We start from the raw sequence: 57,671 nt of genomic DNA on the forward strand, positions 1-57,671 counted from the left end.
GGGTCATCGTGGGCGCGAGAGTCCGTACCTTGGCGGCGAGCGCGGCGGGTGCGGGTGGGGGCTCGACGCTGAAAATTTCCTTCACATCTTGGGTCACCTTTGAAAGATATTTTCGGATTTGGCCGGTCGTCAAGCCCCGGTTATCCGTGACAATGGCGGAATGAGCGACCCCGACATCGAAGTGGATCCGCTGGAGCGCGTGCTGCACTCCGCGCGTGCGCTGGTGCTGGCCGATCTGATCGCGGGCGATGTGGCGCGCGCCGAGGTCGTGTCCCTGGTGGAGGAGTCGGTGTCGCACCGGCGCTGGTGGGTCGAGCAGTGGCCCGAGGGCGCCGCGTATGTGGCGGGACTGGTCGCCCAGGACGTGCAGGACGCGCTGATGGAACGGTACGGCCGCTGGCCGCTCTGTCCGGTCTGCGCGGAGACCGAGGGCGTGGAGACCGACGGCGCGGAGTCCGAGCCGCACGCCCTGGACGTGGAACCGGAGCTGGGGCCCGATCCGCACTGGGTCTGCGGGAAGGCGGGCGTGGTGATCGCGGCGGTGGGATCGCTGGGAGCGGTGCTCGGTTCGCCGGATGGCTCCGACGGCCCGGGCGGCCCGGGCGGTTCGGGTGGCCCAGGCGGGCCAGGCGGCCAGAGCGGCCGGGATGCCTCCGGCGAGTCGGGCGCCTCGTGACCGTCTACATAGATCCGCCGACCTGGCCGGGACACGGCCGTATGTGGTCCCACCTGGTCAGCGACGTCTCGTTCGAAGAACTCCACACCTTCGCGGCCACGGTCGGCTGCCCGCGCCGCGCCTTCGAACGCGACCACTACGACGTCCCGTCGGACCGCTACGGCGACGTGGTGCGCGCGGGCGCGGTGGAGATCGGCTCCAAGGAACTCGTACGCAGACTCACGGAGGCGGGCCTGAGGCGCCCCAAGGGCCGCCCGGCCCCGGCGGCTTAGCTTTGCGGCGGGCTCGCTGTCGGTCGTGCCCGGCCCCGGCGGTCGGCGAGCGCGATGAAGACAGCGACGCCCTCCTCCCCGGCTGACCACCTCGCGTATCGCATCCCGCCGGGCCCGCGGTTGCCGGTTGCGGTGTACGCAGGGTCGTTTCGGCGATGAAATCACTGGACCATACGGGTGAGTTCGTGGCCGCGGGGCTGTTGCAGGTATATGCGGACTGCCTAAATCCGGGTTGTGATCAAAAACCTCGTGCGGCGCGGTCTTCCCGCGCTCGCCCTCGCAGCCCTGCCCGTCCTGGCCGCCGTTCCCGCCGCCGATGCCGCCGACACCGTGGAGAGCGGCCGTACGGTCCAGAGCGCGCAGCCCCGAGAGGCTCTGCGGAGCGACTCCCGGTTCTACGCGCCCGCCACTCTCGGCAAGAACCAGGCGTGGACCTCCGGCAACGGACGCGCCATCCTGCGTGTCCAGAGCGACGGCAACGTCGTCCTCTACAAGGACAACCGTCCTGCCTGGCAGGCCCCGAACGTCTACCCCAACGCCGACCGCCTGGTCATGCAGAGCGACGGCAACCTCGTCGTCTACAACAAGGCGGGCCAGCCCCTCTGGGCCGCCGGAACCTGGCAGAAGGGCCGCTACCTCGCAGTCCAGGACGACGGCAACGTCGTCGTCTACAACAACGCCAACAGGCCCGTCTGGGCCACCAACACCGGCGACTGACGACCGTCACTCCCGCATCGGCAGAGGCCCGGTCCGGCTGCTGGACTTCGCCCCGGTACGACCGACCCGGTCGACGGCAAAGTCCCGTGGGCCGGTACGGTCGGCCGGGCCGTCTGCCGTCCCTGCCGTCCAAGAGGTGGTGCACGGCGTGTCGGCCCGGGATCAGCCCGCGGACTGAGCATCGGTCGGCTCGGTCTCGGCGGGCTCGGTGTCGTCCGCATCCGTCTCGTTCGTGACGAACCACCCCTCCGCCTCGTGGCGCAGCCCCAGCTCCGTCGCCTTGAGCGCGACCGTACGGAAGGGCAGCCGCTGCTCCATGGCGACCGAGGCCAGGGTCGGGAGCGAGATCTCGACGCCTGTCAGATCGCTGAGGCTGTCGGTATGCGCGTGCAGCGCTGCGGTCAATCCGACCTTCGCCTCCCAGTCCCGCAGCCACGCCTCCGACTCGGGCTCGACCTCGTACCCGAACAGCGTGAGCGAGTCCGCCAGCTCCGCCGAAGGCATCCCGACATGGTCCGCCACCGCGTTCAGCCGCTCCGGCGTGACTTTCCCCGGCATGTGCCGACACAGGGCCTCGGCGTCCGACTCCTGGAAGCGGTCCAGCAGTTCGGTGTCCTGCGGACAGTCATAACCCAGCGCCTTCAGCCTCGCCGCCGCGTCCGTCATCGACAGGTTGGAACGATCGGCCCGCTCGGCGATGTCCTGGAGCGACAGCGGCTTGTCCTCGTCGGGCCAGGCGCCGTCCGCGGCGATCGCATACCGCTCGCCCAGGAACTTGAGATCCTGCTTGCTGGGCAGCGGTCGGCCGAGGGGCAGCTCGGGGACCTCGAAGCCGAGCGCGCTCAGCTTCTCCGCGACGGCTTCCAGTGTCCGGCCGGTACGGTATGCGACCCCCGCCAGGTGGGGCACCGGCACTCTGCGGTCCACGGTGAGGTCCGTGTCGTTGGTTCTGAGCACGTCCCAGTCGTCCTCGGGGAACGGGGTGTTGCGCCGCGACTCGCACTCCTCGGACAGGGAGAAGCCCGTTCGCTTCAGCAGCCGCGTCACGGTGTCGGTGGTAACACCGCAGGACCGCGCCACACTGATGAGCTGCGGGTAGCTGATCTCCTGGGCCTGTTGCGGCGACAGAGGATCGGCGTGGAAGTGCCACAAAGCGAAGAAGATATCGCGCTCCTCCGAGGTCCAGACGGTGATGTCCTCGTACGCGGAGAACTTCGGAGGCACGGTGAAGCCCAGTTCCGCGAGCCGGTCGGCCGCCTTGCGCACGGAGCACTCGGCCATGGCCGCGCTGTAGCAGACCTGGGCCACCGACAACTCATCTCCGGGTCGGATCCATCCGCGCCGTCCGAGCGAGCGTAGGAGGGGCAAGTCGTCCGGCTGGATCCGCTCGCTGCTCTCCGGCAGCGGGGCGACGGAGTATCCCAGCGCCGTCAGGCGGTTCGCGACCGCGCCGACACTGAGCTTCGTCTGCCCAACCTGCCGCAGGATCTCCTTGAGCGGGACCGGCTCTCCGGGGTCGCGCCACTTGTGCAGGGTGTTGAGGCTGAGGATGCCGGAGTCCAGTACGAACTCGGAGGGGCGTCTACCGTAGTTCATCAGCCCGTTCACCCCCTCCAGCCAGGACTTGTACCTTCCGGCCCAATTGCTCGGCGAGTTTCGGATGAGCAGGAGCGCATCCGAGGGCCGGGCGCAGGGCAGTTCGGGAGCTGTCCGCGCGGACGCGGTCAGGGGATCGCCGAGGCCCGCCCGATAGAGCGTGAGCAGCCGCCAGCGCAGTACGGGCGCGGGGATGGTGCTCATATACGAGGCGGCGTGGATGTCGCGGGCCGCCGGATAGCGGCCGGTGACCAGCGGCAGCAGCATTTCGTCCGGGCGGAAGAACCCCAGCTCCGCGAAGGTCCGTTCGGCGTCCCCCATCGGCCAGGGCACCTCACTCATCCGCGCCCGCTCGGCGACCGCGTCCGCGAACTGGATCGAGAAGGCGCTGACTCGTTCCAGCCAGTCCGGCCGCAGCAGGGGACGCGCGGACGCGAAAAGGCTGGGCCGTGCCTCGTCCATCAGCTTTTCCACGTAGGCACTGTCGAAGGCGCGGATGGTCTTGCGGTCGACACTCAGCTCGGGTTGGTAATTGCCGGTGAAGTTGACCACGACGCCGTAGGGCTCCCGCTCGGCGCGCTCCCGGGCGAGCAGCCCATCGTTGAGCAGCCAGCCCGTACCGTCCACCCACCACACATCCGGGCGGTCGGAGGGATAGCTCGCGCCGCTGAGCGAGAACATCTCCTCGTCATTGAGCCAGGCAAGCTCCGGGCCGCTGATGGAGAGCTGCCCCGGGTCCCAGTCGTGGGTGCGGGAGCCGTGCTCGGCTGTCGTACGGTACGGGGCCAGCCAGAGCACCTCCTGAAGCGTGTCGACGCAGGACACGCGCTCTTTGTGCTCGGTGAGGAACAGCCGTACCGTCGTGCCCGGTTCGGTGCCCTGGCCCAAGTCCTCGATACGGAACAGATTGCCCGGTCCCGCGATCCTGATCTGGAGCCTGCGGCCGGGGCGGCCGTCGCGGCTCATACGGCAGGTGGTCACCTCGATCTCGTCGGCGAGCATGAAGTAGCTGAGCACACCGATGCCGAAGCGGCTGTTGGGGTGCAACTCGATGCGCGGTTCGCCGAGTTCGGCCCAGGCCGTCTGCTCCTCGATGTACTCGGGGAGGTCCACGAAGCGGGCGCCGCCCTGGGAGAAGACATTGCTCAGCTCGTTGATGCCCATGCCGATGCCGTTGTCGCGGCATTCGAGGTACGCCCGGCCCTGCTCGTCCACAGCCTGGACGAACTCGATCAGTCCGTCGAACCGCTCCTCGGGCCGCTGGCCCGACCGGCGCAGATATTCCGTACGGCGGTCGCGGTAGCGGACGGCGTCCAGGGCGTTCTGGTACAGCTCGCGGATGGCCAGCTCGCGTTCGCCGTAAAGCTCCTCGCCCATGAGCAGTTCCTGCACCCGGTCCTCGGCGAGTTGGAAGCGGATGCCGTCGGAGAGGTGGGCGGGGGTGTTGCCGCTCAGACGGACGCGGTCGGCGTCGGCGTACGGCGGCAGGGAGCGCAGCGGGGCGAGGGCGGGCGCCGGGGAGCGGTTGATGTCGCGGAGGAGGGTGTCCACGCGCTGGGCGTGCTCGCGGAGGGCGATCTGTACGGCGGGGTGTTCGCAGAGGGCCTTGAGTGAGCGGCCCAGGCCGGAGTTGGGCCAGTTCGAGCCGCGGATCGTCGTCAGCAGGTCGGTGAGCTCGACGCTGTCGGAGATCCCGATGTGCTCGACGAGGATCTCGGGCAGGTCCAGCGGGTCGACGGCGAAGGCCTGGGCGGTCTTGGCGAGGGAGGCGACGAGGGGCTCGCGCAGCTCGTGCTCGTCCCTGGTCATGGCGGCGACGAGGTCGTGGTCGGACTCGTCGTGGTCGCCGGGGCGGGGGGTACGGCGGGGTACGGCGAAGGGGGCCGCCCGCAGCTCCTGGAGGAACCGCATGAAGCGGTCCCCGGACAGGACATCGGCGGCCCAGGCCGGGTACTCGGGGCCGCCCGGCGGCGGGCCGAGCAGGGTCTTGAGGGTCTGGGACGCGTACAGCTCGGGCTGGCGGATCAGCCAGCGGTGGAACAGCCACCAGCGGATGCGCTCCGCCGAACCGTCGGAGACACCGCGCTGTTCGAGGGTACGGAGGCGGCGCTGGAGGCGGGGGAAGCCCTGGGCGAACTTGGCGAAGCGGTCGCGCTCGGGGGTGGTCTCCTCGGCCCCCGGGGCGCCGGGTGCGGGGCCTCTGGTGACCACGGCTGCGCGCTGTGCCGCCTCGTGCGTCCAGAAGGCCTGGCCGACCAGGGGCAGCAGGACGGCCAGCGCGGCTTCGCTGGGGGAGAGCTGGGTGCCGGGGGCCAGCTTGTCGGTGAGGAAGCCGAGACGGTCCTGCGCGCGCTTGGCCAGTTCGCCGTCGTGCCAGGGGTCGTCGCGGAGCGCTGCCGCGGCCTTCTCGTACCCGTCCGCGAGTCGGCCGGCGAGGGTGCCGCAGACCTCCTTGAGGGCATCGCGGGCGCTGCCCGGGGCGGTGCGCTCCCAGACGGGGTGGGTGGCGGTGCTCCGTACCCAGGGGTGCTCGGACGAGTCGCGGGCCGGGCCCGGCAGTACGGTGAACTCGGGCCAGGGGATGTCGGTTTCGACCCTGATCCGCTGGACCGGGGGCTTCTTGCCGTACGCCGTGTGCAGTTCGGTCACCCGTTGCTGGACGGCTTCGGCGAACTCGCCGATGTGCAAGGTGTGCTGGACGCCGGTGACGATGTCGGAGACGGCGCGGGAGAAGAGGCTGAAGGAGTCGCCGGGCTGGGTGCCGATGCCTTCGGTGCTGTCGCCGGCGCTGTTGTCGGTGTTCTCGCCCTGGACGACCGCCTCCGACTCGTCCACGTACAAGGCGTACTGGCCCTTGGAACAGGCGTACATGTAGGCGACCTTGCGGCGCAGGGCCGCCGCGATCTTGGGCTTTTCCCAGCCGGGCATCCGGACCGGCGCCGCCTTGGTCCTGCGCGCGGCTCCTTCGCGGCAGGCGTCGATGAGGAAGACGACCTGGCCGGCGGGGGAGTCTTCGAGCTCCTTCTGCCAGCCGATCTCGATACAGCTCTCGGCGAAGGAGTCGCCCTCGTAGTAGGCGTCCTCGGGGATGAGGTAGTCCCGGCCCTCGAAGTGCAGGCCATGGCCGCTGAGCAGGATGAACAGGGTGTCGCCGCGGCCGGCTTCGCGCAGGAAGCGCAGGACGTGGCGGTTGACGGCATTCGGAGTGATGCCGCGCTGCGACTCGGCGATCTCGACGGGCTGGAAACCGCGGTCGGAGAGCGCGGTGTTCATGCGCTGGAGATCGTCCCGGATGAAGGGGAGGGACCGGATCGCCGGTTCGTCGTACTCACTGGCACCGATGAGCAGGGCCTTGTGGCGTGGGCGTGACGGTGATGACGAGCGTGGCGACGATGACAGCGGTGACCGTGGCGACGGTGGCATGGAGACCGCTACGACGGGCGCTTGAACGTCAGGGTCAGACCGCGGGTGCCCTGGATCTGGCCGCTGCCGATGAGCTGGATACCGCCGCTCGCGGTGATCTGGAAGGAGAGCTGAGCCTCGGCGAGTGGGAGCGTACCGCCACGGCCCGCGACCTCTTCGAAGACCTTCTGGAGGGCGTCGACGGTGTCCGCGAGGTTCTTGCGGAGGGGGCCGAGAGGGACGGAGCGCAGGACGGTCTCGCCGTCGGAGCCGTGGCGGAAGAGGCCGCCCATGGCGTTGCCGTCGCTGCTGTCTTCCTCTTCGACCACATCGACCCAGAACGGGAGAGTCTGCCCGTCGATGTGGTCCGCCGTCTGCTCCGTCATACCGGATACGCCCCCTGAAGCTGATGGAGACTCAACTCTAGTGCGGTGTAGGGCGTCTATCGACTGACGGGCTCGAACCAGGTGTTATGCGGGATGTACTTCGTACGGTGGTACCGCAGGGATACGACCGTAAGCGCGATCGCGACCACCGCCATCGCCGCGCCCGCCCAGGCCGTCGAGGCGTAGCCGAGGTCCGCGTCGATGACCGTGCCGCCGAGCCAAGGGCCGCCGGTGTTGCCCAGGTTGAAGGCGGCCGTGGTGGTGGCGCCCGCGAGGGTGGGGGCCGCGGCGGCGATGTTGAACATACGGGCGTTCAGGGCCGGTGCCGTGTAGAACGCCGAGACGCCGAGGAGGAAGGTCAGAGTGACCACGGCGACCGGATTCGACGCGGTGAGCGCCAGCAGGACGAGCAGCACCGTCGAGGCGGTGATACCGCTGAGCATCACGCCGAAGAGATGCGCGTCCGCGTACCGGCCGCCCAGCGCGGTACCCACCAGCGCGCCGACGCCGAAGAGTCCGAGCACGCTCGGCACCCAGCCGCTGTCCAGCCCGGCCACATCCGTGAGCAGCGGCGCGAGATACGAGAACGCGCAGAAGACACCGCCCGCCGAGAGCGCGGTGACGGTGATGGAGAGCCAGACCTGACGGTCGCGGTAGATGGTCAGTTCCCGCTTGAGCCGTGGCCTCTCGGCCGGCACCGGGATACGCGGGATCAGCGTCATGACGCCGACCAGCGCGACCGCCGAGGCCGCGCCCACGGCCCAGAACGCCGAGCGCCAGCCCAGGTGTTCGCCGAGGAACGCGCCGGCCGGCACGCCGAGTACGTTCGCGATGGACAGGCCGCCGATCATCACGGCCATGGCGCGGGCGCGCGCGTCGAGCGGGGCCATCGCGATGGCGACGGCCGCGCCGACCGCCCAGAATCCGGCGCACGCGAAGGCGCTGACCACCCGGGACGCGAAGAGCACCTCGTACGTCGGCGCCAGCGCGCCCGCGACCTGGCCGAGGCCGAAGACGGAGATCAGGGCGATGAGCGTGGTACGGCGAGGCAGCCGCAGGGTGGCCACGGCGAGCAGCGGAGCGCCGATCACCATGCCGATCGCGAAGGCGGATATGAGGAGTCCGGCGGTGGGGATGGATACGTTCATGTCGTCGGCGAGCGGCGGCAGCAGGCCGGAGAGCATGAACTCACTGGTGCCGAGGGCGAAGACCGCGAGGCCGAGGATGTAGACGGCGAGCGGCATACCGGAGCGTCGGGCGGTGCTCTTGCGGGTGTCGGTGCTCGTGCGGGAGTCGGCGGAGTCGCGGGCATCGGTGGAGTCGGGCACGACAGGTGCTAACGCCGGTGTCGGGCGTTACATTCCCGCCCGCGTTCCTGCCTGCGTACTTCCCGTCCGCGTACCTTCCCGCCCGCATTCCCGCCCGCATTCCCGCCCGCATTCCCGCCCGCATCGACGTCACGTCCGAAGCGCCGCCAGTTCGGTGGCGAGGTTGTGGCGGGCGCGGTGCTCCCATTCCCGTACGCCGTAGGGAGTACGGAACAGGCCCGGCAGCGCGAGCAGTTGCTCCAGTACGGCCGCCCGGCCCGCGCGGAAGTCCGCGTCCGGGACGAATCCGTACTCCTCCCGGACCGCGGCCTGGTAAGCGGCGTACGCGTCCGGCGCCGAGGCCAGGATCGCGAGATCGGCGTCGCAGAGGACGGCGCCGTTGTGGTCGTCCGGCTCGGCGGCGTGAGTGGTGGTGAGGCGGACGAGCCGGGCGACCTCGCGCGTACGGTCGTCGCTCAAACCGGCCTCGGGCAGGGCGCGTTCGGCGAGACGGGCGGAGCGCTCCTCGTTCTCGGAGCGGTCGGGACGGTAGACGGCGTCGTGGAACCAGGCGGCGAGGCGTACGACGTCCGGGTCGTCGGCGTACTCGGCGAGTGTGTCGATGTGGTCGAGGACGGCGAGCAGATGAGCGGTGGTGTGGTAGCGGCGCTGAGGTTCGGCCCAGCGGGCGAGGAGGTCGTCGGCGTATACGTACGGGTCGGCTACGTACGGGTCGGGCGGGCCGTCGTCGCGGACGGCGAGGAGCGCGGCGGCGAAGCGACTGCGCGGATCGCGGAGGTCGCGGGGATCAGAGGCGGCGGGCATGGGACGACCATAGGGCCGGGCCCGGAACGGATTCGTCCCGGGCCCGGCCGCCCGTGCAGTGCTCGTACACAGCGGGCTCCGCAGCCGCTACGAAGCCGCTACGAGGCCTTGAAGCCGCGCAGCCGCAGCGAGTTGCCCACCACGAAGACCGACGAGAAGGCCATGGCGGCCCCGGCGATCATCGGGTTCAGCAGTCCGGCGGCGGCGAGCGGGATGGCGGCCACGTTGTAGGCGAAGGCCCAGAAGAGATTGACGCGGATGGTGGTGAGGGTGCGGCGGGCCAGCCGGATCGCGTCGGCGGTCGTGCGCAGGTCGCCGCGGACGAGAGTGAGATCGCCGGCCTCGATCGCGGCGTCGGTGCCGGTGCCCATGGCGAGGCCGAGATCGGCCTGGGCGAGAGCCGCGGCGTCGTTGACGCCGTCGCCGACCATGGCGACGGAACGGCCCTCCGCCTGGAGCTTCTTGATGACGTCGACCTTGTCTTCGGGCATGACCTCCGCGATGACCTGGTCCGGATCGATACCGACCTCGGCGGCGACGGAGGCGGCGACGGCCCTGTTGTCGCCGGTGAGCAGGATCGGTGTCAGACCGAGGGCGCGGAGGCGGCGTACGGCCTCGGCGCTGGTCTCCTTGACGGCGTCGGCGACTTCGAGGACGGCCCGTGCCTCACCGTCCCACGCCACCGCGATGGCGGTGCGGCCCGCCGCCTCGGCCTCGGCCTTCCTGCGCTCCAGGTCGGCCGGGAGACGGATCTCCCGGTCGGCGAGGAGCTGGGCGCGGCCGACGAGGACGGTATGGCCGTCGACAACGCCCTGGACGCCGAGGCCTGGGACGTTGGTGAAGTCCTCCGGGACGGGGAGCGGGACAGGCGCGGGGAGAGTGCTGATGCGTTCGACGGCGCCTGCGGCGACGGCGCGGGCGACGGGATGCTCGGAGGCGTGCTCCAGGGCGCCGGCGAGACGCAGCACCTCGGCTTCGTCGGTGGTCGCGGCCGTATGCGTGGCGAGCAGCGTCATCTTCCCGGTGGTGACCGTGCCGGTCTTGTCGAGGACGATCGTGTCGGCGCGGCGCGTCGATTCGAGGACCTCCGGGCCCTTGATCAGGATGCCGAGCTGCGCGCCGCGTCCGGTGCCGACCAGGAGGGCGGTCGGTGTGGCCAGGCCCAGGGCGCACGGGCAGGCGATGATCAGTACGGCGACGGCGGCGGTGAAGGCGGCCGTCAGCCCGGCGCCGCTGCCGAGCCAGACGGCGAGCGTGGCCAGCGCGAGGCCGATGACGACGGGAACGAAGACAGCGGAGATACGGTCGGCGAGCCGCTGGACGGCGGCCTTGCCGTTCTGCGCGTCCTCCACCAGCCGGGCCATCCGGGCGAGCTGGGTGTCCGCGCCGATACGGGTGGCTTCGACCACGAGCCGGCCGCCCGCGTTGAGCGTGGCGCCGGTCACCGTGTCGCCGACGGACACCTCGACGGGCACGGACTCGCCCGTGAGCATCGACGCGTCGATGGCGGAGGAGCCTTCCACGACGGTGCCGTCCGTCGCGATCTTCTCGCCTGGCCGTACGAGGAAACGGTCGCCGAGCCGGAGCCGGGCCGTGGGCACGGTGGTCTCACGGCCGTCCCGCAGGACGGTGACCTCCTTGGCGCCGAGCTCCAGCAGCGCCCGCAGGGCCGCGCCGGCCTTCCGCTTGGAGCGCGCCTCGAAGTAGCGCCCGGCGAGGATGAAGGCGGTCACGCCGGCCGCGGCTTCGAGGTAGATGTTCCCGGTGCCGTCGGTGCGGCTGATGGTCAGCTCGAAGGGATGAGTCATCCCGGGCATGCCCGCCATACCGAAGAACAGCGCCCACAGCGACCACAGGAACGCGGCCGACGTGCCGACCGAGATGAGCGTGTCCATGGTGGCGGCGCCGTGGCGGGCGTTGGTGAAGGCGGCGCGGTGGAAGGGCCAGCCGGCGTAGGTGACGACCGGCGCGGCGAGCGTGAGGGAGAGCCACTGCCAGTAGTCGAACTGGAGGGCCGGGATCATGGCCATCGCGACGACCGGTACGGAGAGGACGACGGCGGTGATCAGCCGCTCGCGCAGGGAGCGCAGCTCGGCGTCCTTGGCGGCGTCCTCGGCGGTTTGCGGGCCGGTGCCGTCAAGCGTGGGTTCCGTAGGGGCCGGTTCCGCTACCGCGGGCGCGGGCTGCCGTGCCGTATAGCCGGTGGCTTCGACGGTGGCGATCAGGTCCTGTACGGCGATGTCCGCACCGCGGTAGGAGACCTTGGCCTTCTCGGTGGCGTAGTTGACGGTGGCCTCGACACCGTCCATGCGGTTGAGCTTCTTCTCGATACGGGCGGCACAGGAGGCGCAGGTCATACCGCCGATGGTGAGCTCGACTTCGGCGGGTGCGCCGGTGGTTCCGGCGAGGCTCATTGCTGACGGCTCCTTGGTGGTCGACCGGTAGGGCACATCGTACTCATCGTACCCCCTGGGGGTATTGCTGCCTTCAGGTATACCCCCCGCCCGCATGGAGTTCAAGATACCCGTAGGGGGTATCTGCGGGATATCTGGCGAACAGCTCCGGGCTTCCGTCCCGAGGTGCGGCCGAGGTGCGGCCATGTTGCGGCAGTGATTCACGGTACGGGTGCGCCGGTGCGCCGGGCTCTCGCTCCCCTTAGGCTGGACATTGGACTAGACCTATAGCCCGACATCCTCCCCGATGAATGAGGTCTCATGAGCAAGCGTGCAGTCCTGGAGGTGATCGCCCTCGATGCGGAGGACGCGGTCGCAGCCCGGAGCGGAGGTGCGGACCGTCTCGAACTCGTCACCGACATGGCGGCGGACGGGCTGACTCCGCCCCGCGAGACCTTCGCGGAGATCCGTGCCGCGGTCGACATCCCGCTCCGGGTGATGCTGCGGCTGGCCGACGGCTTCACGGTGGGCGAACCGGGCGGGCCGGGCGATGTGGACGCCCTGGTGGCGGCGGCGCGCGGACTGCGGGCGGAGGGAGCGGAGGAGTTCGTCTTCGGCTTCCTGGACGCGGACGGCATGCCGGATCTGGCGACGGTGGAGCGGCTGCTCGCGGAGCTGGACGGCTGCCACTGGACCTTCCACCGGGCGATCGACCGCGCGGCGGACCGGGACGCGCTGCGCAAGCAGCTCGCGGACCTGCCGGGCCTGGACACCTACCTCACCGCCGGTTCGGCCGCGGGCGTGGACCAGGGCCTGCCCACCCTCCTCGCCGAGGCAGGCGCCGCAGGCCGCGGCGAACCGGGCTACGGCCCACACATGCTGGTCGGCGGCGGCCTCCGCCTCGACCACGTCGACGTACTGGTCGCGGCGGGAGTCGACGGCTTCCACATCGGCGGCGCGGCGCGACCGGGCGGCTGGACCCACCCGGTGTCGGCGGCAGCGGTACAAGAATGGCGCGAAGCCCTGGACACCTGACCACACCACGTGACGTCACGGCCCCGGCAGCCGGCCGGGGACGACCGGGGACGACCGGGACCAAGGCCTTCGGCGATCGCTCATCGGTTTGTATGCGTCGATCGTGTTCGTCCGTGTTCGTCACTGTCCTGCTGGCCGTTCATCAGATCGCGCGAACTCGTGATTGTCGGCTGGTTGGGCCGGACGGGCGTGGATACGGTCGGTCGCGTCGTCCGGAGTGGGCGGCACCCGTCGCGTGCGGCACGCGCCCAGGCCGGTCCCGGCCTCCCTGCGCCTGTACGGATCACGCCCGGGCAGTTCCCACGGGAGTGGACATGAGTTCTGTAGGCCGTAAGACCGTCGCGGTGATGGCCGCGGCTCTGGCGTCGCTGGGCGCGGGGAGCGGCGTCGCCGCGTCCGCGACCGCTCCATCGGCCACGTCGTGCAGCGGGACGGAGTGTCCCAGCCTGAAGCCGACGAGGCTCACGACCAGCCAGGCCACCCTGAATGTCACCCAGATGCAACTGGAGAACATCCACGCGATGGCGGTCGACGCGGTGACCGGCGAGCCCATCCGCGGTGCGAGGATCGTGTTCGCCACCATCGGCGGCCGGACGCTGGGCGCGTCCTACACCGACTACGACGGCATCGCCGCGATCACCGCCCCGGAGAACCTGGGCGTCGGAACGCTCCAGGAGCTGCTGGGCGGCTACGAGGCCGCGATGGTCGGCGACGGCGTCCACGCCCCGGCCGGAGCCCACGGAGCGATCACCATCGGCACCGACCAGGGCCCCGGTGTCCCGGGCGCCCCGTGCGCCATCTGTAGTGACCGCGGACTCAAGCAGGACGTCGTCCCGGTCGACTGGAGCCGGTGAGGATGCGGATCCTAGTAAGCGGGACACCATGACAACGGATCAGCGGTCGCCGGTATGTACGGATGCGATCTGGCGGCTTCCGGTGACGGTCTGCCGCATCACCCAGTTCCTGGGCGAGCAGACGGCCGGCGCCTTGCTGGAGCGCGCCATCGCCTCCGGCGGCGACATGCTGAAGCCCTCCATGATCCGGGACCGGGAGCTGGTCCCCGACTTCCGCCGGTCCCGGTCGTGCCAGGACTTCGCCGCGCCTGAGCTGATGGCAGCCATCGACGAGGTACTGGAGGCGGTCGAGCACACTCTGGGCGTCTCCTGCCAGTACACCGAACCCAGCTACAGCCTCAACGTGCACAACGACGGCGACTTCTACCGGTCGCACCAGGACACCAGCGCCGAGTTCGCACCCAGGCGCCTGCTCACGTTCGTGTATTACCTGCATCGCACACCCCGGCCTTTCGACGGCGGCGAGCTGCGTGTGTTCGACGCCGCCCTGCCGCTGCACACCGGGACAGCCGGAAAGTGGGAGGAGCGCACGTGGCGGGACTGGGAGCCTGAGCACGACAGCATCGTGTTCTTCCGGCCCACCGCCTGGCATGAGGTACGGCCGGTCAGCTGCCCGAGCAAGCAGCACGCGGACAGCCGCTTCGCCGTCAACGGCTGGCTGTGCAGCCCCGACCCCGCGAACCGCGGGAATGACGTGAGCCCGTAGGAAGTGTTACGCCGAGGGTGACGGTCCCCGTTCCGGCCCTCGGGGGCCTTTCGGAACGGGGAACCGTGCGGGGCCGTGCCGGGATCAGGCCGTGCGGGCGAGCAGGGCCGGTGGGAGTGGCGTCGTGTGGAGGACCGTGAGGCCTGAGACCGCGCGGGTCAGGGCCACGTAGAGGCGGCGGAGGCCGGTGCGTTCGTCGGGTTCCGCGGCGACGACCGACGCCGGGTCGTCCAGGACCACGTAGTCGTACTCCAGGCCCTTGGCCAGGGAAGCGGGTACGAGTGTCAGCCGGGAGGCCGCGGTGGTTTCCTCGCCCGGCGAGAGCCAGGGCATGCCCGCCGCCGTGAGGGCCTCGCGCAGGGCCGGGATTCTGGTGTCCGCCGCGATCAGGCCGATGGAGCCCTCGTGGGCCAGGGATTCCGTGCAGGCCGCGACGACCGCCGCGTCCAGGGCGGAGGCGTCGTGTACCTCCCGTACCTCCAGCGAGCCCGGCGACTCACGTACCGACTCCACCGCCGTCAGGCCCGGCGAGATCTCCGGCAGCAGTCTCGACGCGTACGCGATCACCTCGCGCGGCACACGGAAGCCCGCCGTCAGCTCCTCGACCACCGCGTCCGACTTGCCGAGATGGCGCAGGGCCTCCGCCCAGCTCGCGGTGGCCCACGGTGTGGTCCCCTGGGCCAGATCGCCCAGGACCGTGGCCGAACCGGTCGAACAGCGGCGGCCCACCGCGCGGTACTGCATCGGCGAGAGGTCCTGGGCCTCGTCCAGTACGACATGGCCCAGCGAGTGCGTACGGGCGATCAGATCCGCCGTCTCGTCGATCAGCACCGCGTCCGCCGGTGACCACTTCACCGACTTCACACTGCGCGCGGGCTTCGTCCACAGGACCGTCCGCTGCTCGTCCGGCGTCAGCAGGCCCTCCGCGTGCTCGGCCAGGAACTCCGCGTCGGAGAGCAGCCGCAGCACCAGCTTCGCCGGATCGACCGGCGGCCAGATCGCCTTGACCGCCGCCTTGACCGCCGTGCCGCGCGCCACCGCGTCCTGCACCCGGTCGTCGGGCGCCTCGCCCGCCCGTTCCATCTGTACGAGCACGGCGTGGGCGATCCGCTGCGGAAGCGCCTCGCGCGCGGCGCCGTAGCGCATGTCCCGGTCCAGCAACTGCTGGACGATCTCCTCGATCTCGTACGCGGGCACCCGCCACCGCCGCGAGCCGCGCACCACCACGACGCCCTCCGTCGGCGCGGTGACATGCGAACGCACGGCCCGGCGCAGGACCTCCGCCATCCGGGCGTCGCCCTTGAGCACGGCGGCGGGCGCCGGATCCGTACCGCGTACGTCGACGGAGGCGACCAGCGCGTCCACCGTCGACTGCCGTACGTCCAGCTCGCCCAGCGCGGGAAGCACCTGCTCGATGTAGTGGAGGAAGGACGCGTTCGGCCCGATCACCAGCGTGCCGGTACGGGCCAGCCGCTCGCGGTGCGCGTACAGCAGATACGCGACCCGGTGCAGACCGACGGCTGTCTTGCCGGTGCCGGGACCGCCCTGGACACAGACCGTGCCGCCGAGGCCGCTCCGTACGATCTCGTCCTGCTCCGGCTGGATCGTGGCGACGATGTCCCGCATCGGGCCCACGCGCGGCCGTTCGATCTCGGCCTGGAGCAGCTTGCTGGAGCGCGCCGCCTCGGTGGGATCGGAGAGACGCTCGTCCTCGTACGCGGTGAGGTCGCCGCCCGTGTAACCGAAGCGGCGGCGCAGCGCGACATCGTGCGGGTCCTTCTTGGAGGCCCGGTAGAACGGCTGGGAGACGGGCGCGCGCCAGTCGATGACCATGGGATCGCCGTCGGCGTCATGGACATGGCGTCGGCCGATGTACAGCGTCGAATTAGCCGCCTCCGGCGGCGGGCGATCGCCCTCGGCGCCTTCGGCCTGCGCCGCTCCGACCGGGTGCAGATAGTCGAGCCGGCCGAAGAAGAGCGGAGTGTGGGAGAGATCGGCGAGCGCCTTGATGCGCTCCTCGATCTGGGCCTCCAGGACGGCGGCGTTGACCCAGTTCGCGGTGACATCCCGGATGTCGAGGGCCTGGACGTCCTCGCGCATCGCGCGGAGCGCGGAACGGGAGGCACTGAGATGCGCGCGCTCGCTGGCCAAGGGATCGGCGGCGGGATCGGCTGCGAGGTCGGCGGGGCCGGCTGGATCGGCTGGATCTGCGAGGTCGGCTGCGGGGCCGGCAGAGCCGACCGGGAGCGCGTCGGGCGTCGTGGTGGAATCGGAATCGTACGCGGGCACGGTGTTGCCTCCGGGCTGTACGCACACCGACGGGCCGCGAGCCTGTCGGTCGGCGTGGATCAGATCATGGCGGTGGCCGTCCGGTTTCCGTCCGGACGACGGCACTCCGCTGAGGGAGGCGGGCAAGGTGGGCGATTGTAGCCAGCGGGTGACGAGCGGGCGAATGCTTTTTCCCGACCTGGCGACCCTCGCCGTACGCCCGGCACCGGCCCCGCCGTACGCCCGGCCGCGTGCCGCCGCGTCCCTCCCGTAGGGGACATCCCGTATGCCGTGAGTCGTACATGCCACCGCGCCCGGAGTCGTACATGGCGCTGTGCGCGGTTCCGTCCATGGGTCGATGTGTTCCGGTGGCCGTGAATCCACTATGGATATATGAGTAGCGCAGCCTTTACCCCAGCCCATCCCTCGCACAGCGCGCCGCCGCCACCGGGCGCGACCGTCTCGGGGGCCGCACCCAACCATCCCGTCCACCACGTCGGCAACGCACTGCGCGCGGTCAAGGTCTTCGTGAGCACCGCGTTCCGCGTGGCCGTCCTCGGGGAGTACGCGGAGGAGGCGGATATCAGCCGTGGCCACCGGCTCTGAGAAGATGAAGATCTGTCCGAGGGACGCGGACGGGACCCGGACTTGACCTGGACGGGACCTGAGGGACGCCCTCGATCCCGCTGATCCACTAGGGTCGCGGCCGTGACCTACCGGACCGTGACCTCCCGCTCACTCGCCGCAGTGGGCGTGCTCGCCCTGTCGCTGGCCGCATTCGCCACCCTCTGCCTCGCCCGGCACATCCCGATGGCCGACACGCTCGTCTACCGGGCGGAAGGCGCGGCCGTCGTCGGCGGCACCGATCTCTACGGGTTCACGGTCACGCAGTGGCAGCTGCCCGCCACCTATCCGCCCTTCGCGGCGATCCTCTTCGTCCCGACCACCTGGCTGCCCGTCGACGCGCTCAAGGTCGTCTTCGTCATCGGGAACGTCGCGCTGCTGGCCCTCTTCGTACGGCTGTCCTGGCGGTTCGCCGGGCTGCCCGCCGGTCCTGTGCCGCTGCTCGTCGCCGTAGCCGTAGGGCTCTGGCTCGAACCCGTCTTCCAGACCGTCCTGTTCGGACAGATCAATCTCGCCCTCGCCTGTCTCGTCCTCTGGGACCTGTCCAGACCCGAGCACGCGCTCGGCAAGGGCTTCGCCCTCGGTGTCGCCGCGGGCATCAAACTGACTCCGGCCGTCTTCATCGTCTATCTGCTGGTGACCGGGCGCGTACGGGCCGGGCTGACCGCCGTCGCCTCCCTCACCGCCACGGTGCTGCTGGGCGTGCTCGTACTGCCGCAGGCCAGCGGCGAGTTCTGGACGCGGCGCGTCTTCGAGACCAGCCGGGTCGGCAAGGCGTGGATCATCGACAACCAGTCGCTGCAAGGGCTGCTGGCACGCGTCCTGCACACCACGGAGCCGGGCGCGCTGTGGACTGTGACCGCGGCGGTCACGGCGGCCGGCGGGCTGTGGCTGGCGCGTACGGCCGTCGTACGGGCCGGTTCCGAACGCTGGGGTGTGCTGGTCACGGCGCTGACCGCGCTGCTGGTGTCACCGATCAGCTGGTCGCACCACTGGGTGTGGTGCGTACCGCTGCTGGCGGTGCTGATCGCGGAGCGACGGTTCCGTACGGCGGCGGCGGTCGGCGTGGTCTGGACGGCGCGCAGCTTCTGGGCCGTACCGCACGAGGGCGAGCTGGACCTCAGGCTGGCGTGGTGGCAGCAGCCGGTGGCGTCGCCGTACGCGCTGTGCGCGCTGGGGCTGCTGGCGTTCGCGGGCTGGCGTACGGGTACGAGTACGGGCCTGGCGCGCGCGGACACGGGCCCGGTCCTGCCCACGCCACGCGCCGAGTCGGTGCGGGCGAGGGCGCGGGGATGAGCACGCGGCCGGGCACGGACCGAGACGTCGCGCCGGGCCCGTACCGGACCGAGCGCCGTGCCCGGACCGAGCGCCGTGCCCGGGCCGAGCGCCGTGCCCGGGCCGAGCGCCGTGCCCGGGCCGAGCGCCTTGCCTGCCGAGCCCGCCGCGCCCGCCCGCTCAGTTCTCCGCGAGCCCTCAGTTCTCCGCGAGCAGTTCGTCCGCGTCCACGATCCGGTACGCGTATCCCTGCTCGGCCAGGAACCGCTGGCGGTGCGCCGCGAAGTCCTGGTCGATGGTGTCGCGCGCCACGACCGAGTAGAAGCGCGCCTCATGGCCGTCCGCCTTGGGACGGAGCACCCGGCCGAGGCGCTGCGCCTCCTCCTGGCGGGAGCCGAACGTGCCCGACACCTGGATCGCGACCGTCGCCTCCGGCAGATCGATCGAGAAGTTCGCGACCTTCGACACCACGAGCACCGAGATCTCGCCCTGCCGGAACGCCTCGAAGAGCAGCTCGCGCTGCGCGTTGCTGGTCTCGCCCTTGATGACCGGCGCGTCGAGATGCTCGCCCAGCTCGTCGAGCTGGTCGATGTACTGGCCGATGACGAGCGTCTGCTCGCCCATGTGCTTGCGTACCAGCGCCTCCGTCACCTTCCGCTTGGTCTCGGTCGTCGCGCAGAACCGGTACTTCTCCTCCGTCTCGGCGGTCGCGTACGCGAGACGCTCGCCGTCGGTGAGATTGACGCGTACCTCGACACAGTCCGCCGGAGCGATGTAGCCCTGCGCCTCGATCTCCTTCCACGGCGCGTCGAACCGTTTCGGCCCGATGAGCGAGAAGACGTCCGACTCCCGGCCGTCCTCCCGTACGAGCGTCGCGGTCAGCCCGAGCCGGCGGCGGGCCTGGAGATCGGCGGTGAACTTGAAGACGGGCGCGGGCAGCAGATGCACCTCGTCGTAGACGATCAGGCCCCAGTCACGGGAGTCGAAGAGCTCCAGATGCGGATAGACGCCTTTACGACGGGTCGTCAGCACCTGGTACGTGGCGATGGTGACCGGGCGGATCTCCTTCTTCGTACCGCTGTACTCGCCGATCTCCTCCTCGGTGAGCGAGGTGCGCTTCACCAGCTCGTGCTTCCACTGGCGGGCGGAGACGGTGTTGGTGACCAGGATCAGTGTCGTCGCCTTGGCCTCGGCCATCGCACCCGCCCCGACCAGCGTCTTTCCCGCGCCGCAGGGCAGCACGACCACACCGGAGCCGCCGTGCCAGAAGCCCTCGACGGCCTGCTTCTGATACGGGCGCAGCGCCCAGCCGGTCTCGTCCAGCTCGATGGCGTGCGCCTCGCCGTCGACGTATCCGGCGTGGTCCTCGGCCGGCCAGCCCAGCTTGAGGAGCGTCTGCTTGATCTGGCCGCGCTCGGAGGGATGCACGGCGACGGTGTCCGGATCGATCCGGACACCGACCAGCGGCTGGACCTTCTTGGAACGGAGGATCTCCTCCAGCACCGGACGGTCCGTGGAGGTCAGGACGAGACCATGGGTGGGGTGCTTGGAGAGGGTGAGCCGGCCGTAGCGCGCCATCGTCTCGGCGACATCGACAAGCAGGGCGTGCGGCACGGGATACCGCGAGAACGCCACCAGCGCGTCGACCACCTGCTCGGCGTCATGCCCGGCGGCCCGCGCGTTCCACAGCCCGAGCGGAGTCAGCCGGTAGGTATGGATGTGCTCCGGCGCGCGCTCCAGCTCGGCGAACGGCGCGATGGCGCGGCGGCAGGCGCCCGCCTGCTCGTGGTCGACTTCGAGCAGCAGTGTCTTGTCGCTCTGGACGATGAGAGGTCCATTCACGTGCCTACATCCCTTCCGCGCGGGCCAAACCTCCAGTGTGCCTCATACGCGAGCAGTCACATCCGGCTCTCGACGGGTTGCATGCCGACTCCGATCCGCCTGCGCACCCGGTCGACGAAGTCGAGCGTGTCGACGGCCTTCTCCGAATCGCCGGTCTGGTGATATAGATCGGCGGCGACTTCCAGGTTCTCCAGGGCCTCGGTGTTGCTGCCCTGCTGGAGCAGCGCGAACGCGAGACTCGTGAGCTCGGCGGCCAGACCGTGATCATCCTTGCCCTCGAGGAATGCCTCCAGGGCGAGGGTGTGCAGCTGTACAGCCTTGTTCCACTTGCCCTGCTGCTGGCGTACAAGGGCCATGTTGCCCAAGGTCATCGCCTCACCACGGAGGTCTCCCAGACGCCGGAAGATACCCAGAGCCTCCTGCTGCGCAGTGAGAGCCGTTTCGAACTCTCCGGCAGCGATCAGCGTGCCGCCGAAGTTGGACAGCTCGACTGCTCTCTCATGGGGCATGAGCAGGCCGTCGGTCATGTTGAGCGCGCGTTTGTGCAGGTCCACGGCCTGCTCGGCCTTGCCGTCGTCGCGCGTCGCCTTGGCGAGGCCGCCCAGAGCCTGGGAGTAACCGCGCAGGTCGCCTTGTTTCCGGAAGATCTTCGCGGCCTTGCGGAGGGCGTGCGAGGCCTCCTCCGCACGGCCCAGCTCGGTCAGTGTCTCGCCGGTGTTGCTCAGTGCGCGCGCCACTCCGATCCGGGAACCGGCGCGCTTGAACAACTGCGCGGCTTCGGTGTGGGTTGCCACTGCCTCTTCGAACTTGCGCTGCTCATGGAGCGAGAGCCCGAGGTTGTTCAGCGCGCTGGCCAGGGCCTGGCGCTTTTTCAGCCTCCGGCAGATCTTGATGGCCCTGTAGTGCGTGCGAACCGATTTGCGCAGCTTGCGCATGTCCAGCAGCACCACACCGAGGGAACTCAGCAGTGCAGCCTCGCGAAAACTGTCCTTGCGCTTTCGGCTCGACCGGATCCCCGCGGTCAATACCCGCCCGGCATCATCCAGGTATCGCGTCTCCGTCAGGAATTTTGAGATGGGCACGGCCAGGGCCACACACATCAGATCGTCGCCGGCCTTGTGAGCCCAGATGGCAGCCGCGACGAGGGTGCGTCGCTCGGCCTCCAGCCACTGCAGCGCCGCGCGCCGATTGGCGAAGAGGGGCTCCTCCCTGGGCCGCAGTGCCACAGGATCGAAGAGCGATTCACACGCCAGCGTGGTCATCTTGTGGAAGTGGACGAGCAGACGCATAAGACCCTCGCCCCAGGAGTCATTGTCCGCCCTGAGCCGCTCCCGGGAGTAGAGGCGCACGAGACTGTGCTGCTGCCAGCGGCCGTAAGGTTCGCGTGGCTCGACCAGGTGCCGGCGGGCCAGGTCCAGCAGGAGCCGTTCGGTTTCCTTGACGCTCTCGCCGTACAACTGGGCCGCGGCCTCGGTGGAGAAGTCCGGTCCGGGATGCAGAGACATCAGCCGGAAGAGCTTGGCCTGGCCTTCGGCGAGCCTTCGGTAGGACAGTTCGAAGGCCGCGGTCACGGCGCGTTCCTCCCGGCTCAGCACGGAGAGTCTGGAGTGCGTGTCCTCGAGGTCTCGGCGGAGGTGGGACAGGGGCCGGGCCGGCACGTCCACGAGCAGGGACGCTAGGATGCGCAGGGCCAGCGGCAGACCGCCGCACAGTGTGACGAGCCGGTCGGCCTCGTCGGCCTCGACCGCCACCCGCGAGTCCTCGGGCAGAGCAGTGCGGAGGGCGTCGCCCAGCAGCTCCCGCCCCTCGTCGGCGGGCAGCTCCCGCAAGGTCAGCGCCAGGGCGTCCAGTTCTGCGAGGGAGTGCCGCGAGGACACCAGCGTGGCCGTGCTCCCGTCACTCGGCAGGAGATGGCGGATCTTGTCGGTGGCCGGTACGTCGTCCAGAACGACCAGGACCCGTCGCCCGGCGGCGGCCAGCGCGTCGAGCGCGGAACGGTAGACGACCACGCGTTCCTCGATCCCGGGAGGAATGTGTTCCGGGGGGATGCCCAGCGCCCGCAGGAGGGTGTCGAGCGCCCGCTTCGGTGACACCTTGCGCTTCGCGTCGTAGCCGTGCAGATCGACGAAGAGAACGCCACCGGGGAACCAGTTCTCTTCCCGCAGCGCTCGGTGGGCGGCCTGGAGCACGAGTTCGGTCTTGCCCGTACCGGCGAGCCCGGTCACCACCACAGTGCCGACTGTCTCGCCAGGCGCCGCCGGTGCCAAGGCCGCGAGGACTTGCTCCAGTTGGGTGCGGCGCCCCGCAAAGGTCGCCGACTGCCGGGGAAGTCCGGCCAGCGCGGGATCCGGGCGGTCCGGGAGCGTCAGGGTGACGGTCCGCCCCTGGACGACGACACCGAAGAACACTCCTCCGCTGATGTGGTTCTCGGTTCTGTCGGTCATTCCCCAGCCTGCCGGTGCCGGGTGACGGCCCTGCTGAAGGCGAGGACCTCGGCCGTGGTGAACATGCTCCTGTTTTCCTCGGTGACCACGTACCCGACCTCACGCCAGGCATGGAGGAACGCGGGATCGATGCCTATCTCGACCGCCCGCTCTGCCATGTCCAGCATCATGTCGTCGAAGTACTCCTTGGTGAGGCGGGTGGGCTCGTCGGCGTCGGGATCGAAGAACAGCGGGTCGCCCGGCCCCGGCTCACGGCCGAACTTCTCCCGGAAGGCGTCCAGTTGGCCGTCCATGGCTACCTTCAACTCCTGTCCATGTGGGGTGTCGGTCGAGATCCGCACCACGGAACTGCCGTCCGCGTTCCAGATGCGCTCAACGGGACGGTCGAACTGGCGGCGCCTGGCCGCCGTCCCGCCGGACTTCTTGCGGACCTTGTGCAGCACCGCCTCGCGCACGGTCTCACGCCGCTCGGCCCATCGCTCGTCCGACTCCTCCTGTATGCCGACCGTGCCGTCGACGCTGTCCGTCTCCTCGAGACCGGCGGCACTCTCGCGAGCGGCGGCGCTCAGGCGCATTCTGGCGTGCATGCCCACCCAGTCCAGCAGGTCCGGGGTGATTGCTGTTTCCCGCGTGGACACTTCCGGAATGCCCAGCTCGAAGGCCAGGCGCGGCAGGGCGAGACCGGGAGAGCTGGTCCAGATCAGGGCCTCCGAGGGGATCGGCTCGGTGAAGGCGGGTACGGCGAAGAGATGCCCGAGGGCGTCCGCGACGGACATCTCCAGCTTGGGAGCGACAAGGAGGATGTCGAGCACCGGTACCAGCGCCGATGCCTCGTCCAGGGAGAGAGCCCACACCGAGGCATGTTCGCCCATGTCCTGGATAAGCTCGCCGGGCTTCGCCATGAGCGCCGCGTACAAGGCCGGCAGCAACACTCCGGATTCCTCCTTCACCGGCAGCCCGGCGTCATGGAACCGGCGCAGCCCGTCGCGGAGAATGGCCTGAGGAGTGTCATCGGCCCACGACTCCTCCTCCGTGTCCTTCCAGAACCGCCTGACCCGCTTCTTCGCGTCCTCCGGTGGGTCGGGAAGCCGCAGATCCAAAGACGGCCCGAAGACCGCGCGGCAGCCCTGGAGGGCCGCCTTGGGCAGCAGCCGCCGAGGGAGGTGGCGCTGATCGAGTCCGGCCGCTTCAAGCCGACCGGTGAGCGCCAGCATCAGTTCCCCGTCGTTCACCGGGATCTCCAGCTCTTCGCTCGCTGAGACTGCCTCGCGGACGAAGCGCTGGATGCCTTTGCCGTGCACGGTGCCTCGCAGCAGACGCAGCCACGCGTCACGAGCATTGGCGAATTCGAACTCGTTACTAAAATCTCCGGGCCAGACCGTTCCCAGGAACAGCGCGTCCAATGGGTCGGTCTCCTGGTACCAGCCCGGACCGGTCCCCTCCTGCTGGGCATATCCCAGCGCCCCGTAACCGAACGCGTAGGCACCGGCCAGGCTGAGCTTGCCTGGTGCGTTCGAGCGCACCAGTCGCCCGAGCGCCTCCTCGCCGAGTGCTCGCGGGCCACCACCGTCCGTGACTCCAGCTAAGGTGCTCGAGGCCGCTCTCCGTGCCTGCTGTCCCTGCTTCTTCCTTGATGCTTTGCCCACATCGCCCTCCCAGGTGCAAGGATGACGCATTGAATGGGACTCGACCGTGATATCCCAGGAAACCTCGACAAGCGCCCTTTCCGTTGCCAAACGACCAGTGTCGCGCATCCCGAGCGGATCCGGACCGGGGAACTTCCTGGGGCGTAGGTGGATGTGGCGAGGGCACCCGGGTGCTATGACCGCTGAGACGGAAAGTACGGGAAGAACCGGGCCGGGCAGAGCCGCGCGGGTGGGCATGTCCATGGGTATACCGACGGGTATGTCGTTGGGAAGATCCGTACGTAGGTTTGTGCGCAGGCCGGTACGCAAGCCGGTGCGCAAGCCCGTGGGCAGCTCGGCGCGCGGATCGGAGCGTCGTCGGTCCTGGGGCCGGGCCGTGCTGCGGATCCTTGTTGTGGGCGTGGCTCTGGTCGCGCTGGTGGTTTTCTCCGCCGTGCTGGCCAGGCTGACGCTGACGCCGTCACCCGCGTCCGCGGAGATCGCGGGGGCCAATCTGCGGCCGGGACGGTCGCTGCGGCAGTATCTGGAGGACTACACCTTCCTCGCCGCGTGCAAGCAGATCGGCGGCAATCTGCTGCTGGGCGCGCCTTTCGGGCTGCTGCTTCCGGTGCTCGTACCGCGCAGGATGCGCGTGGTGCGAGTGGTGCTGCTCACGGCGGTGGTGATGGTGCTGGTGGAGCTGGCCCAGGGCGCGGTGGTCGAAGGGCGTGCCTTCGATGTGGACGATGTGATCCTGAACACAGGCGGCGCGCTGATCGCGTATCTGCTCGTGGGCCGGCGGATCGGCCGGCGGTTCCGCGCGCTGGAACCTGTGAGCGGTCCGTCGGTGAAGCCCGTGAAGCCGGTGAAGCCGGTGAAGCCTGCGAAAGGTAAATCCACCGGCTGACCAACCGGCTGATCCACGGTGTCATGCGGTTCGTGTACGGAATCGTTGTCCACATACTTGAAAAGCGTGCGGAGTGTCACTACCTTCCCCGGATTGAAAGCGGCACCAGCGTTCCACCACCGCCGAGGAAGGCACTTCGCCCATGAAGAAGCCCTTGAGCCGCCGCACATTCCATCAACTCGCCGTAACTCCGCTGCTCACGGCCCCGGCCGTGCTGCGGCCCGCCACCGCCTCCGCCTCCACCGGACGGCCGGCGCCGGCGCCGCGCGCCGAGACCGTACGGGCCATGCGCCGGGCCGTCGCGTTCATGGACGGGACCGTCTCCTACAGAGGTGGCTACGTCTGGAACTATCTGCCCGATCTCTCCGTCACCTGGGGCGAGATGGAGGCCAAGCGCACCATGTGCTGGGTCCAGCCGCCCGGTACGCCGTCCGTCGGGCACAGCATGCTCGACGCGTACCACGCTACCGGCGAGGAGGTCTGCTACCGGGCCGCCGAGCGCACCGGTCTCGCGCTCGTCGCGGCCCAGCTTCCCGTCGGCGGCTGGAACTACATCCATGACTTCGCCGGTGAGGAGTCCCTGCGCGACTGGTACGCGACGATCGGCGCCAACGGCTGGCGTCTTGAGGAGTTCCAGCACTACTACGGCAACGCCACCTTCGACGACGCGGGCACCTCGTCCGCCGCCCAGTTCATCCTGCGGCTGTACGCGGAGCGCCGCGATCCGCGCTTCAAGCGCTCGCTCGACCGCGTCATCGGCTTTCTGCTCGCCTCGCAGTTCAAGGGCGGAGCCGCCGACGGCGGCTGGCCGCAGCGCTTCCCGGCGTTCCCGGGATCGGTCAGCCGTACGCCCTGGCCCGAGAAGCGTCCGCCGTGGCTGCCGGCCGGTGTACGGCACGGCATGGAGGACGGTGAGTACACCCAGCACGTCACCTTCAACGACGACGTCCTCGGCGAGAACATCAAGTTCCTGCTGATGTGCGTGTCGACGCTCGGGCGCCGCGATCTGATCGGTCCCGTCGTACGGGCGATGGAGTGTCTGCGCCGGATGCAGCAGCCAGGACCGCAGGCGGGCTGGGGCCTTCAGCATCTCTCCCGCGCCAAGGGCGGCCGGCCCGCCGGAGCGCCGGCGGGAGCCCGCTCGTACGAACCGCGCGCCCTCGCCACCCACACCACCCAGACCAATGTCCAGCAGCTCTTCCACTACTTCCGGCTGACCGGCGACCGCGCGTATCTGCGCCGGGTGCCCGAGGCCCTCGACTGGCTGGAGAGCTGTCGGCTGACGAGCGATCAGACAGCCGAGAATCCGCTGCTGGCCGGCCGTACGCATCCGACCTTTGTCGAACTCGGTACGAACCGGGCGCGGTTCGTCCATCGCTTCGGCTCCAACATCCGCAACGGCGCGTACTACAACGACTACGACCACAAGGACACGCTCAGCCACTACTCGGCGGGCCGCTCCGTCGACCTGGCCGGTCTGCGCGCGACGTACGAGGAGCTGGCCGCGCTGACTCCGGCCCAGATCGCCGAGCTGCGTGCCCGGTCGCCGCTGTCGCCCGCCGACGCGCACGGCGGGCGCATCCCGCTGCCGCGCTACTTCTCGCCGCGCGATCTGCAACTGTCCGATCTGCTCCGGGACGCGCCGCTGCCTCTGCCGGTGGTGACGGACACGGAGGCGGCGGCGCTCGTGGCCGGGCTCGGGACGCGGGACCACTGGCTGACGCCGATGGACGCGGTCACCAACCCGTACGGAGGGCCGGGCTCGACCGAGCCGTACGACGGCAGGGCGTATATGAGCAAGCATGTCGGCGATACGCGCGACACCTCGCCGTACGGCCCCAAGGATCCGCCGCTGGAGCCGCCGTACCGGCCCGCCGAGCCGCCGCTGTGCATCAGCTCGGCCGCGTATGTGGCGAACATGGCCAAGCTGATCGGGTATGTGGCCGTGCCCTGACGCTGATGTGACGGCTTCTGCGTCGGCTGCGCCGTCTCCGCCCGTCTACGCCGGGTCGTCGGCCAGTTCGGCGACTCCGGTGATCCGGTGCAGCGGATACGTACGGACCTCGTCCGCGGTGTGGTCGTACGCCGTCACATAGCCGCCCTCCACCCGCACCGGAGCGATGACGCGCTGGCTGGCCGCGCCGTCCGCGTTGACGTAACCGATCCAGACCGCCGAGCCCGTCATGGCGGCGGCCTGGACGGTCGCGAGGGTCTCGGCCGAGGTCGTACGGGGCAGTTCGCCGTTCCCGGCGGCGGCGGACGCGGCTGCGGCGGCGACCGCCGCGGCCGAGAGAGGCGCGGACGGCTCCGGCACCTGGACCGGCTTGCGGACGACCGTCGCCGCCAGGTCTCCCGCCTTGATCGCCCGTACCGCCGCGCCGAGCAGCGTCGCGTCCGGCACCGGCGGCCCGTCCGGGACCGGCGCGGGCGCGGTCCTGGGCGGAGTGCGGTGGGCATGGGCGCGGGTGATCATCACATCACCCTCGGCGGACTCGGCGGCGGGCGCGAAGCCCATGGTGCGCAGCCCGTCGAGCAGCGTCGTGGGATCGGCGTGGGCGGACAGGACGGTCGGCGCGAGACGGCGCAGCCGCAAGCCCTGCGACCGCTTGTCGGCGAGGATCTCGTCCAGTACGGCTTCGTCGTCGCAGCGTACGTACGCGGAGGCCGAACCGACCCGGAGATGGCCGTGCTTGCGCGCCACATCGTCGATGAGATAGGCGAGCGGCTGCGGAACGGGCGTACGGCTGTGGGCTCTCAGGAAGTCATGCAGATCGGAGGCCGACTGCCCGGCGTCGAGCGCGCGCCGCACGGACCCGGGTGTGAACCGGTAGACGGTCGCGCCGCCCTTGGACTCGACATCGGCGGCGATGGAGAGCAGCTCGGCGAGCGGGCGCAGGAGCGGGCCCGGAGCGACGGCGGTGAGATCGGCCTGGAGCAGGACATGGTCGAGCGGCTCCGGCAGCAGCGGCGCGAGCGCGGCGGCGGCACGGCGCCCGGCGGCGGTGAGCTCGGCGCCGGTGTGTACGCCGCTGGTGCGTACGGCGTCGTCCGCCGTGCGTGGGCCCATACCCATACCTGTGTCACCACCTGTGCGCGGGCTGCCGAGACCTGCTTCAGCCGCCGCGCGCGGGCCACGGCCGTCGGGAGACACCGGTGAGGTTGGTGGCATTCGCGTCAGCAGCGCCCGGCCGTGCGACGAGATCGCGCCCCGGCCGGTGACGCCCAGCATCTCGGCCTCGTTCAGCGTCCAGGCCGCGAGCCGTGAGCGCAGATCGTCCGACCGCCCGGCGGAGGACGCGCCGCGCAGCGGACGCTCCCAGCGCAGCCGGGCCAGCAGCGATTCCGGATCGGGCGCCGTGCCCTCGGGGAGCGTGGCGAGGAGCTCCAGGATCCGCCGCCGTACCTCGGGCGCCGGGCCGCGGTCCAGGTCCGGGCCGAGGACCGCGAGCGTACGGCCCTTGCTGTCCTGGCTGCCAACCAGGCCCGCCGTACGGGTCGCCGTCAGCCAGGCGGTGGCGAGCCGGGCCCAGCGCTCGGGCGAGGACAGTTCTTGCCAGTCGTCGTACGCGGGCGTCGGCGCGTACCGCTCGTCCGGTTCGCCGTCCGTGGCCAGCAGCCCTGCCGTGTAGGCGAGTTCGACCCAGAAGGCGGCCACGGACTCGGAGACGTCCAGGGCGGCGGCGGTGCGCTTGAGATCGCGTACGGAGAGCCCGCCGGCGCGCAGGACGTTGGGACCGCCCTCGTTCCAGTCCTTGGACAGCTCCTCGATGGTGGCGAGCGCGGTGTACGCCTGGCCGGCGGCCGTACTGTCCACCACGTGTGAACGGTTTCCGGCGCCTGCCGAGCCGGACAGCGGGCCGCCTGCCAGGCCGCCCGCGGAGCTGCCTGCGAGGCCTCCCGCCGATCCGCCCGCTGTGTCGGACGTACGAGGCGCGACATCGGGCGCGACGGGCTCCGGCGTACGGTGCGCGCGCCCGGCGCGCAGATGCAGCGCGGCCTCGCGCGGCAGTACGACGGTACGGGTGGTCGCGGGCAGCAGCAGCCCTCGGTCCCGCAGCCACTGCACGGGCGGCGTCGGGCTCGATGTGACCTCTCCGTATGGCGGTCCCCACACCAGCCGGTCCAGCACCGACAGCGCCTCCATCGGCGCGGTGTCGAGCAGGGCGGCCATCCGGGTGCGGTCGGTGAAGAGCGCGGTCAGCGAGGCGACGGCGGAGACGGGATCGTGTGTGGAGGGCAGCCGGGCGGCGGCCAGGATCTCCTGGAGCCGGCCCGGCGACATACCGGTGGTGGCTTCGGCGACGGTCGGTCCGAGACCGGTCGGCGACGGGTGGGTGGGCGACGGCGCGAGGAGCTCACGGGCGGTACGGACCAGCCGCAGCCGGTCGTCACCGCCCCAGATCAGGGCCCGGTCACGGAGTGTACGTACGGCGCCGGGCAGCGCGGCCTCGATCCGCGCGTCGCCCTCGTCGCCGGTCAGCAGCGCGCGGAGCGTGTCGTACGGCGCGGGCTCGGGCGCGACGGCCAGGGCCTCCGCGGTCTGGAGCGTGAATCGGTCCAGCCGTTCCAGGGCCCGTACGACGGAGGCACGGGTGCCCGCGCGTGTCGCGAGCTGCGAGAGATCGCTCGGTACGGGAGTGAGCAGATCGGGCCGGGCGCGCAGCAGAGCGGCCAGGGAGTCGTCGCTCTGGGTACGCAGGGCCTCCGCGAGCGTCCGCGGTGGCGTACCGCCGGTTCCTTCGGGCACGTGCGCCTCCTGCTCAGCCTTCGCGGTTCCCCATCCGTTCCACGTTAGCCCCTGAGAGGCGCTCCGCCCGCGCCGCGGGGCCCGGGGTCGGCGGCGGGTGTGATGCCGAGTCTGCTTCGTACCTTCTCCGTACCGGGCGTACGGCGCGCGTGTTCGGGGTGGACGTTCGGGGATGACTCCGACACCATCGCGTGTGGCGGTGAGCGCTTGTCGCTTGTGCGGAGGACTGTGTGGGGATCGAGAGCGACCAGCTCGTCTACGACTACCTGAGCCGGGTCGGGGACGCGGCGCAGCAGCGGCAGCTCCCGTCGGGAGACCGGATGCGGCTGGTGTCGACGCTGCGGAACGAGATCGACCGGCAGCGCGGCAGATCGGGCGCGGACAGCCCGGCGGCCGTCCGCCGCATCCTGGGGCGGCTGGGGACGCCGGACGCGGTGGTGGATGCGGCGTCGTCGGACGGCGAGCGCCGCCGGGGCGCGGCCGAACCGGAGGAGCCACGGCCGGCTGTGCCGGAGCAGCGGAGGACGGAGCCGGTGCTCTTGGGGGAGGGGCTGGAGGAGGACCTGGGGGAGGGGGCGGGGCGGGAGTCTGGGCGGGGGCCGGGGCCCGTGCTTCCGGAGCAGCGGACGGGCCCACGGCCGCCGTCCTTCGGCGAGCCGGACTGGTGGCGGATCGAACTGGGCCCGATGGACGCGGGCGCGAGCGACCGGGGAATCCTGGCGGGGATCGAGATCCCGGAGATACTCAAACCACCGCCGGAGGATCCGGAGGAGGTCGGTGACGGGGACGAGGCGGCGGAGGGGACGGCCCGGAGCGGCTGGCGCGCCTGGCGCACGCGGCTGCGACGCGGGGGTGCCGAGGGCGACGGAGCGAAGAAGGCTGGCGGAGCGAAGAAGGCCGACGGTCCGAAGTCCGGTCGGCCGAAGGGCGGCGGCTCGAAGCCTGCCGGACTCTCCAATCCGTTCCTGCTGCTGGCCGCCGCACTGCTGGTCGTGGGCGCGGTCGCCGGTTCCTGGCTGGCCCTGGCCGGCGGCTGGCTCCTCGCCTACGCCTCCCGCACGCTCTCCCGAGCCGAGGCGAAATGGGCGGTCTTCGGCCTCCCGGGCATCTCGGCGGCAGGCGGCCTGATCTGGCTCTGGGGCCGCATGGACGGCCGCTGGGGCGAACCGATCCCGGACACAGGCATGGCGGAAGCGCTCTCAGGGGTCTGGCCGGTGGTACTCCGCACAGCGGCGGTGACGTCGGCGCTGTACCTGGTGTGGCGGGCACGGCGGAGGTAGGGGGCTGGCTTCGGCCGGTGGGTGGTCTGCGCAGGAGTGGAATGGGGCTTCTGGGCTTGGCTCAGCGTCGGACGGCCGGTGGGTGGTTGGGGTTCAGTCCCGCTGTGAGGGTGGGGCCGTTGTCTGCGGGTCAGGACCGAGAGGTAGTCGTGGTGGACCGGCAGGTCCTGTGCCACGGGGGGCTGCCCCTTGAGGTTTGAGTTTCGCGATTCCGGGCCGGGCGTCAAGGGCGCTCCTTCGTCGCGTCGCTGCGCGATGGGCTGCGCCCACCCTTGACTCCCGTCCCTCCATCGCAAGTGCAGGCATGGGAGGGGCGGCCCGGGGGAGGGGTCCCCGGGGAGCTCACTTGTGGGCCCCGTTTCTTTCCGGCCTGCGGGCCGGTGGTTGGTCTGCGCACCAGTGGAATGGGGCTTCTGGGCTTGGCTCAGCGGCGAACGGCCGGTGGGTGGTTGGGGTTCAGGACCGCTGTGGGGGTGGGGTTGTTGTCTGCGGGTCAGGACCGAGGGGTAGTTGTGGTGGGCCGGGTGGTTTGGTGTGACGTGGGGGCCGCCCCTCTGTTTTTGATTGTGGCGGGGTCGTGCCGGGCGTCAAGGGCGCTCCTTCGTCGCGTCGGCAAGCCGATGACCTTCGGTCACCCTTGACCCCCGTCCCGCCCCCGCTGAAGGAAGGTGGGAGGGGCGGCCCGGGGGAGGGGTCCCCGGGGAGCTCAGATATGGGTGCCGGTCTCTTTCCGGCCTGCGGGCCGGTGGGTGGAGTGCGCGGCAGTGGAATGGGGCGGCCCGGCACCGGCTCAGCGTCAGGCCGTCCGCTGTTTGCTGGGGTTCAGGACCGTGTCTGAGATTCGTGTCCGAGTGGCACCCCGGGCATCAGCCCATCCCATCCGCCTGGCCAGGGGCCCGGTGGAGCGGCAGGCCGGTGTCCGTCCGCTTCTCGCGTCTGCAGGACGCAAGAGGCCGTCGGATGGCCCTCGGGTCGGGATGAGTGGATGGCGGACATCGATCGATGCCCCATATGCCCCTGTTCGACTGCCCGTTGAGGGTCCCTGAGGTCGGTCTTGTGTCCTGGGTAGCGATAGGCCGTCCTCAGGACGTATCGACGGCCCGCACGGGCCCACTTCCCTCCCGGACAGCCCCACCCACCCCACCACCCACACAGCTCAGACACGGGACTGAACCCCAACCGACAGACGGGCCGTCTGACGCTAAGCAGGGCCCAGAAGCCCCATTCCACTGGTGCGCACTCCACCCACCGGGCCGCAGGCCGGAAAGAAACAGGCACCCGGAACTGAGCCCCCCCGGGGACCCCTCCCCGGGCCGCCCCTCCCATGCCTGTACTTGCGATGGAGGGTCGGGGGTCAAGGGTGACCGGAGGTCATCGCGCAGCGACGCGACGGAGGAGCGCCCTTGACGCCCGGCCCGGAGTCGCGAAACTGAAACCTCAAGGGGCGGCCCCCACGTGGCACAGGACCTGCCGGTTCGGCCCGACTACCTCTCGGTCGTAACCCGCACCCGACAACCCCACCCCAGCAGCGGTCCTGAATCTCAACCAACAGCCGACGGTCAAACGCTAAGCCGGGCCCAGAAGCCCCATTCCACTGCCGCGCAGACCACCCACCGGCCCGCACCCGACAACCCCGCCCCCCTACGCCCCCGCCACCCCGCCCTACGCCCCCGCCCCCCGGCCGAACGGCGCTCCCGGGATTACCAGTGGTGAGCCCGTCACCGGGTCCGGGATCACCACTGCGTTCAGGCCGAAGACCTCGCGTACCAGCTCCGCCGTCACCACCTCGCCCGGCGTGCCCTCCGCGACTATGCGGCCCGACTTCATCGCGACCAGGTGGTCGGCGTAGCGGGCCGCCTGGTTGAGGTCGTGGAGGACGATCACGACCGTACGGCCCTGCTCGTGGTTGAGCCGGCGCACCAGGTCGAGGACCTCCACCTGGTGCGCGATGTCCAGGAAGGTCGTCGGTTCGTCCAGGAGCAGCAGATCCGTCTCCTGGGCCAGGGCCATCGCGATCCACACGCGCTGGCGCTGGCCGCCCGAGAGTTCGTCCACCGGACGGTCGGTGAGCTCCGTCACCGCCGTACGGGCCATCGCCTCGGTCACCGCGCGCTCGTCCTCGTCCGACCACTGCTGCCACCAGTGCTGGTGCGGCTGGCGTCCGCGCGAGACCAGGTCCGCGACCGTGATCGCCTCCGGCGCGACCGGTGACTGCGGCAGCAGTCCGATCGACCGGGCGACGCTCTTCGTCGGGATCTTCGCCAGCTCCTCGCCGTCCAGCAGCACCGAGCCGCCGCGTGGCTTCAGCAGCCGGCCCAGCGCGCGCAGCGTCGTCGACTTGCCGCAGGCGTTCGGGCCGACGATCACGGTCACCTGCCCGTCCGGGACGGCCAGTTCGAGCTCGTGCACGACCGTGCGGTCCTCGTACGCGAGCGTCAACTCGCGGGCCATGAGCCTGCTCATACGGTCCCTCCCTTTCGTACACCCGCCGAGCCCGCACCCGCGCCCACCGCACGGCTCCGGACGATCAGCCAGATCAGATACGGCGCGCCCACCGCCGCCGTCAGCACGCCCACCGGCAGCTCCGTCGGCGACAGCAGCTTCCGGGCCAGCAGATCGGCCAGTACGACGATCACCGCGCCCAGCAGCGCCGAACACAGCAACGGGATCTGCGCGGTACGGGTCATCCGCCGGGCGATCTGCGGTGCCAGCAGCGCCACGAAGTCCACCGGGCCCGCCGCGCCCGTCGCGACCGACGCCAGCACCACACCGAGCAGTACGAGGCCCAGCCGGACGCGGCCGAGCCGTACACCCAGCGCGGTCGCCGTGTCGTCGTCCATCGACACCGTGCGCTGCGCGTACGCCGCCCACAGCATCGCGGGCAGCAGCGCCAGCAGCAGCCACCCGAGCGGCGCGGCCTCGTCCCAGCCGCGCCCGTTGAGCGAACCGGTCATCCAGACCTGCGCCTGCTGGGCGACCAGATAGTCGCCCTTGGTCAGGAAGAGTGTGGTGACGGAGCGCAGCGCGATCGCGAAACCGATCCCGATGAGCACGAACCGCGTCGCGTGCAGCCCGCCGCGCCAGGCGAACACGTACACCAGCGCCGCCGCCAGGATCCCGCCCGCGACGGAGAGATACGGCAGCACGGCGAACGAGGTGACACCGAAGGTCATCGCACCGACCGTGAGCGCGCTCGCGCCCTGGCTGATGCCGATGATGTCGGGGCTCGCCAGCGGATTGCGGGCGACGGTCTGGATCAGCGCGCCCGCGACACCGAACGCGAGCCCGACGAACAGCCCGGTCACCATGCGCGGCAACCGCAGTGTGCCGACGACGAGTTCGTCCGCCGACGGCTGCCCGCCGAGCACCTTCACCACCTCGGAGGGCGGTACGAAGCTCTCGCCGACGCTCAGATACGCGACGCACACGGCCGCCAGCGCGACGGCGAGCGCGAGCGCCACCGCCGCCGCCCGCCGGTGCAGCAGGAACGTGCCACGGCCGATCCGTACGCGCGTGTATCCGGCCGGCCGCACGCCGCCGGTCCGGCCGCCGGTGGCCCGGGTGTTCGTCACGGTCGGAGCCGTCACGCCGGCACCGCCTTCCTGCGTACGAGCGCGACCAGGAACGGCACACCGAGGAGCGCCGTCATCACACCCGCGGGCACCTCGCTCGGCGGGAAGACGATCCGGCCGATCACATCGGAGACCAGCAGCATCACGGGCCCGATCAGCGCGGCCATCGGAAGCAGCCAGCGGTGGTCCGTGCCGACGATCGCGCGGGCGATATGCGGAACGGCCAGCCCGACAAAGGCGATCGGTCCCGCCGCCGCGACGCCCACGCCGGTGAGTACGGTCGCGCCGAGGCCGCCCAGTACGCGTACGGCCGCCACATTCTGGCCCAGTCCCTTCGCCATGTCCTCGCCGAGCGCCAGCGCGTCGAGACCGCGCGCCACGGAGACCACCAGCACGGTGCCGATGAGCAGGAACGGCCAGATCTGGCCGACGACTTCGGTGTCCCGGCCCGCGATCGAACCGACCTGCCAGAAGCGGAACTCGTCCAGCGTCGCCGCGCTGGTGGTCAGTACGCCCATCGTCACCGAGACGAGCAGCGCGTTGATCGCGGCGCCGCCCAGGGCGAGTTTGACGGGAGTCGCGCCGCCGCGCCCGCCGGAGGCGATCGCGTACACCGCCACCGACGCGATGCCCGCGCCCGCGAACGCGTACCAGACATAGCCGCTGAGGGTGTGCACTCCGGCGAACGCGATGGCCAGTACGACACCGACGGAGGCGCCCTGGCTGATACCGAGGATGCCCGGATCGGCGATCGGATTGCGGGTGATGCCCTGGAGTACGGTGCCGGCGAGCGCGAGCGCCGCGCCGACCATCAGCCCGATCAGCGTGCGCGGTACGCGCAGTTGACGGACGACCTCGGCGTCGTCGCCGTGCCCTCCGCGCAGCAGCGCGTCGACGACGGCGGAGGGAGGGACGGCGCGCGCGCCGACGGCGAGGCTCAGCAGGACCGCGAGCAGCAAGGCCGCGACGGCAGCCGCCGTCCAGCCGATACGGCGGGCGACCAGGGCACGTCTGGCGCTGTGGACCGGCAGGGCGGCGGCTGACATCGGGACCAATCGGAACGGGTACGGGCGGGACGCGTACGGGCAGGACGGGCTGGACGGGCAGGGCAGGCGGGACGAACGAAACACGTCGCGGAACAGCCGGTACGGCTGGTTAGGCTTGACTAAGTCTAAGCACCCGAATCAAGCCACCCGCGGGGCCCGGCCCGCATACGGCCCGAGCCCGGCCCGTACACCGCCCGCCTGGGCACAATGGCTCCCATGGCTTCCTCCACGGCTCGGCACGCACCCACCGTCGGCTTCGACCTCGATATGACGCTCATCGACTCGCGTCCTGGTATCCACGCCGTCTACCTGGCACTTTCCGCCGAGACCGGAGTGCGGATCGACGCCGATCTCGCGATCACCCGGCTCGGGCCGCCGCTCGAAGAGGAGCTGGCGCACTGGTTTCCCGAGGACCGGATCGAGGAGGTGGGCGACCGGTACAAGGAGATCTATCCCACAATCGCCATCGCGCCGACGCCCGCGATGCCCGGCGCCCGCGAGGCCGTCGCCGCCGTACAGGCGCTCGGCGGCCGGGCGGTCGTCGTCACCGCCAAGCACGAGCCCAACGCCAGACTCCATCTGAGCCACCTCGGTATCGAGCCGGACGAGGTCGTCGGATGGCTGTGGGCGGAGGCCAAGGCCGTGGCCCTGCGCGAACACGGCGCGACGGTGTACGTGGGCGACCACGTCGGCGATGTGCGCGGCGCGCGTACGGCCGACGCGCTCTCCGTCGCCGTACCGACCGGACCGTGCGACGAGGAGGAACTGCGGGCGGCCGGAGCGGATGTGATCCTGCCGGACCTGACCGCGTTCCCGGCCTGGCTGGAGGGTTACGCGAGCTATGCGACGGTGGAGGCCGCCGACCTGTCCTGACGGCCCGCCGACTTCGCCTGACGGCGCTGCGCCGCGATCGACCGCAGCACGCCCGCGCCCGCGATCAGGAAGCCCACGCCCATCAGCATGCAGACGGCATACGCGACGGACGGGAACGGCTCGGTCCCGAGGAACAGCGGTGCCACGGTGACCAGCGTCGCGATCGCGCCGACGATGAAGACGATCGCGCCGATACGGACCAGTCCGTCGCCGGGCCCGGCCTCGTCCGTGGTGCGGGGCGTGGCGCCGAGTGTGGCGGTGGGTACGGCGCCAGGTACTGAGGTGGATGCGGTGCCGAGTGGTGTGCGGGGTGCAGGAGTAGCAGTCACCTCACCAGGGTAGTTCCCAGCGGACAGCAGCGGACAGGAACCATCCGGCGACGTCTTGTCACCAGCCCCTGGACCATTAGCCTTGGGGGTGGCGGGTCTGTCGACCCGCTGTAGTGCTATCCAGAGCCGTTTTTGTGCGCGCCAGCGCCCCAACGAGTACGAGGACGAGGACAGACGTGCCTACCGGCAAGGTCAAGTGGTTCAACAGCGAGAAGGGCTTCGGCTTTCTCTCCCGTGACGACGGCGGCGACGTCTTCGTGCACTCAACGGTCCTCCCTGCCGGAGTCGACGCGCTCAAGCCGGGCCAGCGCGTGGAGTTCGGCGTGGTCGCAGGCCAGCGCGGTGACCAGGCGCTTTCGGTGACGATCCTCGACCCGACCCCCTCGGTCGCGGCGGCCCAGCGCCGCAAGCCCGACGAACTGGCCTCGATCGTCCAGGATCTGACGACGCTGCTGGAGAACATCACACCGATGCTGGAGCGTGGCCGCTATCCCGACAAGGTCCACGGCGCGCAGATCGCGAGCCTTCTGCGGGCGGTCGCGGACCAGTTGGACGTGTGACACAGGAAAGACGTGTGACACAGGAAATCGGTCGGATCGGATAAAACGCGATCAGACGAAACGCAATCAGACGAAACGCAACGCGTCACGGCCGAGGGGCGGTACGAGTCCCTCGGCCGCGGCACGCGTGAGCAGTCCGCGTACGGCCGCATAGCCGTCGACGCCCAGGTCCGCGGTGAACTCGTTGACGTACAGGCCGATGTGCTGGTCCGCCACCGCCGGATCCATCTCCTGGGAGTGCTCCAGGACATACGGGCGCGAGGCCTCCGGATCGTCCCACGCCATCCGGACCGACCTGCGTACCGACTCCGCCAGCAGCTGGAGCGCCTCGGTGCCCAGCGAGCGCTTCGCGATGATCGCGCCCAGCGGGATCGGCAGGCCCGTCGTGGACTCCCAGTGCTCGCCCATGTCGGCAAGGCAGTGCAGACCGTAATCCTGATAGGTGAAACGCGCCTCGTGGATGACGAGTCCGGCGTCCACCTTGCCGTCCCGTACCGCCGGCATGATCTCGTTGAACGGCAGGACGACCACCTCGCCCACTCCGCCCGGGACGACATCCGCCGCCCACAGCCGGAAGAGCAGATAGGCCGTGGAGCGCTCGCTCGGCACGGCGATGGTCCTGCCGGTCAGATCGGTGCCCGGCTCCCGGGTCAGTACGAGCGGACCGCAGCCGCGGCCCAGCGCGCCGCCGCACGGCAGCAGTGTGTACTCGTCCAGGACCCAGGGCAGCACGGCGTACGAGACCTTGAGCACGTCCAACTCACCGCGCTCCGCCATGCCGTTGGTGATGTCGATGTCCGCGAAGGTGACATCGATGTCCGGCGCGCCGGTCACCCGGCCATGGGCCCAGGCCTCGAAGACGAAGGTGTCGTTGGGGCAGGGCGAGTAGGCGATCCGCAGCGGCTGTACGGCGGTCATGACGGCTCCTCGAAGACTGGGGTGAGCAGCGTGAACGCGTACCGCAGCGCTTCCAGGGCCCGGCCGATCTCCCAGGAGTCGCGGTCGCGCGGTCCAACGGCGTTGGAGACGGCGCGGATCTCGACACATGGTACGGAGTGGACGGCGGCGGCCTCCGCGACACCGAAGCCCTCCATCGCCTCGGCCGCGGCGAGCGGATGGCGCGCGGTCAGCTCGGCGGCGCGGGCGGCGGTGCCGGTCGCGGTGGAGACGGTGAGGACGGGCGCGAGGAGCGTCCTGCTTCGCAGAGTGGTTCCGTCTCCGTCGGTGGTTCCGTCCGCCGGAGCGGCGTCCAGGAGCTTGGCGATACGGGCGGTCAGCTCCGCCGGAGGCCGGTGGACGCTGCGGCCGAAGCCCAGCTCCTCGACCGGCAGATAGCCGTCGGCGCTCTCGGCGCCGAGGTCGGCCGCGACGATCCTGTCCGCGACGACGAGCGAGCCGACCGGCGCGCGGTGCCGGAAGCCGCCGCCGATACCGGCCGAGATGACGAGATGGTACGGAGGATCGTACGGAGAGGCCGCCAGCGCCGTCGCCGTGGCGACCGCGGCGGCCGTCGGGCCGACTCCGCCGGCCAGGACGTCCACGACCGGTATCTGCACGGAGCCGGGCCTGGGCATGTACTGGGCGTGGCCCGTGATCTCGTAGCCACCGGTCAGTTCACGGACACCGCTGCCGGCGAACCGGTCGAGTCCCGCGGCGACGGAGTCCGCCTCCGCCGCCACCGCCGTTACGACAAGCACACGCATGGCGGGAGCCTCCAGGGGCAGGTGCGGGGGCGAGGGCGGGACGCGGTGGGATCAGGAGCGCGGTGGGGTCAGGGCGTCAGGACGTCAGGACGCCTTCTTGAACTCGAACTGCCAGATCCCGATCAGTTCCTTGCCGCTGGCCTCCACGATGCTGACCTGTGTGGCGCTGGTGGGCTCGCCGGTCTGGCTGGAGAAGAACGCGCTGCCGGGGATCGTACGGTACGTCTTCTTGTACGGCTCCTGCTCGGCCTGCTGACCGTCGATGAAGAGCGTCCAGCCGTGCTCGGCGATCGTCGGGTCGACACCGAAGTGGACCTGGTCGTCCATGGAGACCTCGACGGTCTTCTCCGGCTTCTTGTTGAGGCAGGGCTGGATCTCGGTCTGCTTGATCGCCTTGCCGTCGTTGTAGCAGGCGGCCTCGGTGTTGACCGAGTTGTCGCCGATCGTCACGGTCGCGAGCGGCGTCGGCTTGTCACAGGCGGCGAGGACGAGGAGTCCGGCGGACACAGCACCGAGGACGACGCCGGCCCTGCGGGCCCTACCAGAGAAGAACGCAACGGTCATGGGGCGAAGGCTATCGGTCGTACCGGCACGGGCCGCCAGGGGGTACGGCGAGCCGCACCTGGTCACGCGGCGTACGGGAGCGGCGGCGCTGGGTCCTGGGGCTGGTGGTGCGGCTGGTGGTGCTTGGGGCTGCCCGGGGCTGCTCGGCGCCCGGGACCTGGGGCCTGATGTCTGGTGCCTTGCGCCATTCCTCAGGCCACGCGGGGATGGGACGTCAGGCCACGCGGGGATGCGGCGTGCCGTGTCTGGCCACCGTCAGCAGTCCGCGCGCCGCGAAGAGCGCTCCGACGCCGATGATGGCGGCGGCGACGGACATGCCCAGCACTCCGTTGAGCGGCAGCGCGATCCCGATCGCGCCGCCCACCACCCAGGACATCTGGAGCAGCGTCTCGGAGCGCGCGAAGGCCGAGGTCCGTACCTGTTCCGGCACGTCCCGCTGGATCACCGCGTCCAGGGACAGCTTCGACAGCGCCTGGCAGAGCCCGGCGACCGCGCACAGCAGAGCCATCAGCGGACCGCCGAAGAACAGCGCCGCGAGAATTGCCGTGCTGAGGGCGATGGCCAGCATCGTGGCGATGATCAGCTCGGGGCCACGGGCCTTGAGCCATGCGCCCAGCGCCGTACCCAGCGCGTTGCCCGCACCGGCCGCGACGCCCACGATGCCGAGGGAGACGGCGGCCGTCTGGCCCGGGAGCGGCTGCTCGCGCAGCAGAAAGGCGAGGAAGAAGATCAGGAAGCCGGAGAGCGCGCGGTGGGACGCGTTCGCCTGGAGACCGTGCAGGACGGAGGGACCGACCGTACGGAGACTGGGCCGTTTCTCGCCGCGCTTGGCCAGCCGGGCCTTGCGTTCGCCCTTCGCCGAGTCGACCTTGTGCGGCAGCGAGAACGCCAGGAACGTTCCGCCGAGGAAGACCAGACAGGCGCCGTAGAGCGGCCACTTGGGACCGATCTGGTGCAGCCCGGCACCGATCGGCGCGGCGACTCCGGTGGCGAGCAGCCCGGCGAGCGTGACGCGGGAGTTGGCCCGTACCAGCGAGAAGCGCGGTGGCAGCAGCCGGGGCACGACCGCGCTGCGGATCACTCCGTACGCCTTCGACGCGACCAGCACACCGAGCGCCGCCGGATACAGCTCCAGACTGCCGGTGATGACGGCGGCCGACATGAGGATGGCGAGCGCGGCCCTGGTGAACATGGCGCAGGCCATGGCGGCGCGGCGGCCGTGCGGAAGGTGGTCGAGGAGCGGGCCGATGACCGGGGCGAGGAGGGTGAAGGGCGCCATGGTGATGGCGAGGTAGAGCGCGACGCGGCCCCGGGCCTCGTCGGTCGGTACGGAGAAGAAGACGGTCGAGGCGAGCGCGACGGTGATCATGACATCGCCGGCGCCGTTCACGGCGTGCAGCTCGATCAGCTTGCCGAGTCCGGACTCGCCCGCGCCGTGCGCGTGCGTGGCCTTGCGGATGGTTCTGGCGGTGCCGGTGACCGGCAGGCGCACGGCATGGCCGAGGGCCCGCCCGGTCCTGCGGAGCGGGCCGGCTGCGTCGTCGGACGACCTTGCGGCTGCCACCCCGTCATAGTGCCCCAAGGCTCCCTGGTGCGAACCGAACCCGGGCATGACGGGGCCGTGACGGCGCCATGAAGGACGAGCCGGGGCGCGACATCGGCGGGTGGGAAGGAGTTCACCGGGTGGTGGCCGGCGCGACGGATTACGGGCCGGTCGCGGGCAGGTCCGGGGCGGGTCCGAGCCCGGGCGCGGGCAGGTCCTGGCCTGCTTCCGGCTCCGTCCCGGGGCCGATCCGGGCCGATCCAGGTTGATTCGGGGCGGATCCGGGAGGGTCCCGGGGGTCCCGGGAGGGATCCGAAGCCGGTTCGCGGCGGGTTCTTGGCGGATTCCCGGTGGATTCCTGGCGGGTTCCGAACCCGTCACAGGCCGGATCTCGCAGGGTCACGGCCTTGTTGCGGTGTTGCCCGAAGTGCGGGAAAGGCGGCGTGCAGGTGGGCGGGGGGCGGCAGAGGGGGTAGCGTGCGTAGCGCGCCACCGGCGGTTGTTCTCGGCCGCGCGCCTCTTCGTCATCCCGCAGAATGGATAACGGTAGGTGTGCCCGAGGAGAGGTCGGGCGCGGACGTCGATGCGGCCCTCTGGTCCGCTCCGCCCGCGGCTCGTACATCGCGAATCGGCCGGCGCACCCGTGATACGGCGTAGGAGAGAAGCGAGACCTGTGAGTGCTGCGACGACGCGAAGCCGTACCCCTGACCGCCTGTGCGTCGAGGCGGTAGACCTCGCCAGGACGGCCGCCGAGGAGGCAGCCGCGCCCGGGGTCGTCGGGGAGCATGTCTCGGCGGTGGCGGACGGGGACCGGGTCGTCACCCACTTCTTCGAGTGCAAGGAGCCGGGATACCGGGGCTGGCGCTGGGCGGTGACGGTCGCGCGGGCCTCCCGCGCCAAGGTCGTCACGCTGGACGAAACGGTGCTGCTGCCGGGCCCCGACGCCCTGCTGGCGCCGGAGTGGGTGCCCTGGAGCGAGCGGCTCAGGCCCGGCGACATGGGTCCTGGCGATCTGCTGCCCACGGAGGCGGAGGACCTGCGGCTGGAGCCCGGCTACTCGGGCGAGGACGTGCCGCCGCCGAATTCGGTGCTGGCTCCGGACGCGGTGACTCCGCAGAACCTCGCGGATCTCGTGGAGGCGGAGGACGCGGAGCCGACGGAGGATCTGACCGCCGGGGTCGGGGCCGCGGGGACTGCCGGGACCGCGGGCGTGGCCGAGACGGAGGGCCCCGAGGGAGTCTCCCCCGTACCCGCGCGTGGCTCGATCGCGTCGGTCGCCGAGGAACTGGGCATGCGCCGGGCGCGTGTGCTGTCGCGGTACGGGCTGCATGTGGCGGCCGACCGCTGGGACGAGTCGTTCGGCGCGAAGACTCCCATGGCCCAGGCGGCGCCCGCGCCCTGTGTCTCCTGCGGCTTCCTGCTGCCGCTGGCGGGCTCGCTGCGCCAGGCCTTCGGCGTCTGCGCGAACGAGTTCTCGCCGGCGGACGGCCATGTCGTCTCGCTGGCGTACGGCTGCGGCGGCCACTCGGAGGCGGCGGTCATGCCCAAGCCGCTGCGCCCGGCGCCGCCCGTACTGGACTCGATGGCCGCGGACACCTTCCCGCTGCGGCCGTCCCCGGACAGCGGCTCGGTGTCGGCGGAGCCGGAGGACGAAACGGAAGATCTGGGCCACTCGTAAGCCGACGGCCAGGAGCCGACGGCCAGGGCGACGGCGGCGCGGGCGAAGGCTGTGGGCGAATACCGACTCGCCCTGCCGGAGAGATTCCGGCAGGGCGAATGGTCAAACACCCGTGAACGATGTTCCAGCGAAATCAGCTTCCGTATCCACCACCTCGCAATGCGCGGTAGCCGCCGGGACAGGTGATCGTGACGCGCTTGGCCCCGGCCAGCGGGCCGACGACGTACCGATAACCGTTCGAGCAGTCGACATAGACGTAGTAGCGGTTGCCGGAGCAGGAGACGGCGAACGTGGAACCCGAGAAGTACGGATCCCAGCAGCTCAGCGAAGCCTCCTGCGGCGGCACTTCTCTCTCGTGCCCGGCCGACCCGGCGACCGTCCCGCTCGTCGTCCGCCCGGTGGCGAGATCCGCCGCCGAGTATCCCGCGCCGCCCGGCGCGTCAGCGGCGTACGCCACCGGCGCAAGCCCGCCGCCGATACCGAGAGCGAGCACCGCGCCGGCCAGGAGCACGCCCAGAGATTTGAGAATCTTCATTTCATTCCCTTCCAGGCCTCGGTTCGCCCGGCACTTCTGCCGGACGAATCCCCGAGACGAAATCGAGGATCCCGGCGTCGCGATATCGGATCAAGACGGTCGCCATTACGTTCCGTAATCGCCGATGAATTGTCGATCACCTTGATTCGTTGCCATCCTTAGGAAGAGTCGTTTCATCGCGCGGCCCTGCCCGAATGGAGATTCACCCGAACGGTTGGCGAATTCTCGTCAAGACGGTTCTGTTTACGAATAACAACGACAGGAGCACAACGACAGGAGCGCGACTCGTCCGAGTCGACCGTGCCGCTCGGCAGCGCGGCTCGGGCGCGTGGCTTGCTCCCGTCGCCGGAGGCGACCCCGCACCCCTGGGTAGGGGGGTACGCGGTACCTTCGGGCCGCACGGGGATGGTGGGGCGTAGTCGGAGCAGAGTGGAGTCACAGCGTGAGCGTCAGGACGACCGAGGGCGCCGACCCGTTCGGGACGGCGCGGCTGCGGCGTGGGGTGCTTGATGCGTGGGGGGCCAGTCCCGCGCGGTTCCGGGAGGACGCCAACGCCGAGGAGGATCTCGCGCTCGGCGGGTACCGCGACCGGCTCGTGGTCGAGCTGGCCCAGAACGCCGCCGACGCCGCCGCGCGTGCCGGAGTGCCCGGACGGTTCCGGCTGACTCTGCGGCCCGGTACCGCCGACAGCCCCGCCGTGCTGGTGGCCGCCAATACCGGTGCTCCGCTCGACGCCGCCGGTGTCGAGTCGCTCAGCACCCTGCGCGCCTCCGCCAAGCGCGAGGGCCACGAGGCCGCTGTCGGACGGTTCGGTGTCGGATTCGCCGCCGTGCTCGCCGTCAGCGACGAGCCGGCCGTCATCGGACGCCACGGCGGTGTCCGCTGGTCCCTCGCCGAGGCCCGCGAGCTGGCCGGGCAGGCCGCCGCGACAAGCCCGGGCCTCGGCGACGAACTGCGCCGCCGCGAGGGCCACGTACCGCTGCTGCGGCTGCCTCTGCCCGCCGAGGGCACGGCGCCGGACGGATACGACACCGTCGTCATCCTGCCGCTGCGCGACGGCACCGCGGCCGATCTCGTGGAGCGGCTCCTCGCCGGGATCGACGATGCCCTGCTGCTGACTCTCTCCGGGCTCACCGAGATCGTCGTCGAGACACCGGACGGCGGTGAGCGCGTGCTGCGCCGCTCGCAGCACGGACCGTACGTCGACATCGAGGACGTCGGTGTCAAGGACGGTATCGAGGACAGTGCCGGCCGCAACCGCTGGCGCGTCGTCAGCCACCACGGTCCCACCGCGCCCGGCCTCCTCGAAGGGCGGCCTCTGGAGGAGCGGCTGCGCCCGCACTGGTCGGTCACCTGGGCCGTTCCCGTGGACGCCGAGGGCGCTCCCGGGCGGCCCCGCACCGCACCCGTCGTACACGCGCCGACCCCGACCGACGAGCCTCTCGGCGTGCCCGCCCTGCTGATCGCCTCGCTGCCGCTGGACACCACCCGGCGCCATCCCGCGCCCGGACCGCTCACCGACTTCCTGGTGGAGAAGGCGGCCGACGCGTACGCCGAGCTGCTCGGCGGCTGGGCGCCCGTCTCCACCGGGACCATCGACCTGGTGCCGGGACCGCTCGGCAAGGGCGAGCTGGACGGTCGGCTGCGCGCCGCGATCCTGGAACGGCTGCCACGGGTCGCCTTCCTCGCGTCGGCAGCCTCGCAGGCCCCGGCGACCTCGGAAACCGCGCCCGCCCCGTCGGCTTCGGACGAAGAAGCGAACGAAGCACCCACCGCCCTCCGGCCCTTCGAAGCCGAGGTCGTCGAAGGCGCGGGCGCCGACACCGTACGCGTACTCGCCGAAGTACTGCCCACCCTGCTGCCCGCCGGCCTCGAACGCCGCACCGAGCTGCGCACCCTGGGCGTCGGCCGGCTCCCGCTCGGCGAGGCCATCGAGCGGATCGCCGGTGTCGAGCGACCGCCCGCGTGGTGGTGGCGGCTGTACGAGTCGCTCGCGGGCGTCGATCCCGAGCGGCTCTCCGGGCTGCCGGTGCCGCTGGCCAACGGCCGTACCACCATCGGCCCGCGCCAGGTCCTGCTGCCGCTGCCCGACGCCGAGGCCGCCGCGGATCTCGCCAGGCTGGGACTGAAGGTCGCGCATCCCGAGGCCGCCCATCCGCTGCTGGAGAAGCTGGGCGCGCTGCCCGCCACTCCTCGCGCCGTACTGACGACGCCTCAGGTACGCACCGCCGTCGCCGCCTCGCTGGACGCGGGCGAGATCTGGGACGAGGAGGCCGCCACTCCGGACGCCGAGGAACTGGCCGAGATCGTGCTCGGTCTCGTACGGGACGCGGGACTTGAGGCGGGCGACGAACCGTGGCTCGGCGCGCTCGCCCTGACCGACGAGGACGGCGAACTGGCTCCCGCCGGTGAACTCGTCCTGCCCGGCAGCCCGTTCGCCGCCGTCCTGCGCGAGGACGAACTCGCCTTCTGTGACGCCGAGTTGGCCGAGCGCTGGGGCGAACAGCCGCTCGCCGCCTGTGGCGTACTGGCCAACTTCGCGCTCGTACGCGCCACGGACGTCGTCCTCGATCCCGACGAACTGGAGCCCCGCGACGGCGACTTCGCCGAGCCCGACGACGCGGGTCTGCTGGACGCGGTGGACGTCTGGTGCGAGGACGTCCTCGACCGGCTGCCCGAGACGCCGGTGCCGCCGGTCGCCACGGAGATCGTGGCCGTACGGGACCTGGACCTGGTGGACGACGACGCCTGGCCGCAGGCGCTCGCCCTGCTGGCCCGGCCGCCGCTGCGGGACGCGCTGACGCAGTCCGTACGGATCCTGCTGCCCGACGGCACGACGGAGACCGTACGTTCGTACACCGCGTGGTGGCTGCGCGACCATCCCGTACTGGACGGCCGGCGCCCGGCCGGACTGCGCTCCGCGGGCGGCGATCCGCTGCTGGCCGGGCTGTACGACTCGGTGGACGCGACGGGCTTCGACGACGCGCAGGTGCTGCGGGCGCTGGGCGTACGGACCTCGGTCGCCGCGCTGCTGGACGAGCCCGGCGGCGCGGCGGAGCTGCTCGGCCGGCTCGCCGATCCGGACCGCGAGGTCACACCGCAGCAGTTGCACGCCCTCTACACGGCCCTCGCCGATCTCGACCCGGAACAGGTGACGCTCCCGGACGAGCTGCGGGCCGTCGTGGACGGCGAGGTACGAGTGGTCGACGCGGCGGAGGCGGTGGTCGCGGACGCTCCCGATCTGCTGCCGCTGACGGGCGGGCTGCCGCTGCTGCCGGTGTCACCGACGCGGTTCGCGGAGCTTGCCGAGCTGCTCCAGGTACGGCGGCTGAGCGAGGCGGTCGTGGCGGAGGTGACCACGGAGGGCGAGGAGCACACGGTCCCGGAGTCGGTCCATGTCCTGCTCGGCGCGGGCACGCCCGAGGCGTACGTGGAGCACGAGGAACTGCTCGCGGGCGGCGCCGAGTTGGACTGGCGCCGGACACCGGACGGAGTGGTGCACGCGGCGACGCTGGAGGGCGTGGCGGCGGGACTCGCCTGGGCGGCGGGCCAGTGGCCACGGCGCTTCGAGGTGGCGGCGCTGCTGGAGGACCCGTCCCGGACGGAGGAACTGGCGCGGGACAGGTGGTTCGACTAGGGCCTGTCTTCAAAGGTATTTGATGGGGCATCATGTGGTGCATGGTGCGGCGGCATGAGCTCTCGGACGAAGAGTGGGATGTGCTGTCGGGGCTGCTGCCGAGGACGGAGACGGGGCGGCCCCGGCGGGACGACCGGGTGGTGCTGAACGGGATCGTATGGAAACTGCGGACCGGTTCGGCCTGGCGTGATGTGCCCGGGAGGTATGGGTCCTGGCGGACGTTGTACACGCGTTTTCGCAGGTGGGCGCTGGACGGTACGTTCACACGGATGCTGGAGACGGTCCAGGCCCAGAAGGATGCGGCCGGGGATATCGACTGGTTGGTGTCGGTGGACTCCACGATCGCCCGCGCTCATCAGCACGCGGCCGGCGCCCGCAATAAGGGGCAGCCCCCGCAGAAGCGGCACACGCTCACGCCCTCGGACGATCCCGTGGAGGACTGACCACTAAAATCCACCTCGCCTGCGACGGCCGCGGTCGCCCGCTCGGCTTCGTCCTCACGGGCGGCAACATCAATGACTGCACCCAGTTCGAGCAGGTCCTCGCGCAGATCAAGGTCCGTCGCCCGGGGCCGGGCCGACCGCGCACCCGGCCCGATCATCTCCTGGGCGACAAGGGGTACAGCAGTCGGCGCATACGCAACTACCTGCGAAAACGCGGCATCCCGCACACCATTCCCGAACGCTCGGACCAGCGGGCGCACCGCCGCCGACGTGGCAGCAACGGCGGTAGACCAGCCGCTTTCGACAAGGAGCGCTACAAACAGCGCAACGTCGTCGAACGCTGCTTCAACGCGTTGAAGCAGTATCGGGCCATCGCCACCCGCTACGACAAAACCCGCGAATCCTACGAAGCGGCTCTCACTATCGCGTCACTCCTGATGTGGATATGACCCTTTGAAGACAGACCCTAGGCCGCGTGCGGTTTGGCCAGGACCTCAGGCCGCGTCCGGTTCGTCGGTTCGGCCAGGGCCCGGCCGGTCGATCTCCGCAAAGATTTCCTATTCTCGTACAACTTTTCACTCTCTCCCCAGGTCTGTTTCCCCGGGTCAACAGACCCGAATGAACCAGACTTGGGGAACACATGCGTATTCGTGCCACTGTTGCTGCCGTATCCGGCGCCCTGGCTCTGTCCGCGCTCGCCGTGCCGGCGTCCCAGGCCGCGCAGTCGGACGACCACGGTCTGTCGGTCGGGGGCTTCGAGTTCCTCCGGCAGGGCGACGGCGTGTCGCCGCGGGCCCAGTCCCGCGCGCTGTCGGCGCAGGACGCCGGCCTGCCCGTGATCAACAAGGTCGTCGTGAACGGCGGCAAGCCGATCGTGATCGGCAGCACCACCGTCAAGAAGGTGACCATGTCCGCCACAGCGACGGACGACTCGGGCATCCTCGACGTCAGCGCTCTCATCTGGGAGGGCAGCAGCCTCAGCAGCCCGAGCAGCAGGTACTTCGTCCCGAACGACGACATCGTGTGCAAGGCGAGTGGCACCACGTCGACCTGCACGCACACCACCACGATCGACGCGGGGTGGCTGGTCAACACGGACGCCAAGACCTGGAACGTCGCGGCCGGCGCGTACGGCAACGGCGGTGAGGACGACCTCACCGTGGTGGAGAAGTTCAACACCGTCAAGCTCCAGCGCCAGTCGAAGCTGACGGTCAACGCCACGCCTGAGCCCGTCAAGAAGGGCGGCACCATCACCATCACGGGCAGCCTGACCCGTGCGGACTGGGACAAGAACAAGTACGTGGGCTTCGGTACCCAGTCGGTGGTGCTCCAGTTCCGTAAGAAGAGCAGCACCGCTTACACCAACGTCAAGGGCGTGAAGTCTTCCTCCACCGGTGCGTTGAAGACCACCGTCAAGGCGTCGGAGGACGGCTACTACCGCTGGAACTACCTGGGTATCGCCTCGACCGCGCCGGTCGCCGTTGCGGGTGACTACATCGACGTGAAGTAGTCGGTAGTTCCGTACCTGCGGCACAAAAGATTCACGAAGGGTCCGGCAATCCGCCGGGCCCTTTCGTCGTCCCAAGGACGCCCACGCCCACGTCCGGTTCGGCCAGGGTCTGGCCGGTCGATCTTCGCAAAGATTTCCTATTCTCATACAACTTTTCACCAGCTCCCCAGGTCTGACTTCCCGGGTCAACAGATCCACAGAAACCAGACTTGGGGAACACATGCGTATTCGTGCCACTGTTGCCGCGGTCTCCGGCGCCCTGGCCCTGTCCGCTCTCGCCGTGCCGGCCTCGCAGGCCGCGCAGCCGGATGATCTCCGCTCGACGGTCGGACAGCTCAAGGGGCTCGTGCAGGACCACGCGGCCGGGCCCTCGGCCAAGCGCCAGGCGCTTGCCGCGAACGCCAACACCCCCGCCGTGATCACCAAGGCGGTGGTGAACGGCGGCAAGCCCATCGTGGTTTCCGCGACCGGGAGCAAGAAGGTGTCCCTGTCGATCACCGCGTCCGACAACTCAGGCATCGCCGCTGCCGTCGGCGTGCTCTGGACGGGCAAGAACCTGGACGACCCGAACAGCAACGGGTTCAACCAGAACGAGGAACTGGCCACGTGCAAGGCCGTGAACGCCACGACCTCGACCTGCACAGGCACCTTCACCCTCACGGCCAAGCAGCTCAGGAACATCGACGCCACGAACTGGAACGTCCTGGTCATCGCGGCGGGCTATGACGACGAGGACATCACGATCAAGGAGTCCGTCTCCAAGGTCAAGGTCCAGCGTGAGGCGAAGCTGACGGTGAACGCCGCGCCTGAGCCCGTCAAGAAGGGTGGCACCATCACCATCACGGGCAGCCTGACCCGTGCGGACTGGGACAAGAACAAGTACGTGGGCTTCGGTACCCAGTCGGTGGTGCTCCAGTTCCGTAAGAAGAGCAGCACCGCCTACACCAACGTCAAGGGCGTGAAGTCCTCTTCCACCGGTGCGCTGAAGACCACCGTCAAGGCGTCGGAGGACGGCTACTACCGCTGGAACTACCTGGGTATCGCCTCGACCGCGCCGGTCGCCGTCGCGGGCGACTACATCGACGTGAAGTAGTCGGTAGTTCCGTACCCACGGCACAAAAGATTCGGAAGGGGCCCGGCAGTCGCCGGGCCCCTTCGCCGTCCCGAGGGAGCTCGCGCCCATGCCTGCGCTCACGCACGCCTACGCCGGGAATCTTCGGCTCACCCATCGCCAGCAGAACTCCAGCGCCGCCGATGCCACGACCGCGATCCCGACCGCCAGCCACGGCATCGTCGTACCCACCAGCTTCAGCGCGAAGAAGTGCTGGAGCGTCGGTACGGCCAGTACCACCAGGAACGCCAGTCCCATCGCTGCCACCAGCCCGATCCGCCACCAGGTGTACGGGCGCGCCACGATCGCCAGCACCCACATGGAGACCAGGAAGAGCGTGAGGGTGGCCGCGCTGGTCTCGGCGTTGAGGGCGTCGGGGCCCGTGTAGTAGTGCCGGGCCACCATATAGGCGACGAAAGTCGCGATTCCGGCGATGATGCCCGACGGGATCGAGTACCGCATCACCCGCCGTACGAAGTTCGGCTGCGCCCGCTCCGTGTTCGGCGCCAGCGCGAGGAAGAACGCCGGTACGCCGATCGTCAGCGTCGACAGCAGCGTGAGATGCCGTGGCAGGAACGGATACTCCACCTGGAAACAGGCCACCAGGATCGCCAGCAGCACCGAGTAGACCGTCTTCGTCAGAAAGAGGGTCGCCACCCGTGTGATGTTGCCGATGACCCGCCGGCCCTCCGCCACCACCGACGGCAGCGTCGAGAAGCTGTTGTTCAGCAGCACGATCTGGGCCACGGCCCGGGTCGCCTCCGAGCCCGAGCCCATCGAGACTCCGATGTCCGCGTCCTTCAGCGCCAGGACGTCATTGACGCCGTCGCCGGTCATCGCGACCGTGTGCCCGCGCGACTGGAGGGCGCCGACCATGTCGCGTTTCTGCTGCGGAGTGACGCGGCCGAAGACCGTGGCGGCGTCGATGGCCTCCGCCATCTCCTCCCGCGCGGTGGGCAGCAGCCGGGCGTCGACCGTACGCTCCGCGCCCGCGAGACCGAGTTTTCCGGCCACCGCGGCCACCGAGACCGCGTTGTCGCCGGAGATGACCTTGGCGTCCACGTTCTGCTGGGCGAAGTAGTCGAGGGTGTCGGCGGCGTCCGGCCGCAGCCGCTGCTCCAGCACGAGGATCGCGGTCGCCTCGGCTCCGGCCACCGTCTCCGGCGCGTCCAGGTGAGGGACAGCGTCGCCCGAGTCGCCCACGCCTGAGGCGCGGGCCAGCAGCAGGACCCGCAGGCCCTGTTCATTGAGGTGATCGATCTCGGCGAGCGCCGGATCGTCGTGCGGCAGCAGCACGTCCGGCGCGCCGAGCAGCCAGCCCGAGGAGGAGCCGTCGGCCTCGCTGAAGGCCGCGCCGCTGTACTTCCGTACGGAGGAGAAGGGCAGCGCCGCCGCCACGGGCCACTCGCCGCGCTCCTCGCCGAACGCGTCCACGACCGCCTGGAGGCTGGCGTTGGGGCGCGGATCGGACGCGCCGATCGCGCCGAGCACCTTCCGTACGTACGTCTCGTCGGCGCCGCCCAGCACGCGCAGCTCGCTGACGTTCATACCGCCCTCGGTCAGCGTGCCGGTCTTGTCGAGACAGACGACATCGACGCGCGCGAGGCCCTCGATCGCGGGCAGCTCCTGGACGAGGCACTGCTTACGGGCGAGCCGGATGACACCGATCGCGAAGGCGACGGAGGTCAGCAGTACCAGGCCCTCGGGGATCATCGGGACGATACCGCCGACGGTTCTGGCGATGGAGTCCTTGAAGTTGCTCTGCTTGACGACGAGCTGGCTGACGATGAGCCCGAGGGCCGTCGGGACCATCATCCAGGTCACATATTTGAGGATGGTGCTGATGCCGTTGCGCAGCTCGGAGTCCACGAGCGTGAAACGGGACGCCTCCTCGGCGAGCTGCGCGGCATAGGCGTCGCGCCCGACCTTGGTCGCCCGGAACGCGCCGCCGCCGACGACCACGAAGCTGCCGGACATGACGGAGTCGCCGGGACGTTTCAGTACGGGATCGGCCTCGCCGGTGAGCAGCGACTCGTCCACTTCGAGGCTGTCGGCCTCGACCACCTCGCCGTCGACGACGACCTTGTCGCCGGGACCCAGCTCGATGAGATCGCCGAGGACGATCTGCGCGGTGGAGATCTCGGCGGCGACGCCGTCGCGCCGTACGGTCGGTTTCGCCTCGCCGATGACGGCCAGTCCGTCCAGCGTTCTCTTGGCGCGCAGTTCCTGGATGATGCCGATGCCGGTGTTGGCGAGGATCACATAGCCGAAGAGCGTGTCCTGGATCGGTGCGACGAAGGACATGATCACCCAGAGCACGCCGATGACCGCGTTGAAGCGGGTGAAGACATTGGCGCGGACGATCTCGACGGCGGAGCGGCTGCTGCGGACGGGTACGTCGTTGACCTCACCGCGGGCGACATGCTGCGCGACCTCGGCGGCGGTCAGCCCGGTGTGGCGACCGGAGGGCCGCGGGAGCTTCATGGGATGTACGGGATCGAGTTCGGCGCCCGCGTCGATGTTGGGGCCGTGAGATCCGCGGCCGTGCGGCTCGGGGCCATGGGGCTCGGGGCCGTCGGTGTCGATCTTCGCCCGCTGCGTCATGGTTCCGACGGTACGACCGGTGAGGCGCGTTCACCCGCCGAGGGCCCGGAGATCAGCCCCAGGGACGACCCGGGGACGAGTGAGATGGTCCTGTGGCAGTACGTGGGGGAGGGCGGAGGTCAGGCCTTGGTCAGGGTCACGTCAGGGGCGTGTACGGGGGCGCGCGTAGTCGGTCAGGCGGCGGTCGGTCAGGCCGTCGGCCCGGAGCGATCATCGGAACCCGAGTCCTTGTCGGCTTCTCCGGCCTGCTCGGCCTCGCGCGCAGCTGCCGCGCGCTTGAGCGCCGCGTCCCGCCCGCGTACGTACCAGATCCCGATCAGCCCGAGCCCGCCACCGGCCAGACACGTCCAGATCCACCACGCGTGCCCGTGGTCGCTGTACCAGCCGTAGAACGGGAGCTGTACGAGGAAGAGGACGAACCAGATGATCGTGCCGCCCGTGATGGTGCCGACGACCGGCCCCTCCAGAGGCTCGGGCGCCGCACGCCGGGGAGTTGCCGTCGAAGAACCGGTCATGGCCCTCAGTCTATGCGGCGCCTTCCGGGCGGAGCTTTGCCTCGGTCCCGCCGTAGAACTTCTCCGTCTCGTCGACGGCCGCCCTGAAGCGTTCGTCGAAGTCGTCGCGGATGAGCGTCCCGGCCACATAGTCCTGGACGCTCATCCCTCGTCTGGCGGCGCGCTCCCGCAGCCGGTCGAGCAGCTCACCGTCTATCCGCAGGCTGAGCACTGTCGATCCCATGCGGACCAGGGTCGTGCGCGGGCACGCCCGGTCATATCGCTTTCCGGTGCGGACTCACTCGTATGAGTGATAAGCGCTGGTCCGGGGATTGATCCGCACGGTAGACCAGGGGGTCGCCGGGTGGCCCGCTGGGTGGCCTGCTTGGTGGTCCGCCCGGTGCCCATGGATCGGCGGCGCGCGGGCGAAACGCGGAGGAAACCGGGTGGTATTTAGGTTGGGTAATGAGTTATGCTAACAAACATGCCTGACCTGTCCCACGGCGACGACGCGATCGAGAACGACGCCGCCGTGAACGCACTCCGCTCCGCCGTCATGCGGCTGGGCCGGCGACTGAAGCACCAACGTGTGGACGAGTCGCTCAGCCCGACCGAGATGTCGGTGCTGGGCACGCTGGCCCGCTGTGGCTCCGCCACTCCGGGCGAGCTGGCACGCAAGGAGCATGTCCAGCCGCCGTCGATGACCCGCATCGTGGCGCTGCTGGAGGCGAAGGGCCTGGTCAGGCTGGAGCCGCATCCCGACGACCGTCGGCAGAAGGTGGTCAGCCAGACCGAGGAGGCCGAGGCGATGCTCGAAGAGAGCCGCCGCAGGCGCAATGTCTGGCTGGCGTCCCTCGCCGAGGGCCTGGACGAGGACGAGTGGGCGAAGCTGCGCGCTGCCGCCCCCGTACTGGAGAAGCTCGCCCACCTGTGATCCGCGCGCTGTAAGGAGGCGAACCCACTTTGAGTACGGGATCCGGAGCAGAATCCGCCCCCGCACCGAAATCCACCCACGACAGCACGACCGGGAGTGACAGCACGACACCGCAGGTCACGACACCGCACGAGGTCACGACACCGCACGAGGTGACGACGCCGGACGACACCGCGATCTCGGACGGCAGCACCACTCCGCACCACAGCAAGACCGGCGGCGGGACCTTCTCGTCGCTGAAGATCCGTAACTACCGGCTGTTCGCGACGGGTGCCGTCGTCTCCAACACCGGTACATGGATGTCCCGGGTGACCCAGGACTGGCTGGTACTCAGCCTCACGGGCTCCTCGGCGGCCGTTGGTATCACCACGGCCCTCCAGTTTCTGCCGATGCTGCTCTTCGGGCTGTACGGCGGTGTCGTCGCCGACCGCTATCCGAAGCGGCTGCTGCTGCTCTTCACCCAGGCCGCGATGGGTGTGCTGGGCGTCCTGCTGGCCGTTCTGACGCTGTCGGGACAGGTCCATGTCTGGCACGTCTATCTGATCGCGTTCCTGCTCGGCATGGTGACCGTCGTCGACAATCCGGCCCGGCAGTCCTTCGTCTCCGAGATGGTGGGCCCCGACCAGTTGCGCAACGCGGTCAGTCTGAACTCCGCCAACTTCCAGTCCGCGCGGCTCATCGGTCCTGCCGTGGCCGGTGTGCTGATCACCACGGTCGGCAGCGGCTGGGCCTTCATGCTGAACGGTCTGTCCTTCCTGGCGCCGCTGACCGGTCTGCTGCTGATGCGACAGCACGAACTGCACAAGTCCGTCCGTGTGCCGCGCGGTAAGGGCCAGCTGAGAGAGGGACTGCGCTATGTGCGCGGGCGGCCGGAGCTGATCTGGCCGATCGTCCTTGTCGGCTTCATCGGCACGTTCGGCTTCAACTTCCCGATCTGGCTGACGGCCTTCGCGCATGGAGTCTTCGACGGCGGCGCCGGGATGTACGCGTACTTCAACATCCTGCTCGCGGCCGGCTCACTGACCGGCGCCCTGCTCTCCGCCCGCCGCCGCTCCAGCCGGCTGAGACTGCTCCTGCTCACGGCGATGGGCTTCGGACTGCTGGAGATCGCGATTTCCCTGTCGCCGTCCGTCTGGCTGTTCTCGCTGCTGCTCGTACCGCTCGGCGTGATCGGACTGACGACGAACATAAGCGCCAACACGACCGTCCAGATGGCCTCGGACCCGGAGATGCGAGGCCGGGTGATGAGCCTCTACATGATGGTCTTCGTCGGCGGCACGCCGGTCGGCGGCCCGCTCCTCGGCTGGGTCACCGACACCTACGGCCCCAGAGTCGGCTTCGCCACCGGCGGCGCGGTCTCCCTCCTCGCGGCGGCGGCGATCGGCCTGGTCCTGGTCCGCGTGGCGGGCGTACGCGTCAGATTCGACCTCCGCGGAGGCCGCCCACGCGTGGAGTTCATACCGAGGGAACGGGAACTGGCGACGGCGGCGTAACGTTCGGTGGCCCGGAACGGCAACTACCGTTCCGGGCCACGGCTGTGAAAGGGGTCAGCCGCGGGGGAATTCGTCGGTCTTCAATGTCAGGCCTACCGCAGTGGCCGTGAGATCGATTTCCACGCCGAACGCGATGGTCAGGTCGCTGATGTACTCCCCATCCTTCGGCTGGGTGTAGACATGGCACCTGCCGGTATAAGGATCGGCGATCACATAGACGGGTACACCGGCTGCCGCGTAGACGTCCTTCTTCGGGCCGTAGTCGTTGACAGCGGTACCCTTCGAGATCACTTCGGCGACGAACTCGATGTCCTCATGACGCCAGCGCCCACTGGAGTCCTTCACGGCATCGTCCGCCATGGCTGCGACGTCGGAGCAGAATCCGTTGAGGTGCCCCGGGAAATCAATGCGTACATCGGACGCCAACCGCGCCCGAGGGTATTTGGCCCTGAGCTGCTCGACGAAACCCAGGATGATTTCCCAGTGAACCTGGCGCTGCGGCGACATATAGACAGCCCCCCCGACGATCTCGACCTTGTATCCCTCGGGGACGGGCATCTTTTCGAGCAGCTCGAACAATGTGTCCAGAGTCAGCTCGTCGCTCTCGTCGGCCATGGCGATCCTGTCGGTGTCAATGACGGTCATCGTGGCGCTCCTCCCCGCCGCCACGGGGTGCGGCAGCGCCCGGTACAACGATACGCACGGTGATCGGGTTACGTATGGGCTCGCGCCGTGGGAAGACTTGTGCGCATGAGACTTTTCGCCGCCGTGCTGCCACCCGCCGAGGCCTGCAAGGAACTGGATCCCGTCCGGGACCGGCTCAGGGCGATGCCCGGTGCCGACGGGTTGCGGTGGACCGGGCGGGACGGGTGGCACTTCACGCTCGCCTTCATGGGCGAGGTCGAGGACGCGGTGCTGCCGGAGCTGACCGCGCGGCTGGAGCGGGCCGGGCGGCGGACCGAGCCGTTTCCGTTGCGGCTGTACGGCGGCGGGCACTTCGGCGGGCGGGCGCTGTGGGCCGGGGCCGCCGGGGACATCGACACGCTGCGGCGCCTCGCGGAGCGCGCCGACGCCGCCGCGCGCCGGGCCGGTGTGCCGATGGAGGAGCACCGCCACTACCGGCCGCATCTCACGCTCGCCCACAGCCGTACGGACCAGGATCTGCGGCCGTACGCAACGGCCATGGACGGCTTCGAGGGCACACCGTGGGAGGTGGCCGAGATGGCGCTCGTACGGAGCCGGCTCCCGGTGAGCGGAGTGCCCGGCGAGCAGCCGCGGTACGAGACGCTCGTACGCTTCCCGCTCGGCCGGGCCCGCCGGGAGAAGCCGGACGGGGAAACGGATGGCGAAACGGACGGGAAGCCGAACGGCAACCCGGGCGCCGGCCAGGACCCGGGCGCCGGGCGTGAGAGCCTCGGCCGTTAACCTCGACCTGTGGACCCCAAAATCCGAAACCAAATCATGGCCGGCGCGCTGGTGCTGATGTTCGCGATCATCGCGGTGGCGGCCGCGGTCGGTTAGGCCCTGTCCGACCGGACAGGGCCTGGTCGGTCGGTCGCCGACCCCGGCCGCCCTCCCGCGTACCGCGTACTACCAGGCGAACGCCTCCGGCGAAGGCCCCGTGCCCGGGAAGATCTCGTCCAGCGAGGACAGGACCTCCTCCGACAGCTCCAGCTCGACCGCGCGCAGAGCGGACTCCAGCTGCTCGATCGTGCGCGGGCCGACGATCGGGCCCGTCACGCCGGGACGGGTGAGCAGCCACGCCAGCGCGGCCTCACCGGGATCGATGCCGTGCTTGTCGAGCAGGTCCTCGTACGACTGGACCTGCGCCCGGATGGCCGTGTTGGCGAGCCCGCTGCCC

The 57,671-nt window shown here is 70.2% G+C and carries 45 protein-coding genes and 1 pseudogene (2 of these 46 cut by a window edge); 21 read left to right on the forward strand and 25 right to left on the reverse strand.

From position 1 onward, the window contains the following. Positions 1–97, reverse strand: partial view of a MurR/RpiR family transcriptional regulator gene (locus tag ACFV6H_RS03405; RefSeq protein WP_384779077.1) — the start only. Its footprint begins 827 nt before the window's first position; 97 of the gene's 924 nt are visible here — the first part of the coding sequence; its start codon is at positions 95–97; the stop codon falls past the left edge of the window. Positions 98–160: 63 nt separating this feature from the next. On the opposite strand from ACFV6H_RS03405, the gene ACFV6H_RS03410 reads away from it, so the two are divergent. The 3 genes from ACFV6H_RS03410 (at position 161) to ACFV6H_RS03420 (ending at position 1,665) form a co-directional block, all read left to right on the forward strand. After that, positions 161–676, forward strand: coding sequence for a hypothetical protein (locus ACFV6H_RS03410; protein ID WP_385538080.1), 516 nt, complete (start codon positions 161–163; stop codon positions 674–676). Continuing rightward, positions 673–948: a DUF4031 domain-containing protein gene (locus ACFV6H_RS03415; protein WP_385538083.1), complete on the forward strand. Its 276-nt coding sequence runs from the start codon at positions 673–675 to the stop codon at positions 946–948. The genes ACFV6H_RS03410 and ACFV6H_RS03415 overlap by 4 nt, the downstream gene beginning before the upstream one ends. A gap of 234 nt (positions 949–1,182) precedes the next feature. After that, a complete protein-coding gene (locus ACFV6H_RS03420) occupies positions 1,183–1,665 on the forward strand; it encodes a hypothetical protein (RefSeq protein ID WP_385538086.1) in 483 nt (160 codons plus the stop codon). A gap of 162 nt (positions 1,666–1,827) precedes the next feature. On the opposite strand, the gene ACFV6H_RS03425 is transcribed toward ACFV6H_RS03420, so the two are convergent. From ACFV6H_RS03425 to ACFV6H_RS03445, 5 genes are all read right to left on the reverse strand, one after another. Then, positions 1,828–6,684, reverse strand: a complete 4,857-nt coding sequence (locus ACFV6H_RS03425; protein ID WP_385538089.1) for a caspase family protein — start codon at positions 6,682–6,684, stop codon at positions 1,828–1,830. Positions 6,685–6,692: 8 nt separating this feature from the next. After that, positions 6,693–7,049, reverse strand: a complete 357-nt coding sequence (locus ACFV6H_RS03430) for a hypothetical protein (RefSeq protein ID WP_385538092.1) — start codon at positions 7,047–7,049, stop codon at positions 6,693–6,695. 56 nt (positions 7,050–7,105) lie between these two features. Continuing rightward, positions 7,106–8,293 (reverse strand): Cmx/CmrA family chloramphenicol efflux MFS transporter, encoded by a 1,188-nt coding sequence (locus ACFV6H_RS03435; protein WP_385538926.1) that lies wholly within the window; start codon positions 8,291–8,293, stop codon positions 7,106–7,108. A gap of 213 nt (positions 8,294–8,506) precedes the next feature. Continuing rightward, positions 8,507–9,181 carry an HD domain-containing protein gene (locus ACFV6H_RS03440; protein WP_385538095.1) on the reverse strand — a complete coding sequence of 225 codons (675 nt, stop codon included), beginning with the start codon at positions 9,179–9,181 and terminating at the stop codon, positions 8,507–8,509. Between the two features lie 98 nt (positions 9,182–9,279). Then, entirely contained in the window at positions 9,280–11,595 is a 2,316-nt protein-coding gene (locus tag ACFV6H_RS03445; protein WP_385538097.1) for a heavy metal translocating P-type ATPase, read from the reverse strand. Between the two features lie 300 nt (positions 11,596–11,895). On the opposite strand from ACFV6H_RS03445, the gene ACFV6H_RS03450 reads away from it, so the two are divergent. The 3 genes from ACFV6H_RS03450 to ACFV6H_RS03460 all read left to right on the forward strand — a co-directional run bounded on the left by ACFV6H_RS03450 (position 11,896) and on the right by ACFV6H_RS03460 (position 14,169). Further along, entirely contained in the window at positions 11,896–12,609 is a 714-nt protein-coding gene (locus ACFV6H_RS03450; RefSeq protein ID WP_385538101.1) for a copper homeostasis protein CutC, read from the forward strand. 314 nt (positions 12,610–12,923) lie between these two features. Then, positions 12,924–13,463: a hypothetical protein gene (locus tag ACFV6H_RS03455; protein ID WP_385538104.1), complete on the forward strand. Its 540-nt coding sequence runs from the start codon at positions 12,924–12,926 to the stop codon at positions 13,461–13,463. A gap of 28 nt (positions 13,464–13,491) precedes the next feature. Next, the gene (locus ACFV6H_RS03460; RefSeq protein WP_385538107.1) at positions 13,492–14,169 is read left to right on the forward strand and encodes a 2OG-Fe(II) oxygenase; all 678 of its coding nucleotides are present in this window, start codon (positions 13,492–13,494) and stop codon (positions 14,167–14,169) included. Positions 14,170–14,253: 84 nt separating this feature from the next. Here the strand turns inward: ACFV6H_RS03460 and ACFV6H_RS03465 are convergent, their stop codons facing one another. Further along, positions 14,254–16,320, reverse strand: a complete 2,067-nt coding sequence (locus tag ACFV6H_RS03465) for a HelD family protein (protein WP_385538928.1) — start codon at positions 16,318–16,320, stop codon at positions 14,254–14,256. 510 nt (positions 16,321–16,830) lie between these two features. Between ACFV6H_RS03465 and ACFV6H_RS03470 the strand changes: the two genes are divergently transcribed. Both ACFV6H_RS03470 and ACFV6H_RS03475 read left to right on the forward strand, forming a co-directional pair. After that, positions 16,831–17,043, forward strand: coding sequence for a hypothetical protein (locus ACFV6H_RS03470; RefSeq protein ID WP_384779106.1), 213 nt, complete (start codon positions 16,831–16,833; stop codon positions 17,041–17,043). A gap of 102 nt (positions 17,044–17,145) precedes the next feature. Beyond that, on the forward strand, positions 17,146–18,357 hold the full coding sequence (locus tag ACFV6H_RS03475) for a glycosyltransferase 87 family protein (RefSeq protein ID WP_385538110.1): 1,212 nt from the start codon (positions 17,146–17,148) through the stop codon (positions 18,355–18,357). Positions 18,358–18,534: 177 nt separating this feature from the next. Here the strand turns inward: ACFV6H_RS03475 and ACFV6H_RS03480 are convergent, their stop codons facing one another. The 3 genes from ACFV6H_RS03480 to ACFV6H_RS03490 are packed head-to-tail and all read right to left on the reverse strand — an operon-like array spanning position 18,535 to position 24,145. After that, complete coding sequence (locus ACFV6H_RS03480) at positions 18,535–20,178, reverse strand: DNA repair helicase XPB (RefSeq protein ID WP_385538114.1); 1,644 nt, start codon at positions 20,176–20,178, stop codon at positions 18,535–18,537. 56 nt (positions 20,179–20,234) lie between these two features. Beyond that, positions 20,235–22,622 carry a tetratricopeptide repeat protein gene (locus ACFV6H_RS03485; RefSeq protein ID WP_385538117.1) on the reverse strand — a complete coding sequence of 796 codons (2,388 nt, stop codon included), beginning with the start codon at positions 22,620–22,622 and terminating at the stop codon, positions 20,235–20,237. Further along, positions 22,619–24,145, reverse strand: a complete 1,527-nt coding sequence (locus ACFV6H_RS03490; protein ID WP_385538120.1) for a hypothetical protein — start codon at positions 24,143–24,145, stop codon at positions 22,619–22,621. The genes ACFV6H_RS03485 and ACFV6H_RS03490 overlap by 4 nt, the downstream gene beginning before the upstream one ends. 499 nt (positions 24,146–24,644) lie before the next feature. Between ACFV6H_RS03490 and ACFV6H_RS03495 the strand changes: the two genes are divergently transcribed. After that, a complete protein-coding gene (locus ACFV6H_RS03495; RefSeq protein ID WP_385538930.1) occupies positions 24,645–25,154 on the forward strand; it encodes a VanZ family protein in 510 nt (169 codons plus the stop codon). A 142-nt stretch (positions 25,155–25,296) separates the two neighbouring features. Continuing rightward, positions 25,297–27,108, forward strand: a complete 1,812-nt coding sequence (locus ACFV6H_RS03500; RefSeq protein ID WP_385538123.1) for a pectate lyase — start codon at positions 25,297–25,299, stop codon at positions 27,106–27,108. Between the two features lie 45 nt (positions 27,109–27,153). On the opposite strand, the gene ACFV6H_RS03505 is transcribed toward ACFV6H_RS03500, so the two are convergent. Next, entirely contained in the window at positions 27,154–29,901 is a 2,748-nt protein-coding gene (locus ACFV6H_RS03505) for a helicase C-terminal domain-containing protein (protein WP_385538126.1), read from the reverse strand. A gap of 230 nt (positions 29,902–30,131) precedes the next feature. Between ACFV6H_RS03505 and ACFV6H_RS03510 the strand changes: the two genes are divergently transcribed. Continuing rightward, positions 30,132–31,181 (forward strand): hypothetical protein, encoded by a 1,050-nt coding sequence (locus ACFV6H_RS03510; RefSeq protein WP_385538129.1) that lies wholly within the window; start codon positions 30,132–30,134, stop codon positions 31,179–31,181. A gap of 1,662 nt (positions 31,182–32,843) precedes the next feature. Here ACFV6H_RS03510 and ACFV6H_RS03515 read toward each other — a convergent pair. Genes ACFV6H_RS03515 through ACFV6H_RS03525 form a run of 3 tightly spaced genes read right to left on the reverse strand, consistent with a single transcriptional unit; the run spans position 32,844 to position 35,799 of the window. Beyond that, positions 32,844–33,644 carry an ABC transporter ATP-binding protein gene (locus ACFV6H_RS03515; RefSeq protein WP_385538132.1) on the reverse strand — a complete coding sequence of 267 codons (801 nt, stop codon included), beginning with the start codon at positions 33,642–33,644 and terminating at the stop codon, positions 32,844–32,846. Further along, positions 33,641–34,768, reverse strand: coding sequence for a FecCD family ABC transporter permease (locus ACFV6H_RS03520; RefSeq protein ID WP_385538135.1), 1,128 nt, complete (start codon positions 34,766–34,768; stop codon positions 33,641–33,643). Before ACFV6H_RS03520 ends, ACFV6H_RS03515 begins: the two co-directional genes overlap by 4 nt. Further along, complete coding sequence (locus ACFV6H_RS03525; RefSeq protein WP_385538138.1) at positions 34,765–35,799, reverse strand: FecCD family ABC transporter permease; 1,035 nt, start codon at positions 35,797–35,799, stop codon at positions 34,765–34,767. Before ACFV6H_RS03525 ends, ACFV6H_RS03520 begins: the two co-directional genes overlap by 4 nt. 207 nt (positions 35,800–36,006) lie before the next feature. On the opposite strand from ACFV6H_RS03525, the gene ACFV6H_RS03530 reads away from it, so the two are divergent. Beyond that, positions 36,007–36,672 (forward strand): HAD family hydrolase, encoded by a 666-nt coding sequence (locus tag ACFV6H_RS03530; protein WP_385538141.1) that lies wholly within the window; start codon positions 36,007–36,009, stop codon positions 36,670–36,672. On the opposite strand, the gene ACFV6H_RS03535 is transcribed toward ACFV6H_RS03530, so the two are convergent. Further along, the gene (locus ACFV6H_RS03535; protein WP_385538932.1) at positions 36,639–36,875 is read right to left on the reverse strand and encodes a hypothetical protein; all 237 of its coding nucleotides are present in this window, start codon (positions 36,873–36,875) and stop codon (positions 36,639–36,641) included. The two genes, ACFV6H_RS03530 and ACFV6H_RS03535, sit on opposite strands and share 34 nt — an antisense overlap. Before the next feature lie 302 nt (positions 36,876–37,177). On the opposite strand from ACFV6H_RS03535, the gene ACFV6H_RS03540 reads away from it, so the two are divergent. Continuing rightward, complete coding sequence (locus tag ACFV6H_RS03540) at positions 37,178–37,561, forward strand: cold-shock protein (protein WP_384779140.1); 384 nt, start codon at positions 37,178–37,180, stop codon at positions 37,559–37,561. 66 nt (positions 37,562–37,627) lie between these two features. Here the strand turns inward: ACFV6H_RS03540 and ACFV6H_RS03545 are convergent, their stop codons facing one another. The 4 genes from ACFV6H_RS03545 to ACFV6H_RS03560 form a co-directional block, all read right to left on the reverse strand. Next, entirely contained in the window at positions 37,628–38,479 is an 852-nt protein-coding gene (locus ACFV6H_RS03545) for a 1,4-dihydroxy-6-naphthoate synthase (RefSeq protein WP_384779143.1), read from the reverse strand. Further along, positions 38,476–39,264, reverse strand: coding sequence for a futalosine hydrolase (locus ACFV6H_RS03550; RefSeq protein WP_385538144.1), 789 nt, complete (start codon positions 39,262–39,264; stop codon positions 38,476–38,478). The genes ACFV6H_RS03545 and ACFV6H_RS03550 overlap by 4 nt, the downstream gene beginning before the upstream one ends. Positions 39,265–39,348: 84 nt before the next feature. Continuing rightward, complete coding sequence (locus tag ACFV6H_RS03555; protein WP_385538147.1) at positions 39,349–39,828, reverse strand: DUF2771 domain-containing protein; 480 nt, start codon at positions 39,826–39,828, stop codon at positions 39,349–39,351. A gap of 214 nt (positions 39,829–40,042) precedes the next feature. After that, positions 40,043–41,440 (reverse strand): MFS transporter, encoded by a 1,398-nt coding sequence (locus ACFV6H_RS03560; protein ID WP_385538150.1) that lies wholly within the window; start codon positions 41,438–41,440, stop codon positions 40,043–40,045. 604 nt (positions 41,441–42,044) lie between these two features. Between ACFV6H_RS03560 and ACFV6H_RS03565 the strand changes: the two genes are divergently transcribed. After that, on the forward strand, positions 42,045–43,049 hold the full coding sequence (locus ACFV6H_RS03565) for a DUF3027 domain-containing protein (protein ID WP_385538153.1): 1,005 nt from the start codon (positions 42,045–42,047) through the stop codon (positions 43,047–43,049). Positions 43,050–43,182: 133 nt separating this feature from the next. Here the strand turns inward: ACFV6H_RS03565 and ACFV6H_RS03570 are convergent, their stop codons facing one another. Next, positions 43,183–43,584: a hypothetical protein gene (locus tag ACFV6H_RS03570; protein WP_384779156.1), complete on the reverse strand. Its 402-nt coding sequence runs from the start codon at positions 43,582–43,584 to the stop codon at positions 43,183–43,185. A gap of 442 nt (positions 43,585–44,026) precedes the next feature. Here ACFV6H_RS03570 and ACFV6H_RS03575 point away from each other — a divergent pair, with 442 nt between their 5' ends. From ACFV6H_RS03575 to ACFV6H_RS03590, 4 genes are all read left to right on the forward strand, one after another. Beyond that, on the forward strand, positions 44,027–47,221 hold the full coding sequence (locus ACFV6H_RS03575) for a sacsin N-terminal ATP-binding-like domain-containing protein (protein ID WP_385538157.1): 3,195 nt from the start codon (positions 44,027–44,029) through the stop codon (positions 47,219–47,221). Positions 47,222–47,262: 41 nt separating this feature from the next. Further along, positions 47,263–48,113 (forward strand): IS5 family transposase gene (locus ACFV6H_RS03580; RefSeq protein WP_385538160.1). Its coding sequence is split into 2 segments (ribosomal slippage): positions 47,263–47,607 and positions 47,610–48,113, totalling 849 coding nucleotides; the frame shifts between segments, so codons are not numbered across the junction. Positions 48,114–48,304: 191 nt separating this feature from the next. Next, a complete protein-coding gene (locus tag ACFV6H_RS03585; protein WP_385538164.1) occupies positions 48,305–49,174 on the forward strand; it encodes a DUF5707 domain-containing protein in 870 nt (289 codons plus the stop codon). Between the two features lie 220 nt (positions 49,175–49,394). Next, entirely contained in the window at positions 49,395–50,267 is an 873-nt protein-coding gene (locus tag ACFV6H_RS03590) for a DUF5707 domain-containing protein (RefSeq protein WP_385538168.1), read from the forward strand. Between the two features lie 108 nt (positions 50,268–50,375). On the opposite strand, the gene ACFV6H_RS03595 is transcribed toward ACFV6H_RS03590, so the two are convergent. From ACFV6H_RS03595 to ACFV6H_RS03605, 3 genes are all read right to left on the reverse strand, one after another. Further along, positions 50,376–52,889 (reverse strand): cation-translocating P-type ATPase, encoded by a 2,514-nt coding sequence (locus ACFV6H_RS03595; RefSeq protein WP_385538171.1) that lies wholly within the window; start codon positions 52,887–52,889, stop codon positions 50,376–50,378. A gap of 188 nt (positions 52,890–53,077) precedes the next feature. Continuing rightward, positions 53,078–53,404 carry a DUF2530 domain-containing protein gene (locus tag ACFV6H_RS03600; protein ID WP_385538174.1) on the reverse strand — a complete coding sequence of 109 codons (327 nt, stop codon included), beginning with the start codon at positions 53,402–53,404 and terminating at the stop codon, positions 53,078–53,080. A 10-nt stretch (positions 53,405–53,414) separates the two neighbouring features. Continuing rightward, complete coding sequence (locus tag ACFV6H_RS03605; RefSeq protein ID WP_093599579.1) at positions 53,415–53,627, reverse strand: ribbon-helix-helix protein, CopG family; 213 nt, start codon at positions 53,625–53,627, stop codon at positions 53,415–53,417. A gap of 240 nt (positions 53,628–53,867) precedes the next feature. Between ACFV6H_RS03605 and ACFV6H_RS03610 the strand changes: the two genes are divergently transcribed. After that, a complete protein-coding gene (locus ACFV6H_RS03610; protein ID WP_093599582.1) occupies positions 53,868–54,317 on the forward strand; it encodes a MarR family winged helix-turn-helix transcriptional regulator in 450 nt (149 codons plus the stop codon). 176 nt (positions 54,318–54,493) lie between these two features. Continuing rightward, positions 54,494–55,810 carry an MFS transporter gene (locus tag ACFV6H_RS03615; RefSeq protein WP_385538934.1) on the forward strand — a complete coding sequence of 439 codons (1,317 nt, stop codon included), beginning with the start codon at positions 54,494–54,496 and terminating at the stop codon, positions 55,808–55,810. A gap of 54 nt (positions 55,811–55,864) precedes the next feature. Here ACFV6H_RS03615 and ACFV6H_RS03620 read toward each other — a convergent pair whose 3' ends face one another. Further along, entirely contained in the window at positions 55,865–56,455 is a 591-nt protein-coding gene (locus tag ACFV6H_RS03620) for a Uma2 family endonuclease (protein ID WP_385538179.1), read from the reverse strand. 105 nt (positions 56,456–56,560) lie between these two features. Here ACFV6H_RS03620 and thpR point away from each other — a divergent pair. Beyond that, positions 56,561–57,118, forward strand: a pseudogene (gene thpR / locus ACFV6H_RS03625) (RNA 2',3'-cyclic phosphodiesterase); the annotation flags it as partial. Between the two features lie 282 nt (positions 57,119–57,400). On the opposite strand, the gene ACFV6H_RS03630 reads toward thpR, so the two are convergent. Then, positions 57,401–57,671, reverse strand: partial view of an aldo/keto reductase gene (locus ACFV6H_RS03630; RefSeq protein ID WP_093600813.1) — the final stretch only. It continues 725 nt past the right edge of the window; the window shows 271 of its 996 coding nt (coding positions 726–996); its start codon lies beyond the right edge, outside the window — the gene reads right to left on this strand; it ends in the stop codon at positions 57,401–57,403.

It is taken from the genome of Streptomyces sp. NPDC059743 (assembly GCF_042732975.1).
Classification (GTDB): Bacteria; Actinomycetota; Actinomycetes; order Streptomycetales; family Streptomycetaceae; genus Streptomyces.

What these genes read in the sequence shown, in the direction of transcription:
- ACFV6H_RS03410 (WP_385538080.1), top strand. Translation starts at nt 161, where the DNA reads ATGAGCGACCCCGACATCGAAGTGGATCCGCTGGAGCGCGTGCTGCAC.
- ACFV6H_RS03425 (WP_385538089.1), bottom strand. Translation starts at nt 6,684, where the DNA reads ATGCCACCGTCGCCACGGTCACCGCTGTCATCGTCGCCACGCTCGTCA.
- ACFV6H_RS03430 (WP_385538092.1), bottom strand. Translation starts at nt 7,049, where the DNA reads ATGACGGAGCAGACGGCGGACCACATCGACGGGCAGACTCTCCCGTTC.
- ACFV6H_RS03435 (WP_385538926.1), bottom strand. Translation starts at nt 8,293, where the DNA reads ATGCCGCTCGCCGTCTACATCCTCGGCCTCGCGGTCTTCGCCCTCGGC.
- ACFV6H_RS03440 (WP_385538095.1), bottom strand. Translation starts at nt 9,181, where the DNA reads ATGCCCGCCGCCTCTGATCCCCGCGACCTCCGCGATCCGCGCAGTCGC.
- ACFV6H_RS03445 (WP_385538097.1), bottom strand. Translation starts at nt 11,595, where the DNA reads ATGAGCCTCGCCGGAACCACCGGCGCACCCGCCGAAGTCGAGCTCACC.
- ACFV6H_RS03450 (WP_385538101.1), top strand. Translation starts at nt 11,896, where the DNA reads ATGAGCAAGCGTGCAGTCCTGGAGGTGATCGCCCTCGATGCGGAGGAC.
- ACFV6H_RS03455 (WP_385538104.1), top strand. Translation starts at nt 12,924, where the DNA reads ATGAGTTCTGTAGGCCGTAAGACCGTCGCGGTGATGGCCGCGGCTCTG.
- ACFV6H_RS03460 (WP_385538107.1), top strand. Translation starts at nt 13,492, where the DNA reads ATGACAACGGATCAGCGGTCGCCGGTATGTACGGATGCGATCTGGCGG.
- ACFV6H_RS03470 (WP_384779106.1), top strand. Translation starts at nt 16,831, where the DNA reads ATGAGTAGCGCAGCCTTTACCCCAGCCCATCCCTCGCACAGCGCGCCG.
- ACFV6H_RS03485 (WP_385538117.1), bottom strand. Translation starts at nt 22,622, where the DNA reads ATGACCGACAGAACCGAGAACCACATCAGCGGAGGAGTGTTCTTCGGT.
- ACFV6H_RS03500 (WP_385538123.1), top strand. Translation starts at nt 25,297, where the DNA reads ATGAAGAAGCCCTTGAGCCGCCGCACATTCCATCAACTCGCCGTAACT.
- ACFV6H_RS03515 (WP_385538132.1), bottom strand. Translation starts at nt 33,644, where the DNA reads ATGAGCAGGCTCATGGCCCGCGAGTTGACGCTCGCGTACGAGGACCGC.
- ACFV6H_RS03525 (WP_385538138.1), bottom strand. Translation starts at nt 35,799, where the DNA reads ATGTCAGCCGCCGCCCTGCCGGTCCACAGCGCCAGACGTGCCCTGGTC.
- ACFV6H_RS03530 (WP_385538141.1), top strand. Translation starts at nt 36,007, where the DNA reads ATGGCTCCCATGGCTTCCTCCACGGCTCGGCACGCACCCACCGTCGGC.
- ACFV6H_RS03545 (WP_384779143.1), bottom strand. Translation starts at nt 38,479, where the DNA reads ATGACCGCCGTACAGCCGCTGCGGATCGCCTACTCGCCCTGCCCCAAC.
- ACFV6H_RS03550 (WP_385538144.1), bottom strand. Translation starts at nt 39,264, where the DNA reads ATGCGTGTGCTTGTCGTAACGGCGGTGGCGGCGGAGGCGGACTCCGTC.
- ACFV6H_RS03555 (WP_385538147.1), bottom strand. Translation starts at nt 39,828, where the DNA reads ATGACCGTTGCGTTCTTCTCTGGTAGGGCCCGCAGGGCCGGCGTCGTC.
- ACFV6H_RS03560 (WP_385538150.1), bottom strand. Translation starts at nt 41,440, where the DNA reads ATGCCCGGGTTCGGTTCGCACCAGGGAGCCTTGGGGCACTATGACGGG.
- ACFV6H_RS03570 (WP_384779156.1), bottom strand. Translation starts at nt 43,584, where the DNA reads ATGAAGATTCTCAAATCTCTGGGCGTGCTCCTGGCCGGCGCGGTGCTC.
- ACFV6H_RS03585 (WP_385538164.1), top strand. Translation starts at nt 48,305, where the DNA reads ATGCGTATTCGTGCCACTGTTGCTGCCGTATCCGGCGCCCTGGCTCTG.
- ACFV6H_RS03590 (WP_385538168.1), top strand. Translation starts at nt 49,395, where the DNA reads ATGCGTATTCGTGCCACTGTTGCCGCGGTCTCCGGCGCCCTGGCCCTG.
- ACFV6H_RS03595 (WP_385538171.1), bottom strand. Translation starts at nt 52,889, where the DNA reads ATGACGCAGCGGGCGAAGATCGACACCGACGGCCCCGAGCCCCATGGC.
- ACFV6H_RS03600 (WP_385538174.1), bottom strand. Translation starts at nt 53,404, where the DNA reads ATGACCGGTTCTTCGACGGCAACTCCCCGGCGTGCGGCGCCCGAGCCT.
- ACFV6H_RS03605 (WP_093599579.1), bottom strand. Translation starts at nt 53,627, where the DNA reads ATGGGATCGACAGTGCTCAGCCTGCGGATAGACGGTGAGCTGCTCGAC.
- ACFV6H_RS03610 (WP_093599582.1), top strand. Translation starts at nt 53,868, where the DNA reads ATGCCTGACCTGTCCCACGGCGACGACGCGATCGAGAACGACGCCGCC.
- ACFV6H_RS03620 (WP_385538179.1), bottom strand. Translation starts at nt 56,455, where the DNA reads ATGACCGTCATTGACACCGACAGGATCGCCATGGCCGACGAGAGCGAC.